Raw genomic sequence first — 53,667 nt, forward strand, 5'->3', positions numbered from 1 at the left:
GCTGCATTGGCCGGACTGGCTCCCTACAACGTGGACAGCGGACAACACGCCGGCAAACGCCGCATCCGCGGCGGACGCGCCGCGATCCGCCGTGTCCTGTACATGGCGTGCTGGTCAGTGATCCGCAAGCAAGCCGACTTCAAGGCGCGCTACCAGCGACTACGCCAGCAGGGAAAGGCCGCCAAAGTCGCCATCACCGCCTGCATGCGCGTCCTGCTCATCCGCCTCAATGCCATGGTCCGCGAACAGACCGAGTGGCGAACCAGCTAAAAGACAGTTGCTCCTACAACAGCGCACGCCGACTCAAGTCACCGCCCGTCCGCGATACGTCCGGTGATGCGCCATCGCCAGCATCGCCCCATCTTCATGCGTATCGCCGTAGGCATGGATGGCGGCGTACGCCTGCGGATCGCACAGCGCCAGTACGCGCCGCACCTTCTCATCACCGACGCACTGCGGTCCGGCGTAGCCGCTGATGCGCCCGCCGCGCTCAGCCAGCACGGAGCACGCAAGTTCGAGACCCTGCGCGGCGCACCACGGCGCCAGGTAGACATCCAGCCCACCGGATACCACGACGATGCGGTCTCCCCGCTCACGATGCCACTGCAGCCGCGCCATCGCATCGGGCCGCAGCGCAGCCGGCAGCACGTCGCGCGCGAACGCCTCGCCTTGCGCGCGCAGGCGCGCTGCATCCATGCCCCGCAAACCCACCTGCACGATGCTGGCCCGGGTCGGGTTGCCGGCCACCCAACCGCGCCGGTAGCCGAACACGATGGGCGCCAGCAGTACAGCGCCGGCCAGCAGTCGCGGGCGTGGCACGGCGTAGCGCATGAAATCGGGGAACGTCTCGCGCGTGGTCAGCGTGCCGTCGAAATCGAACAGGGCGAGGTCCACCGTCACGCGTCCTCCAGCAGCCGCGCGCCCGGCCCCTCTTCGCCCAGTTCGTCCCACGGATTGCGCAGGGGGCAGACCTTCAACGACAGGCAGCCGCAGCCGATGCAGCCATCCATCTGGTCGCGCAGGCGGGTAAGGCTGGCGATGCGCGCATCCAGTGACTCGCGCCAGCGCGCGGAGAGCTTCTTCCAGTCGGCGGCGGTGGGCGTGCGGTTCTCGGGCAACGACGACAGTGCGGACTGGATCTCCGCCAGCGGGATGCCGGTGCGCTGCGCGACCTTGATCACCGCCACGCGACGCAGCACTTCGCGCGGATAGCGACGCTGGTTGCCGCTGTTGCGCCAGCTGTGGATCAGGCCCTTGGCCTCGTAGAAGTGCAGCGTGGACACTGCGACGCCTGCGCGCGCGGCGACCTGGCCGACAGTGAGCTCCGTTTCGATGGGGGGATGCTGTTTTCCCGGCATGGCGCATTGACCTCAAGATTGCTTGAGGTTCTACCCTGCCCTCCCGCTCTCCCGCAAGCCCCCTCCGATGTCCGATCCCCTGCACCTGGCACTGTTGTATGGCAGCACCCGCGAAGGCCGTTTCTGCGGCACCGTCGCAGACTGGCTCCGCGCGCAGCTCGCGTTGCGACGCGACTACACCGTCGATGCCGTAGACCCCGCCTTGCTCGACCTGCCGCAGCGCCACGGCGGCGCGCCGAGCGCCGACCTGGTGAACTTGCAGCAACGCATCTGGCGCGCCGACGCCTTCGTGGTGGTGGTGCCGGAGTACAATCACGGCTATCCGGCAGCGCTGAAATTCGTGATCGATTCGGTCCAGGCCCACTGGCAGGCCAAGCCGGTCGCCTTTGTCGCCTACGGGGGCCACAGCGGCGGCGTCCGTGCGGCGGAACAGCTGCGGCAGGTGTTCTCCGGCCTGCACGCGGTACCCGTCCGCGACGGTGTGTACTTCAGCCAGGCGTGGGACCGTTTCGATACCACCGGCCGTCCGCATGCGGCCGAGGCCAGCGAACGCGCCGCGCGGCGCATGCTGGACCAGCTCGCCTGGTTCGGGCATGCGCTGAGGCAGGCGCGCGCCGCATGGCCCTACCCCGCCGGCTGAGCCGGCATGTTTTTCCGGCGCGCCGATGCGCGCCCACGATGGACCGACCCGATGTTCCGATTCTTCGAAACCCGCATCAATCCGTATCCGAAGGGCGAGCCGACCACGCCACCGCGGAAACTGCTGCCGTTCCTGCTGCACTACTCGCGCCCGCTGCTGCCGTGGCTGGTGGTGATGTCGGTGCTGACCGGCGTGATCTCCGCGCTGGAGATCACCTTCTTCGACTACATGGGCCAGCTGGTCGACTGGATGGGCAGCACCGGCCGCGACAGCTTCCTGCAGGTGCACGGCGAGAAGCTGCTGTGGATGGGCCTGCTGGTGGTGGTGGCCTATCCGCTGCTGGTGCTGGTGCAGTCACTCGTCATCCACCAGACCATCTTCGGCAACTACCCGATGATCGCCCGCTGGCTGTCGCACCGCTACCTGCTGCGGCAGAGCGTGGGCTTCTTCCAGGACGAATTCGCCGGCCGCATCTCGCAGAAGGTCATGCAGACCGCGCTGTCGATCCGCGAGACGGTGATGAAGCTGATGGACGTGTTCGTCTACGTCGTCGTCTACTTCGTCGGCACCGTGGTGCTGGTCGCGCAGGCCGACCTCTGGCTGGTGCTGCCGCTGGTCATCTGGCTGGTCAGCTACCTGGTGCTGGTGTTCCACTTCGTGCCACGCCTGCAGAAGGTGTCGATGGCGCAGTCGGACGCGCGTGCGCAGATGACCGGCCGCATTGTCGACAGCTACACCAACATCCAGACCATCAAGCTGTTCGCCCACACCATGCGCGAGCAGGACTACGCACGCAACGCCATGGACGAGTTCATGGTGACCGTGCACGCGCAGATGCGGCTGGTCACCCAGCTGACGGTCGCCCTGCACACGCTCAACGCCTTCCTGCTGGCCAGCGTGGCAGGCGTGGCGATCTGGGCCTGGCTGCAGTCGTCGATCTCGATGGGCGCGATCGCCGTCGCCATTGCATTGGTGATGCGCATCCGCTCGATGTCGGACTGGATCCTGTGGGAAGTGGCCGGCCTGTTCGAGAACATCGGCACCGTCGAGGACGGCATGGGCACGCTGGCTCAGCCGCTGGCCATCGCCGATGCGAAGGACGCGAAAGACCTGGACGTCACTCAGGGCGAGATCCGCTTCGACCACGTCCAGTTCCACTACGGTCGCGAGGCGAAGGTCATCGACGACCTGTCGCTGGTGATCAGGCCGGGCGAGAAGGTCGGCATCGTCGGACGTTCCGGTGCGGGCAAGTCGACGCTGGTCAACCTGCTGCTGCGCTTCTACGACGTGGAAGGCGGCCGCATCCTGATCGACGGCCAGGAGGTCTCGAAGGTCACGCAGGAATCGCTGCGCCGGAACATCGGCATGGTCACCCAGGACACCTCGCTGCTGCACCGCTCGATCCGCGACAACATCCGTTACGGCCGCCCGGACGCGACGGAAGCGGAACTGCTTGAAGCCTCGCAGCGCGCGCATGCGGACGACTTCATCCAGGGCCTGACCGACGCCAAGGGCCGCAGCGGCTACGACACCCAGGTCGGCGAGCGCGGCGTGAAGCTGTCCGGCGGCCAGCGCCAGCGTGTCGCCATCGCCCGCGTATTGCTGAAGGACGCGCCGATCCTGGTGCTGGACGAGGCGACCTCCGCGCTGGATTCGGAAGTCGAAGCCGCCATCCAGGAGCAGCTGTACGCGCTGATGGAAGGCAAGACCGTCATCGCCATCGCGCATCGGCTGTCCACCATCGCGGTGCTCGACCGGTTGATCGTGATGGACGGCGGCCGCGTGATCGAGAGCGGCAGCCACGAGGAACTGCTGCAACAGGATGGCCTGTATGCGGCGCTGTGGCGCCGGCAGTCCGGCGGCTTCATCGGCGTGGATCTGGAGGATGCGGAGGTCTGAATTCCCTTCTCCCCGCGCGGCGGGGAGAAGGTGGCCGGAGGCCGGATGAGGGGCGAGCGCGATGTCAGGCCGATACTCGCGTGTCTCCGACGTTGGAAACGATCCGTTCACATCGACAATGCGGACTTCGTCGCCCCTCACCCGCCTTCGGCCACCCTCTCCCCGCTGCGCAGGGAGAGGGACAAGTCACGACAACCAGCTGCGCGCCTTCGCCTTGTTGGCGTACCACAGCAGGAACAGCGCGATCGCCACCAGCACGGCCGGCATCACCAGTCCCGTCGGGCCATAGGCGACCCACGCCGGCGTCGCCGCGAACGTACCGATGATCTGGATCAGCAGGGCCGCCAGCGACGCCAGCAACATCGTGCTCGCCCACCGCTTTTTCAGCAGCAGCCCCAGTCCGCCCAGCACGCCCGCGAACACCGCCACCGCGAAGACGATGTTGATCCAACCCGGCGTGCCTTCGTAAACCTGTCGCTGCGCTTCAGGCAGCATCGCCAGCTGCTCGGCCGTCATGTTGACCTGCAGATACCACATCGCCACCCCGATCAGGTTCCAGACCAGCGCGAATACCGCGACGATCCAGTACCCCATCGAGCGCTTCGTACCCGTCGTGGTCGTCATTTCTTCCCTCCCCAGGGTCAGTGTGGGACCGGGACGGAGCATAGCGCCGCGTGCCGCGATACGGGCGTTACGGTCTGCGCGATGCGCTGTCAGGCGTCGTCCTGACCCCACGCGACCACGTCGACGGCGCCGTCTTCATCCACGCTTACCCTGACTTCGATCGGCTTGCAGCAGACATGGCAATCCTCGATGTACTGCTGGTCGCCCGCGGAATCGTCGACCACCAGCGTGATGGTCTCCCCACAGTACGGGCAGGCGATGTCGGCGGTCGGCAGCGGCGGCATCAGGCCGATCCCAGTGCGGTCACCGACGCGATCCGGTCCAGCCACAGGTAGTGGGTCACGTCCGGGCGGGTGTGGTCGTCGATGCGCACGACCGCATTGAATCCCTCTTGGCCGTCCGCATCGCGGAACACCTGCACGGTGGGACGCGCGGGGACGACGCCGGTGATCGCACCGCCGTCGGTCAAGCGGATCTCTACCCTCGCTTCGTCGGGCAGTTGCCGGATCAGGGCTTCCATGCGGGCGATGTCGGCCTGCTGCGTGTAAAGATGCTCCGGCCCGTCCGTCATGTCCTGCTCCCCTCTATCGGTGACGCACCCTAGCCTGCCAAGGGTAAGGTGCCGTGAATGCGGTCAGCGCAGAAGACGCAGCACTTCTTCGGCTGCCGCTTCCGAGGACGCCGGATTCTGTCCCGTCACCAGCCGACCATCGGTCACGACGTGCACCTGCCACGCCGCACCACGCTCGTAGCGCGCGCCGTTCTGCGTCAGCACGTCTTCCAGCGAGAACGGCACGATGTCGGCCAGGCCCACGGCGGTTTCTTCTTCGTTGGAGAATCCGGTGACGCGCTTGTCCTTCACCAGCGGCTCGCCGAGCGCACCGTGCGTGTGGCGGAATACCGCCGGACCGTGGCAGACCGCCGCCACCGGTTTGCCGGCGGAAAAGGTCTGTTCGATCAGGCGTATCGAGTCCGCGTCTTCGGCCAGGTCCCACATCGGGCCATGACCGCCGGGATAGAAGACCGCATCGAACGTGTCGTCCACCACGTCCTTCAGGCGACGGGTCGTCGCCAGTGCCGCCAGCGCGTCGGCGTCCGCATTGAAACGTACGGTGGCGGCCGTCTGCGCATCGGGCGCATCGCTTTTCGGATCCAGCGGCGGCTGGCCGCCTTTCGGCGAGGCCAGCACGACGTCCGCACCCGCCTCCTTGAACACGTAGTACGGCGCGGCGAATTCCTCCAGCCAGAAGCCGGTCTTGTGCCCGGTCTCGCCCAGGCGGTCGTGCGAGGTCAGCACCATCAGGATCTTCATCGGCGGCTCCCAGAATCAGAGCCGCCACCCTAGCGGCGAAGACGATAAGACCGGGTGATCAGTCCTGCGTCTTGACCGCGTGGCCGCCGAACTCGTTGCGCATCGCCGACAGCAGCTTGTCGGCATAGGAGTCGTGCTCGCGCGAGCGCAGGCGCTCCAGCAGCGACATGGTGATGACGGGCGCCGACACGTCCAGGTCGATCGCCTCGGCCACCGTCCAGCGGCCTTCGCCGGAGTCGGAGACGAAGGGCGCGATGCCGGCCATGTCCGGGTTCTTCTTCAACGCATCGGCCGTGAGGTCCAGCAGCCACGAGCGCACCACGCTGCCGTGCCGCCAGATCTCCGCCAGCGCGCCCAGGTCGAAGTCCATCGCCTCCTTCTTCTTCAGGATGGCGAAGCCTTCGGCGAAGGCCTGCATCATTCCGTACTCGATGCCGTTGTGGATCATCTTGGCGAAGTGGCCGGCGCCGCTCGGCCCTACGTGGCCCCAGCCTGTCTCCGGGGTCGGCGCCAGCGTGGCGAACACCGGCCGCAACGTGGCCACGGCCTCGGCGTCGCCGCCGATCATCAGGCTGTAGCCCTCGGCCAGGCCCCACACGCCACCGCTGGTGCCGCAATCGACGTAGCGGATGCCGGCGTCGGCCAGTTCGCCCGCGCGCCGCTGGCTGTCCTTGTAGTTGGAATTGCCGCCGTCGATGACGATGTCGCCGGCCGACAGCAGCGGACGCAACTGCGCCAGCGTGTCGTCGACCACCTGCCCGGCCGGCACCATCAGCCACACCACGCGCGGCGAGGGCAATGCCGACACGGCGTTCTGCAGGGTCGCGTGCGGGACGATGCCGCGCGCCTCGGCCTGCTGGCGGGCCGCGTCGCCCGGATCGTAGCCGCGCACCGTGTGGCCGCCGCGCACCAACCGTTCGGCCATGTTGGCGCCCATGCGCCCCAGTCCGATCATCGCCAGTTCCATGTGTACTCCCGCCTGTCTGAAAGAAAAGAAGAATGGCCGCCATTGTCCGCGCTTGCGGGCGCGTCTGCTTGCAGTGGCGTGCGCGGAGCACGCGTCATGCCGCCGTCAACCAGTCGCGCAGCACCGCCGCGGTTTCCTGCGGCACCTCCATCGGCGGCAGGTGGCCGCAGCGTGCGAACACGTGCAGCCGCGCGCCGGGAATGCGGTCGTGCATCAGCCGGGTTTCCTCCGGCAGCGTCATGCGGTCGTCCTCGCCCACGCCCAGCAGCGTGGGCACGGCGATCGCCGGCAGCAGCGGCTCCGAATCGGGCCGGTCGATGATGGCGCGCTGCTGGCGCAGGAAGGCATCGCGACCGACACGCTGCGCCATCGCCATGACGTCTTCGCCCACGATGCTCTCCACGCGACTCTGGTGCACCAGCTGCGGCAACAGCTTGCGGGTGACGCCGGCGAAGCGTCCGGCCTCCGCCATCGCCAGGCCGGCCTGCCGCACCAGCCTGCGCTTGGGTGGATCCAGCCGCGCGCTCGTGTCGAGCAGGGCCAGCTTCGCCACGCGCTGCGGTGCCTGCCGCAGGATCTCGAACGCAACGTAGCCGCCCATCGACAGTGCCGCCAGCGCGAATACCGGCGGCGCGGCGGCCAGGACCCGCGCCGCCATGCCGGCCATGCTGTCGTCCCTGGTCAGGTCGGCGTGGTGCACGGTCGCGACATCGGCCAGTTCGGCCGCCGGATCGCGCCACAGGCGCTCGTCGCACAGCAGGCCGGGGAGCAGGAGCAGGGGAAGCGACGCCATGTGCGTAGTGTAGTCACCCGACTCCCGACTGACCGGCGATCGCCGCCCACGGTCCGTTCCACATCCGCAACACGCCGCCGTGCGTAAGCTGGCCCTCATTCCCCACGAGGCGCGCCATGCACGTCCTGATCACCGGCGGCACCGGCTTCATCGGCCATGCCCTGTGCGAGCACCTGCTGCAGGCCGGCCATGCGCCGAGCGTGCTGACGCGCGATCCCGCCAGCGCCCGCGCACGGCTACCGGCCGCCGCGCGTGTGCTGGCGACCCTCGACCAGGCGCGCGACGTGGAAGCGGTGATCAACCTGGCCGGCGAACCGCTGATGGCCGGCCGCTGGAATGCGGCGCGCAAGGCCGAGTTCCGTCGCTCGCGCCTGGAAACCACGCAGGCGCTGATCGCGTGGATGGCCAGGCAATCGGTACGTCCGCGCGTGCTGGTCTCCGGTTCGGCGATCGGCTACTACGGTCCGCGCGAAGAGGAAGCGCTGGACGAATCCGCGACACCGGGTGGCGACTTCGCCGCACAGCTGTGCCGCGACTGGGAGACCACGGCGATGCAGGCCGAAGGCCTGGACGTGCGCACCTGCCGCGTGCGCACCGGCATCGTGCTGGGCATGGACGGTGGTGCGCTGGCAAAAATGCTGCCGCCGTTCCGCCTGGGCCTGGGCGGACCGATGGGCGATGGCCGCCAGTGGATGAGCTGGATACACCGCGACGACCTGGTGCGGATGATCGCGTGGCTGCTCGACAATGACCGCACCGGCGGCGCCTACAACGGCACCGCGCCGGTGCCGGTGACCAACCGCGACTTCGCGCGTACGCTGGGCAGGGCCCTGCACCGACCCGCCGTGCTGCCGACACCGGCCTTCGCGCTGAAGGCGGGCTTGGGCGAGATGGCGCAGCTGTTGCTGACCGGCCAGCGCATCCTGCCAGCGCATGCGCTGGCGGAGGGCTTCGTATTCCGCTTCCCGACGCTGGAGACCGCACTGGCGGATCTCGTGCACCGCTGACCCTGCCGCACGGTTACACGCGTAGGCGGGAGCTGCGCGGCTTTCTGGTCCTCGCGACATCCGCGATGAGAGAATCGCAGCCCGTTCCGGTCCCTGCGATCGAGGTCGATGAAGGCGAATGCGGGCCCTGCGGGAACGCGCCACGACCGTCCGACCGTCCACACCTGCCGCCCATGCCTGCCCTTCGCCCGTACCATCCCGCCGACGCCATCGCCCTGACCGACCTGTACGCCCGCTCCGTGCGGCACTACGGACCGCGCGCCTACACCCCGGCCCAGGTGGCGGCGTGGGCAGCGACCGCGGATGTAGCCCGCACAGCGGCGCGATGCAACGACGGACGCCAGGTATGGGTGGCGCAGGATGACGCCGGTGTCGTGCTGGGCTTCGGCGACCTGGAAGCCGACGGCCACCTGGACATGCTGTACGCCGCACCGGAAGCCGAGGGCCTGCACGTCGGCTCGCTGCTGTACGCCGCGATCGAAAGCCATGCATGCGAGCAGGGCATGGAACTGATCTTTGTCGAAGCCAGCGAACTCGCCCGCCCCCTGTTCGAACGCCGCGGCTTCACCGTGCTCGGACGCAATGACCTGCTGCTGGGCGGCGTCGCGATCCACAACTACCGGATGGAAAAGAGGCTGTAGGCGCCTTGCCGGCGGGGATCGCGTTGCGCTCCATACCCGCCTTCGACATGGCCAGGGTCAATGGCCTGAGCTCTCCACGAGGCCGGACGCAATGCCCTGCCCGGCGCCCTGCAGGAAGTCCTGCAGATGGTCGTGCCCATCGGCTTGCAGGCCGTGATCCGCGCCCGGATACACCACCAGACCGATGTTCTTCTTTCCCGCCGCCTGCGCCGCACGCAGCACCTCGTGCGCGGAGGCGGCCGGCACACTGCGGTCTCGCTCGCCGATCCCGATCAGCACCGGGATATCCAGCGCCAGGTAGTCGCCGAGCGGAGCGTGGTCGAACGTGTCGAACCAGTACCGATAAGGGTGGCCAAGCCACATCTTGCCGGTGCTGTCGGGATAACGCGCGATGTCCTTCCATGCGGCGTCCACGGCTTCGGTGCCCAGCAGGGCAGACAGGTTCTCGCGCATGCTCCAGCCGCCATCGCCCACGATGACCAGATGCGTGATGTCAGACCGTGAGCGCGCAACGCGAACCGCCAGCGCCCCGCCCTCCGAACCGCCTACCAGCACAACCTTCTTCCAGCGCCGCGGTTCTTCGTCGAGCGTGCGCGAGATGAACTCCATGTAGTCCGCCATCCACTGGCGTGGCGTATTGCGCGCGTTGAAGGCAGTCGAGCACGATGCTCCTACGCCGTCGCCGACGGCACCCTTCTCCACATGGCGCTTGTTGAGTGCCAGGTAACGCGCCTTGATGCCCATGCCCTCGGCCAACCGCGGAAGCCAATACTTGCCGAGGTCGGCACAACCGGATCCTCCGTACGTGAGCACCAGGGTATCTGCCGCCGTCTTCTCGCCCACGAAGATCTCGCGCGTGCCGGCTTCTCCGCCCTCCACGAAATGGAATGTCCCTTCCTGCGGAGGGGACTGCGCCTCCCCCGTCACTGGCAACCCTATCGCTGCGAGCAAGAACCAGGCCGTCTTCATGCCGCCTCCGTCATCCTTGAAATCCTTCCCCGCGGATCATCGCATCCTCCGCCCATCACGCGCGTCCCGCGCCTGCCGGGCCATGTCTTCGTAGCGGGCACGCAACGCGTCCAGTTCCGCTTCTTCCAGTTCCTCGAGATCCAGCAGCGCGTCGTCGGCACGGCGCGAGACGCGGATCAGTTCATCCAGCTTGATCTGCATGGCTTCCGTGTCACGGTTCTGCGTGCTCTGGATCAGGAAGACCATCAGGAAGGTGATGATCGTCGTGCCGGTGTTGATGACCAGCTGCCACGTATCGCTGAAACCGAAAAGGGGCCCGGTGATCGCCCACACCATGATGATGCCCAGCGCCAGCGCGAAGCACGATGGCCGGCCGGTGAAGGTGGAGGCTTTCTTGGCGAGACGGGTGAAGGCGGACTGCTGGGCCATGGCGCGCTCCTCGGTGGGGTTCGCGGAGTGTCGCCGATCCGAACGCGAGGGTGTAACGGCGTCGTTGCAGGCCGGCAACCGCCTCCGCTCACCGCGGCGACAGCACGTCCAGCAGCAACGGCACGCTGAAGGGTTTGGTCATCAGCAGCGTGCCGGTGGGCAGGTCGCTCATGTGCTCGCGGGCATGGCCCGATACGACGCACACGGTGACGGCCGGCTGCAGGCGCCGGGCTTCCGACACCACCGCGGCGCCGGTGACGCCGGGCATGTCGTAGTCGGTCACCACGCAGTCGTAAACCTGCTGCTGCAGTAGCGCCCGTGCCGTCGTGCCGCAGGACGCCTGGGTGACGCGGTGGCCGGCCAGTTCGAGGGCTTCGGCCACCATGGTGCGGTGCCTGTCGTCGTCGTCGACGTAGAGAATGCTGAGTTCGGTCATGGACCGACTTTGCGGCAGGACAACGCGAACCCGGCGTGAAAGCGCGGCTGCACGGCGACGGGATGCGCGATGCGACCCGAGGGCCGTGACTGTCCGCAACGACGCATCGATGACATCCGCGCGACGCCCCACGGGGCTAGCATGCACGCATGGATGTCGCCGCCCTCAAACGCCATTGCCGTTCCCTGCCCGGCAGCGTCGAGCAACGCTATGCAGACCCCGCGAACATCCTGACCTATGCGGTGGGCGGCAAGCGCTTCGCCTACTTCAAGACCAGCGAGCCGGAGCGCTGGCGATTCAGCTTCAAGGTGGCGCCGGAGCGCTTCCTGGAGCTGACCGACCAGCCCGGTATCAAGCCGGCGCGCTGGCTGGGCATCCACCGCTGGATCACCGTGGTGGACGTCGCCTCGGTACCGACCACCGAACTGAAGGCGCTGGTGGCATGGTCCTACGGCTACGCCTGGGACCGGCTGACCAGGCGCCAGCGCGCGGCGATCCTGGCCGACGACGCCCCGACCGGCTGAGCGCCGCTTCCGCGAATGAAATCCCGCCTGCCGACATGTCGATTCCGGGCCCACCGGATCGTCGCGTACAGGAAGGCCATCCCGGCGTCGTCCGGCGCCACCGCGACACCCACCACCCAAGGAGCACGACATGAACGTCAATCCCTACCTGATCTTCAACGGCGACTGCGAAGCCGCCTTCACCTTCTATGCCCAGGCCACCGGCGGCGAGCTGGGGCCGATGATGCGCTTCGACGGCGCCGAGGGCTGCGAGGATTTTCCTCCCGAGCACAAGCAGAAGATCATGCACACCAACATCACCTTCGGACAGACCGTGCTGATGGGCTCGGACAACCATCCGGCGTATGCGTACGAGGGCGTGAAGGGCTGCTCGGTGTCGCTGTCGGTGGACAGCATCGCGGACGCCGAGCGCATCTTCGGCACGCTGTCGGCCGGTGGCCAGGTGACCATGCCACTGGGGCAGACGTTCTGGGCGGTGCGCTTCGGCATGCTGGTCGACAAGTTCGGCGTGCCGTGGATGATCAACTGCGAGAAGGATGCGTGATGCCCGCGCGGGGATGTCGTGCGTACGCTGACGCCCCTGCCCGCTGCACTGCGGCTTTTTCCCGCCGCGGTGCCGTGGTGTGATGCACGGCATGTCGACCTCTCCTACCCATCGCGCGATCGACGCCGTCTGGCGCATCGAATCGGCGCGCGTGATCGCCGGTCTGGCGCGCATGCTGCGAGACCTGGACCTGGCCGAAGAACTGGCGCAGGACGCGCTGGTCGCCGCGCTGGAGACCTGGCCACGTGACGGCGTGCCCGACAACCCGGGGGCATGGCTGATGACCACCGCCAAGCGCCGCGCGATCGACCGGCTGCGCCGGCTGCAGTTGCTCGACCGCAAGCATGAGGAACTGGCGCGCGAGCTGGACGACGCGCACGAGGAGCGGCGTGCGCGCGACGAGGATGCGCTGGACCACGACATCGACGACGACCTGCTGCGGCTGGTGTTCGTGTCGTGCCATCCGGTGCTGTCGATGGAGGCGCGCGTCGCATTGACGCTGCGCCTGCTGTGCGGGCTGACCACGGACGAGATCGCACGCGCATTCCTGACCTCCGAGCCGACCGTGGCGCAGCGCATCGTGCGGGCCAAGCGCACGCTGGCCGATGCCGATGTCGCGTTCGAGGTGCCGCGTGGCGAGGAACTGCACGAGCGACTGGCCTCGGTGCTGGGCGTGGTCTACCTGGTGTTCAACGAAGGCTACTCGGCCACCAGCGGCGACGGCTGGATGCGCCCGGCGCTGTGCGAGGAAGCGCTGCGGCTGGGCCGCATGCTGGCGGCGCTGGCGCCGCACGAACCGGACGTGCACGGCCTGATCGCGCTGATGGAAATCCAGGCCTCGCGCCTGCCCGCGCGCGTCGGCAAGGACGGGGCACCGGTGCTGTTGCTGGACCAGGACCGCAACCGCTGGGACCGCCTGCTGATCCAGCGCGGCCTGGAGGCGCTGGCGCGCGCCGAGCGTCTGGGTGGCGCGTTCGGCCCCTACGCGCTCCAGGCCGCCATCGCCGCCTGCCACGCACGTGCGCACACCGCCGATGCCACCGACTGGAACCGCATTGCGACGCTGTATGCCGCGCTGGCGCAGGTGAACCCGTCACCCGTGGTCGAACTCAACCGTGCGGTGGCGGTCTCGATGGCCAGCGGCCCGGCAAGCGCGCTGCCGCTGGTCGACCGGCTGCTCGACGAGCCGGCGATGAAGCACTACCACCTGCTTCCCAGCGTGCGCGGCGACCTGTTGTTCAAGCTGGACCGCCGCGAGGAAGCACGCGCCGAGTTCGAGCGTGCGGCAGGCATGACGCGCAACGAACGCGAACAGGCCCTGCTGCTGGCGCGCGCGCAGGCGTGCATCGCCGGGTGACACTGCATTGCGCGATCAGGCGGCGGGACCGAGATAGTCCAGCTTGCCCAGCGGCACGCCACGGTGGCGCAGGATGGCGTACGCGGTGGTGACGTGGAAGAACAGGTTCGGCAGCGCGAAACCGAGCAGGTAGCCGCGCCCGTCGAACTGCAGATCGCCACGCGTGCGCGTGGACAGGGTGACCGCACGCGTTTCGCTGCCCAGCAGCGCGGCCTCGTCGAACGTGCGCAGGTAGTCGGCGACCGCGTCGAGGCGCGCGTAAAGCGCCTCGAATGTGGTTTCCACGTCCTCGAAGCGTGGCGACTCCACGCCGGCCAGGCGCGCCGCGCCGAACTTCGCGGTATCGGTCGCGAGTTGCACCTGCCGCACCAGGGGAAACATGTCCTCGTACAGGCGGGCCTGCAGCAGCGCGCCCGCGTCCTCGCCATGTTCGCGGGCGTGCGCCTCGCCCTTCTCGAGGATGTGGCGGAGGTTGCGCAACGCCCGCAGGAACGCGGGGACGGAGGCCTGGTACATCGACAGGGGAGCGCTCATGGGAAGGTCAGGAAGTGAAGGTCGCGGAAGCATAGTCGCCAGTGCGCATCCTGATTAGCAGGCATTGCCGGGAGAATGCATCCCATGGCAGGCGGGCGGTGTGCGGTAGCATCGGCGCCCTCCCGCCTGCGAGCCTCCCATGTCCGCCTGGACCGACCTGCTTCGTGATATTCCCGACTTTCCCCAGCCCGGCATCCTGTTCAAGGACATCACGCCCGTGCTGGCGGACGCGGGCGCCTTCGCGGAGGCGGTCGCGGCGATGGCCGCGCCTTGGCGCGGCATCCGCCTGGACGCAGTCGTGGGCGTGGAGGCGCGCGGCTTCATCCTCGGCGCTGCGCTGGCACGCGAACTCGACGTCGGCTTCGTGCCCGTGCGCAAGCCGGGCAAGCTGCCTGGGCATACGCTGTCACTCGACTACGGACTGGAATACGGACGCGACCGCCTGGAGATCCACGCCGATGCCATGCCCGCCGGCGCGCGCGTCATCGTGATCGACGACGTGCTGGCGACGGGTGGCACCCTGAAAGCGGCGGTGCAGCTGGTCGAACGGCAAGGCGCGCTCGTCGTCGGCACCGGGGTGCTGGTGGAACTGGGCTTCCTGGCGGCACGCGCCACCTGGGACCACGCCGCTCCGCTGCATGCGGCGGCGGTCTACTGACCGCTCGCAGGCCGCGGCCCGCAGTGTGCCCGGTCAGTCCGGCACGCGGGTGATGTAGGCACCGGTGCCGATGATCTGGAAGGTGTCGTTGTCGACACGCCGCACATGGCTGCCGTCTTCCAGCACATAGGCGGGCGCTTGGGGCCCGCTGCCACCGGACGTGCCAATGTCGCCGCTCCGGATCACCTGGATGCGGCAACGACGGCCTGCGGAATCCTCGGCGGTGAAAACATGCGTGGTCATGGGGCCTCCTGCGTGCAGGGATCGGGCCACGACGATAGGCCATCGCGTGTTAAGCGCATCGAAGCGGAATGTCATCGATCCGTGGAAGCCGGAAAAAGAGAGGGGAGGCATTGCACCTCCCCTCGGCGCCTGAGCGCGACGCCGCCCATGTGTCGGGCATGGACGGCGATGGGCACACCCGATGGGGATCGGAGTGGACCCACCTAGCCGCGGACGGGGGTACGCCCGCGGATAGCGGTCTGCGGATGAGGTCGTGGAGAGGCTTTCCGCCTCCGGCACGCCGTTCCGCGTGTTCTGCAGCAACGTCCCCTACCTATTCGCACTGCCTTGCACGTCACAGGACATGCTCAGGAAGCGCGCATCGCCCGGCTGAGGTACTTGGTGTTGTTGCGATGCAGGTAGCGTTCGATCAAGGCATGCAGATCGAGGGCGCGCTGGTCCTGCGGGTCGAAATGCGCCAGCACCTGGGCCCAGTTGCCGTCCTGCGCCCACCGGATGAAACGGACATAGATGCCGTGCCAGGAACCGAAGTCGCGTGGCAGATCCGACCAGTAGGCACCGGTCTGCGCGACCCACAACACCGCCTCGATGAACCGGCGCGCGTTGCCGCCATGGCGCGCCCGCGCGCCGACGCGGCCGGGCAAGGCATTCATCAGCTGCTTCCACTCCTCCGCCGTCAGGCGCTCGGTGATGGGCCACTGGCTGAGCGCCCTGGGACCGACGCCTTGAGGAAGGGGCCAGTGCGCCGGCAGCGCAACGGCCAGCGCCTGCGGCTCATCCGCCGCATCGCCGTCCTTCCGCGCAGTATCCACCGCGTCCTCATGCACCATGGGTCGCTCCCTTTTCCGCCGCGGCGATGTCCCCCGTCCCGATCGGCGCCATTGCCGACGCCACTACCGCACAGACCTTCCTCGAACTACCCATGCCGTCCTCTTGTGGATCCCGCTCTTCCGATACCTGCACCGCGCATTCCCGGCTCCCTGCCCCCCGTTCCCGGCATGTCGGCGGACGAAGCAGGGGTTACGGCTTGCTTGACGGCCCCGGGAGGGGTTTATATGTAAGGAACGAGATCGTGATGACAGGCACATTCCGGACATGACAGGGCGGCGGGACATTGAGGGGATCGGAGCCGGCGCGGAGGACCTGCCGGGCTCGCTCGACGTGGCCGCCATACCGCCCGCGGACCCGGATTCCGTCACCCAGCTGCTGGGGGAGGTCGAGAAGGGCGAGTCCGGCGCCTGGAACCGCATCTACGCGCTGCTGTACCGCGACCTGCACCAGATCGCCCGGTCGCAGATCCGCCAACAGCGGCGCGGCCATGTGCGCTCGCCCACGTCGTTGATCAGCGAGACGTGGCTGAAGCTGGCCAGTGCCGACTTCAGCGTGGAGAACCGCGCCCACCTGGTGGCGCTGGTCGCGCGCGCCATGCGCTTCGTCCTGCTGGACGAGGTCCGTCGCACGCTCGCGGAGAAGCGGGGCGAAGGCATGGACCTGCTGCCGCTGGACGAAACCACCGAACCGGGCCAGAGCTCACGGCTGGAGCAGTTGCTGATCCTCGACCAGGCCCTCAACGACCTGGCCAAGCTGGATGCGCGGCTGGCACAGGTGGTGGAGATGCGCTATTTCGGCGGGCTCAGCGAACTGGAAATCGCGGGCGTCCTGAAGGTGACCGAACGCACCGTGCGCCGCGACTGGCGGAAAGCGCGCGCTTTCCTGTTCAGCCATCTCGGCGAAGGCGAACTGCCCGACCCCGTCTGAGTCCAGCGGCAGTGCGCTGCGGGGGCACGTCCGGAAAGACCTTCCGGCAACGAATGCTCAGACGTGCACCGCCGACTCCCCCCTTCGCCGTTCCTCTGCCGTGCCGCGTCCTTGCCGGCGCCGATGCAGGGGCATGCCGCCACAGCCCGAACGGCACGCGCATGAAGCAGGCCACGGCACTGGCGATGGACCTGTTCAGCGTGTACAGCGAGATGTCGGACGACGACCAGGCCGGCGCCCTGGCAATCCTCAGGACCATCGACCCCCTGGTTCACGACGCGCTGGTCCAGTTGCTGGTCACGGACGCGCTGACGCACGAGCTCGATGCGCCGCCCTGGCACGGACGCCCGTCCTCGGCTCGGGCGGCGGTCGGGCTCCCTGACCTGCCGCACGACAGCACCGACACGACGCGGGGCTGACCCGCGGACGCGATGACCGGCGCTGCGCTGTGGCATGCGTCGCACTTCGCATCACACTCGTCGCGGCATCCGGTCACTCTCCTGCCTTCGGCGCGAAGCGCGGATCTGGAATTGAGACAGCGTTGGCAGCCGCCCCACCGGGGGGGCTCGCTAGCATGGAGCCCTGCTGTCGAACCCCTGCCCGCACAAGGAGTGCAGATGACGATCCATGCCGCCGCCGCCTTCGCCGGCACCTGGCAGCTGCTGCCCGAGCAGTGCGACTACCAGCTCGGCCGCGCACCGCGCGCCGGCCACTACCGGCTGGCGTGCGCGGACGACGGCGCGCTGTCGATCGCGTCGGAATGGCTGGGCAGGAACGGCAAGCGCCACCGCGCGGCCTTCGACGGCAGGGCCGACGGCACGCCCTACCCGTATCACGACACCCCGCATGCGGATGCGCTGAGCTTCGAGCCGGTATCGCCCACGCAACTCCACTCGACCACCTGGCGCGATGGCCAGGAAGTGCAGTGGTCCGAACGCGAACTGGTGGATGCCGACACGCTGGTCATCCGCATGCGCGGCCACCTGAGCGATGGCCGCAGCTATACCAACGTGGGCGTGTTCCGCCGGCAGGACAGCTGACGTCATCCGCTCGGTCGGCAGCGATCCGGCCTGCCGAACGGAAAGGGCGCCCCGAGGGCGCCCTTTCTGCTTGCGGAAAACCGGACGGAGATCGTCCGTGGCAATTCGGCCTCAGCGCGTCTGCACACAGTTCTGCAGCCACAGCACGCGCTTGAAGTCGTCGTAGCGCAGGAACTGGCCCTTGAACACCACACGGTCGCCCTTGCGGAACGTCAGTACGTTGGCCAACTGGTTCGGCTTGAACAGGCATGCGACGCCCACGCGCGGCTCGTTGTCGCCGGGCACCTGCAGCAGGCCCGTGCCCGGCTGCGGAATCTCGAACGAGACGTTGTAGTCCTCGCCATCCTCCTGCACGTAGTCCACGCGGCCGCGCAGCGCGTAGTTGCGGCCCTTGTGGCGTGCGGTGACGGCCACCGCGTTGCCCTTGGCTTCCCGCGCGATCTCGCGCGAGAACACGTAGACGTCCTTCACCGTCACGTCGGCGTTGTTCTGCGTCTTCGCGCCCTGCGCCGCCGCGGCGCGCCCTTCCTTGCCGCCCTTCATCTTGGCGAGGATCTCGCACATGTAGGGCCGCATCGCATCCTGCTTGGCCAACTGGCCCTTTTCCGTCTTCACCGTCATCTGCACGACGGCGGCACCGCCCTCGTCGCTGATGTTGATGAGCGTCGGGATCGCGCGCGTGCTGCCGGTGGAGCGCTGTTCTACCAGCATGGCGCCAGTGTCGACATCCTCGGTGATCACGTCCATCTTCTCGCCGATCATGATGCCGCGCATCTGGCCCATCGCGTCCTTGACCGACAGGTCCAGCACCGTGACCCGGCTGGAGAAATCGTTGCCCGAGAAGATGCTGCCGGACTTGCTGAAGTTGTCCTCGCATTCACCCGCGCTGGCGGCGGGCGCCACACTCGACAGGGCGAGCGCGATGGCGGCAAGTAGCTTGTAGGTCATGTGGTCCTCACAAAGTGGAAGTAGCGGGCATCCCGGACGCCACGCGTCATGCTTCCGACCGCCGGGGTCCGTCCCCACCGCATTCTGGCAAGGTCGGACGACGCATCACAAGCACATTGCGCTCTAGAATCGCGTTCTTCCTTCAAACAGAGGTCAAATCCACCGCCATGCAAGAGACCCGGCCGTCGTTCCGCATCACCGCCGCCGTCGCGCTGCTCTCGCTCGCCGCCGGCGCATCCGCAGACGACGGCGCGCCGCCCCGCGTGTTGCCGGCAGATGTGCAGGCCGATGTCGAGGCGATCGCCGGACACCTGACGCAGGTGAACGACGCCGATGCCATGCTCGCCTGCGGCAAGGCGGTCGACAATGCACGGTACGGCGTGGAGACCATGCTGGAGGTCGGCGAGAAGAACCTGCGGGCCGGCTACATGACCCAGGCCGCCTACGATGGCATGGCGCCCGCCCTGCGTTCGCTGCTCGCCGCACTGAGCCTGCAGGACTGCGAATCCGCCAGCGGCGTGCGGCGCGATTTCTACCAGTGCATGTCCAGCGACTACAACCACGTCCTCGCCTGCGGGAAGGCGCATCCGTTCGAACCCTGAGGTTGACCCTGCGCATCCGCGCCCTCACCCTTCCGGCATGATCCAGCACGCTTCTCCCGCCCTCCAGTTCGCGTCTTCCGTCTCCACGGAGGCCTGCTGATGTCGTGGCCCGCATTCAACGGCTGGCTGCAGGAAGGCGCGGCGGTCGCCATCCCGATCGCCCAGGCGCTCGCGATCCTGCTGGGCGCATGGGTGCTGCTACGCGTGTTGCGCATCATCGTGCGCCGCATCTGCGACAGCTACCACCTGCCGGCCCAGGTGGCGGTCAGCGCGCGGCGGCTGCTGGGCGTCCTGGTCTATATGTCCGCAGGCATGCTGGCCCTGGGCCGGCTCGGCGTATCGGGCAGCGTGCTGTGGACCGCGCTGACCGGCTTCACCGCGGTGGCCGCCGTCGCGTTCTTCGCCGCCTGGAGCGTGCTGTCGAACATCTTCTGCAGCGTGCTGATCCTGACCACGCGACCGTTCCGGGTGCACGACCACATCGAGGTGCTGGAGAACGGCGACAAGCCGGGCCTGCGCGGCCGCGTGATCGATATCAACCTGCTCTACACCACGCTGCTGGAAGAGGACGCCCTGCGCGGCGACACCGTACTGCAGATCCCCAACAGCCAGTTCTTCCAGCGCACCACACGGCGCTGGCGCTCGGGCTCGCCACCGGCCGCCTCCGCACCGGAGTAAGGCCCCGCCGCGTCAGACGATTACGGGCGCGAAACGCGTAAGCCGCGAATCAGGAGGCCGCATCGCAGGCGACCTCGGCCGGCGTGGCCGCGCCGCGCAAGGTCCGTTGCGCCCACAGGTAGATCAGCAGGCCGGCCACCGCCATCGCGGCACCGACATAGCCCGTCGACGTCCACCCGTACCCTGCGGTGATCGCCATGCCGCCAAGCCAGGGGCCGAGTGCGTTGGCGGTATTGAACGCGGCGTGGTGCGAGGCGGCGGCGAGCGTCTGCGCATCGCCTGCCACGTCCATCAGATGCGATTGCAGGATGGGGCCGAGCGCGCCCATCAGGCCGATGGTTACCGTGGCCAGCAGGATCGTCGGCAAGCCCTTCGCCAGCAGCGGGAACAGCAACAGCGCCACCATCGCCCAGGCCAGCACCATCCACGCGCCCCGCAACTGGAACCGGTCCGACAACCAGCCGCCGACGAAATTGCCGATCACGCCGCCCACGCCGAAGCCGGCGAGGCCCAGCGGAATCCAGGCCGGCGACACCCGCGTCACCTCCAGCATCGTCGGTGCCAGATAGCTGAAGACCGAGAACATGCCGGCGAACCCGATCGCGCCGATGGCCAGCGCCTGCCACACCGGCAACCGGTTGAAGGCACGCAGTTCGTCCAGCGGGTGCGCCTTGGCGCCGTCGATGCCGGCCGGCAACCAGATCGCCAGCAGCGTGGCGGTGGTCAACGCGACCAGCGCCACCGCGGCGAACACCCAGCGCCAGTCGATGATCTGGCCCAGCCAGGTCGCCAGCGGATTGCCGATCAGGATCGCCAGGGTCAGGCCCAGCATGACCAGGCTGATCGCACGGCCGCGCTTGTTGGGCGGGCTGATCGCCACCGCGGTCAGCGCGGCGACGCCGAAGTACGCCCCATGTGGCAGGCCGGCGATGAAGCGGAACACCAGCAGGCTTTCGTAAGTCGGACCCAGCGCACTCGCCAGGTTGCCCAGCGCATAAAAGCCCATCAGGGCCAGCAGCAGGGTCTTGCGCTTCCAGCCGGCGCCGAGGATCGCCAGCAACGGCGCGCCGACCACCACGCCGAGCGCATACGCGCTGATCAGGTGCCCGACCTGCGGCTCGGTCACGCCCAACGACGCCACCATGTTGGGCATCAGGCCCATGCTGGCGAACTCGCTGGTGCCGATGGCGAAACCGCCCAGCGTCAGCGCGAACAGGATCAGGCCGACCTGACGTGCGGTCAGTTCATCGGCGACGGAGGGGAGAGAAGTGGGGGGCGGTGCGACATCCATGTCGCCATTATGCTGCGCCGCAGCACTGGCGGTCGACCTTGCGGGTGGAACGCTGCGGGCGACGGATCAGGGGCGCGCCACCAGGAACGGCAGGTTGGCGTAGGCCGCATGCCCCTGACCGTCGTGGACTTCGACGAACAGCCGGTAGGCACCCGGCGCGTCCGGCGCGATGAGGGTCATGCCGCCCTTACCGTCCTGTTGCAGGACCAGTTCGACCTCGTCGGGCACGTCCTCGCGGTCGCCGCCGATGCTGGTGGCCGTGCTCTCATGCAGCACGGTCCATGTGTACGTCACGGCATCGCCGTCGGCATCCTGCGCATCGGCGTGCGCGGCGTACGACTTCCCCGCCGCCAGCACGATGCTGTCGGTCGCGACGCGGCCGTCCAGCCGCAATGGCCGGATCGAAGGCGCGCGGTTCGCCGGCCACGCACCGGTCCAGACGTACTGCATGGCGTCCACCGCCGGCGTGCTCGCGCCGCTGGGCAGGAACAGGCCGTACCACGTCGGCGTGCGCTCCTGCTTGTCGCCCCACAGGAACACGTACGAGCCCAGTCCCTGCTTCGTGTCGGCGGCGATGACCTGTTCGTAGCGCTGCTGCAGCAACGCCGCCTTGCGCGAGGCGTCGTCCTCCATGGGCGCCTTCCACGTCGTCAACGGACTTTCCCAGTGCCCGGTCGGGCCCCACTCGGTGACGACGTACGGTCCGGTCCAGCCGCTGCTCTCGAGCTTCTCCGGCAACGCACCGATGTCGCCATACAGCTGGATGCCGATCAGGTCGAGCGACGGCGCGCGCGCCTTCAGCAGGTCGATGAGCTTCCTGTCGAAACCGGCCAGCGTGGTCATCACCGGATGGTTCGGGTCTTCGGCGTGGATCATGTCGGCGATGCCGCCGACGGCATTCCACACCTTCGGGTTGCTGTAGTGCAGGTTCAGTTCGTTGCCGACCACCCACATCAGCACGGCAGGATGATCCTTGTAGAGACCGACCTCCCGGCGGATACGCTCGAGCTGCCCCTTCACCGCGGCGCGATCGTCGTAATCGAACCCGTGGCGCTCGTTGCCCACCTCGATGCCCATCGCCACCTTCAGGCCGTTGCGCTGTGCACGGTCCAGCATCGCGCGCACCCTGGCCTCGTCCATACCGGTGCTCCACGTGCGGAAGGAATTGCCCCCGCGCGCGGCCAGCGCTTCCTGGCGGTCGCCACTCATGCCCGCGCCCTTCACACGAAACGGCGCGCCATCGACCAGCAGGACATGTGCGCCGTCCTGCTGGACGATGCGGACCTGCGATGGCGCCGCGAGCGCCAGGGGAGAGAGAGCGAGCATCAGGATCGATGCGAACAGGCGCTGCAGCATGCGGATGTTCTCCGGCCACGGATGACGGGGCATCATGCCATGCACGCCGTCGTTGGCCTCACCAGGGCTAGAATGGCCGCATGAACACCATCCTCATCCCCGTCTCCATCGGCGAACTGGCCGACAAGCTGACCATCCTCGAGATCAAGGCCGAGCGCATCGAGGATGCCGGCAAGCGCGCGCACGTGCAGGTCGAACTGGAGGGGCTGCGCGCACTGTGGGCGCCACTGGAAAGCGCGCAGGAAGCACTCGCCCCGCTGAAGCGCGACCTGCGCGCGATCAACGAGCGCATGTGGGACGTGCAGGACGCGTTGCGCGCCAAGGAAGCCGCGCAGGCCTTCGACGGCGAATTCGTCACCTTGGCGCGCGCAGTCGCGCAGCGCAATGGCGAACGCATCGCGGTGAAGAACACGATCAACCGCCTGGCCGGCTCCCGCTTCATCGAAGAGAAGCAGTACCAGGCGTAAGCCGGTGGTGCGCTACGCGACGCCGTGGCGCTCGCGGATCACCTGCAGGCGCTCGCGGTAGTACAGCGCATCCGCCGCGACTTTCGGCGGATTCTCCGCCAGCCAATCCACTGCCTGCCGCATCAGCGCCGCCTTGTCGGCGTCCGGTGCTTCCAGCGCGGTATCCACGCGATCCAGCTGCAGGATGACGTCTTCGCGGGTCGGATGGGTCATGGGCATTCTCCTGTCTGATGGCCCGATTCTGGCCGCGCGGGCGTGTGCGCCATGTCATCGTCGCGGCGAACCCGCATGCGCCGCCCGGGGCGCGTCCTGTCGACGCTCGCCTTGCCGATGTCACCTCACATGACACCGCCCGCCGGGAACCTCGTCCCATGAAGTGCACGCGTCGCCCCTCCTCCCCGATACCTCCGCGTGCAGATGCCGGACAGGGCGTCCGTCCGGCATGAATACCCCCACCCTCCGCGCGCTGGCGCTGTTCGACGAGTACCTCACGCTGCCGGTCGCACGGCGTGCCACCGCGCTGGCTTCCCTGCAGGATGAAGATCCGGACACCCACCGCATGCTGCAGCGCCTGCTGGCATCGGACATGGCGCTGGATGCCGGCGAACAGGCGGACCTGCTCGACCAAGTGACGGAGACCCTGGTCGCGCCCACCCGGTCGTCGGCCTCCGCGCGCGATCCCCTGCTGGGACAGCGCCTGGGTCCGTGGCGCATCGAGCGCGTCATCGGCCTCGGCGGCATGGGCACCGTCTACGAAGCGCAGCGGGACGATGGCCAGTACCGGCAGCGGGTGGCCTTGAAGTGCATCCATCGCGAACTGTCGTCGCCACCGCTGGTCGCCAGTTTCCTGCGCGAGCGCGAAACGCTGGCGGCGCTCGATCACCCGGGGATCGCGGGACTGATCGATGGCGGGCTGGATCCGCACGGCAATCCCTGGTTCGCCATGCGCTACGTGCAGGGCGACCTGATCGATGCGTGGTGCGACCGTCGACGCAGCGGACTGCGGCGACGGGTGGAACTGCTGGTGCAGGCCTGCGATGCGGTCGCCTACGCGCACGCGCGCCACGTGCTGCACCAGGACATCAAGCCGTCCAACCTGATGGTGACCGACGAAGGCCAGGTGCAGTTGCTCGACTTCGGCCTGACCGCCTCGCTCACCGCATCCGGCAGCGCGCCACGCCTGGCGATGTCGCAGGGCTACACCGCACCGGAAGCCCTGTCGTCCGCCGACCCGCAGGCCACCGCCGACATCTGGTCGCTGGGCCGACTCATGTACTCCCTGCTGGGCGGCATGCTGCCGCCGCCGCGATCGCCCCTGCAGTTCGTCGGGCCCGCGATGGCGGACACCGATGCGGAGACGCCGACGATGTCGTCGCTGGCCGCTCGCATGCCCGTCGCCTCGGCCCGCATGCGCGGTGCGCGCACGGCGGCATCCCTGGCGCGCCAGCTGGCCGGCGACCTGGACGCCATCGCACTGCGCGCCACCGCGCCGTTGCCGGAGGCACGCTACGCGTCGGTGGCCGCATTGCGAAGCGACCTGACCGCATGGCTGAACGGACAGCCCGTGCAGGCGCGCGCAGGCGGACTGGCGTACCGCATCGGTCGTGCGTTCGCGCGCCATCGCATCGCCACCGCCCTAACGGTCCTGTGCCTGCTCGCACTGGCGGCGGGCGGCGGCATCGTCGCCTGGCATGGCCGGCAACTGGCGCACGAGGTGGCGGAAGCGCAGGCGCTGTCGCAGGTGTTCGAGCAGACGCTCGGCACCGCGACCCTGTCCAGCCTCGGCGCCACGCCGTTGTCGTCGCAGCAGTTGCTGGCCGATGCCGAACTGCGCATGCGGACGATGGACCTGCACGAACATCCCCGCGTACAGGCCCGCGGACTTGCCATGCTGGCGCGCAACTACATGGCCATCGGCGACTACGCACGCGCCACGGTGCTGGCGCAGGAAGCGAGTGCGCTGCAGCCGGACGATCCCGCCGGCAGCGCCGCCACCCTGGCTGCGCTGCTCAACCTGCAGGGCAAGCCCGCCGAAGCCGGCCGCGTGGCCCACAGCGCGCTGGCGGCGGCCGGCGACGACGTGCCCGCATCCACACGGCTGCAATTGCTGACCGAACAGGCGCGCAGCCAGTGGCATCAACTGCAGCGCGACGAGGCGGAGCGCACCCTGACCGCGGCGCTGGCGCTGGCCCGGACACACGGCGATGCGATCGCGCAGTCGGAATTGCTGACCCTGCGAGGCCAGTGGGCGTTGCGGCAATTCAGCTTCGCCGCAGCCGACGCCGACCTGCAGGCGGCGATCGCCTTGTCGCGCGACCGCGCGCCGCTGGTGGCCGATGGCGCCCGCTTCCTCGTCGCCCAGAACCTCATGGCGCTGGGTCACGTGGAAGAGGGGCGCGATCTGGCGGCAAAAGTGCTGGCGGACTACCGGCGACAGCTGGGGGAGTCGCACCCGCTGGTCGGCCGCGCCTGGCGCATGCTGGCGCACGCCGACTGCGCGCTCGGGGCGTCGCGCGCATGCCAGGACGGGCTGGACCGCGCCGAGGCGATCGTGCGCCGCCACTATGGCGAGCAACATCCCGAGTACGCCGACGTCCTGCGCGTGCGTGCGCTGGCTTCGCTGTTCGACCCCGACAGCCCGATCGATGGCATCGCGCTGCTGCGCCGGGCGGACACGATCCTGCGTGCATCCTATCCCGCGGACCACGACGACGTGCAACGGGTAGCTTCGATGCTGGCCCGCCGCCTGCTCACCCTGCGTGCCCCCACGCCCGTCGTCCGTCGCCAGCAGGTGAACGAAGCCATCGGCATGCTGGAAGCCGCGCTGGTGCACAGCCGGCAGAACCGCCTGCCATTGCCTCCCCTGCACCGGATCAGCCTGGCCGAGGGCCTGATCGAACGGAACGCGCCGGGCGACCTCGCGCATGCGCGCCGCCTGCTGGAGGAGAACACGGAACTGCTGCAGGCCTATGCGCCCGACTTCATCTGGGGCTTACTGAACCGCCTGCTGCAGGCGCGCCTGGCGCTGCGTGCGGACGACCTCGACCAGGCGGACGCGCTGGTGTCGTCGCTCGAAGCGACGCTGCCCCGGCAACCGGCCACGAACCAGCGGCCGGAATGGTGGGCGAACGTGCTGGTGATGCGCGCCGACCTCGACCTGCGCCATGGCCGCCGCGCACAGGCACGCACCGCGCTGGAAAGTGCCGTCGCGTACACGCAGGCCACGTACGGAAACGAGCACGCGCAGACCCGTGCGATGCGCCACCTGCTGGCGACGTTCGACAGGACCGGCACGATCGCGTCCAACGAGTGACGCGATAACGACGTCCGGTGAAAACGCCCTGACACGAAAGGCAGAAGATTCCCCGGCGCCTGGAGCCCTGCCATGTGTGGTCATTGCACCGAGCGCGCCGCGCTGGCCGAACGCCTGGCGACGCCGACGCCATGGGGCGCCGCATCGCCCGATCCGCTGCTGCTCCCCGTCCACCTTCAGGAGGCCGGCGACTGGCGCCAGGTGGCCAGCACCGTCGCCGGCGGCGGCGACCTGGTGCTGGCGATCATCGCGCTGTGCCGTGCCGCCTGCGCGCGCCTCATGCAGGGCGAGCGCGCGTCGCTGCGCGACGTCCTCGCGCCTGCGTTGCACGCGCGGCTCGAGCACTGGCTCGCCTCGCTCGATCTTCCCGATGCGTGGACATGGCTGCGCGACGAAGCGCCCGCGCCCTGCCCGCTGCCGCTGGCGATCGCGCGGGACGAACTCGATGCCTACCTCGCCGGCTGGCTCCGGGTGCCGCATGCCCTCGCGCCCGCCTGGGACGAGACGATGCTGCACGAACGCCTGCCGCGCCTGTCCGCCGCACTCGACGTCCTGCACCGCGATGCGCCGGACGACGACCGCCTGCTCCTGCTGGCCCTGTCGTCCCCCGGCGCCACGTCGCCCTTCAGCGCCATCGACCTGTGGCTGCAGCGACGCGCCGTCCGGGCGGTGATCGCCCATCGCGGCGTCGCCTTCGTGCTTCCGCTGCTGGAGCGATGGCGCAGCGGCACCCTGCTGGCAGCGGTGCTGCGCGGCGACCTCGACGCGCCGGCGCTGCAGGTTCTCCATGCCGCAATGGCGCAGCGTCCCGACGACGGCACCGAGGGCACGCGCGACCTGCGCATCGCCGTCGAACAGGCATTGCCGCGCTAGGGCGATGCCGCGGTGCGCCGGTGGCCGCGCACTACAGGGCGAGCAGCACCACGTCCTCGCGCAGGCTGGCCGGCTCGACGACCGACTTGATGTCGACGAAAAGACCACCCGGGCGCAAGGCCTGGCCGATCAGCGCGTGGATGCCCTCGACGTATTCCGGATGCGGCACCGCCAGCACCAGCACATCCAGATTGTTCCAGCCCGTCACGTCCTCCAGGTCCAGGCCGTATTCGCGCCGGGCCTCGTAGAAATCGGCGCGCGTGTCGGCGATGCGTGCCTTGATTCCGTAGATACCCAGCGCTTCGGCCAGCTCGAACGCCTTCGAGTCGCGCAGGTCGGCGATCCCCTCCTTGAAGGTGATGCCCAGCACGCCCACGCGCGCACCACGCACCTTCTTCTCCTGCGCGGCGAGCTGCAGCACGATGCGGCTGGCCACGTAGGCCGGCATGCTGTCGTTGATCCGGCGCCCGGCCAGGATGATCTCCGGGTGGTAGCCCAGCTGCTCCGCCCTGGCATTGAGGTAGAGCGGCTCCACGCCGATGTGGTGGCCGCCGCCCACCAGTCCGGGCGTGAACGGCAGGAAATTCCACTTGGTCGACGCCGCCTTCAGCACGTCCGCGGTACGGATGCCGACCAGCGCGCAGATCTTCGCCATCTCGTTCATCAGCGCGATGTTGACGTCGCGCTGCGTGGTCTCCAGCACCTTGGCTGTTTCGGCGACCTTGATGGAACTGGCACGATGCACGCCGGCCCCGATGATCGCCCCGTACACCTCGGCCACCAGGTCGAGCGACGCGGCATCCTGTGCGGAGACGACCTTGGTGACGGTATCGAGCGTGTGTTCCGGGTCGCCAGGATTGACGCGCTCGGGACTGTAGGCGAGCTTGAAGTCCACGCCGCAGACGAGCCCGCTGGCCTTCTCCAGTGCCGGACCGCAGATCTCTTCGGTGGCGCCGGGGAACACGGTGGACTCGAAGACGATCACCGCCCCGGGCCGCATCACCTCGCCCACCAGCGCGCACGCGGACTCCAGGCAGGCGAGGTCGGGCTTGCCGCCCGCGGTCAACGGCGTGGGCACCGCCACGATGAAGAAGTTGCAATCGGCCAGCGCCGTCCTGTCGTCGCGCAGCTCCAGGCGGGTGCGCGCGAGATCGGCCTCCGCCACTTCGCCGGTGCAGTCCACGCCACGGCGCAGCATCCAGATGCGGATCTCATCGATGTCGAAACCGATGGTCGGGAACGTGCGCGCCATCGCCATCGCGACCGGCAGCCCGGCGTGTCCCAGCCCGATCACGGCAGCGGAAATCCTGCCGAGCCGCCCCTCGCGCTGGTCCCACAGGTAGGCGCCGCCGGGACAGGCGAGCGCATGGTCGCCGTGTCCGTCGTGCTGCACGCCGCAGGCGTCGATGACGGTGTTCGCGCTCCGCGCCACCGCGGCGTCTTCGGTGGAAGCCGTACAGCGCTTCTGCATCTCCAGGGCGTTCATGGCGATCTCCCGTGTGCGTGTTGACGGCACTCTGATCGAAAGGCGGTGCACCGTCGCCGTCCTAAAGGACGGTTCTGCTCGCGCAACGCGCATGGCTGCTGTCACAAATGCGGTCAAGACGCAAAAGGAGTACGGTCCCTCAATCGGCACCATCGCACGTGTCACATTCACGTCGGACGCTTCATCGGGAAAGGATCGCGACGGCGACATGCCGTCGCTCGACAACGGGTCGTCGCCTCTCGCCACACCAGGGGCGTACCAGAGAAGGAATGGCCATGCCGCCGGGCGCATCGCACATCCTGTCCACGAAGCTGCGTCCTCCCACGCAGCTCGCCGATGCGATCGACCGGCCCCGATTGACCGCGCGGCTGGTGCGCGAACTGCCGAAGGTGGTGCTGGTGACGGCCGCTGCCGGCTTCGGCAAGACCACGCTGATCGCGCAATGTCACAAACTCATGGGCGACCAGGCGGTGTGGCTGTCGCTCGACCGCAACGACCAGGACCCCTTCGTCTTCCTCCGCCACCTGATCGCCGGTTTCAACCGCGCGCGGCCGGTCATTTCCCTGGCCACGGAGAGCTTCGTGGAAGGCCGTGCCGCCACGGTGGACAAGGACGAAGTCACCCTCCGCATCGCCAACGACCTCGACCGGCTCGAGGAAGACCGTGTCCTGTTCCTCGACGACTACTACCTGGCCGAGACGCCGGAGTTCAACGACCTGGTCCACTGCCTGATAGAACGTTCTTCCGCGCGCCTGCACGTGGTCATCACCAGCCGCGCGATCCCCGGGCTTCCGATCGCACGCTACCGGGCCCGCAATGCGATGCGTGAAGTCGGCACGCGCGAACTCACCTTCAATCGCACCGAAGCGCATGCGCTGCTGGTACAGGCGCACCGTCTGAACCTGGCCCCACGCGAACTCGACCTGCTGCTCCGCCACACCGAAGGCTGGGGGGCCGGGCTGCACCTGGCCAGCCTCTTCCTGAAGGACAGTCGCGATCCGAAGGACGCGCTGCATGGCCTGTCGGGCGATACGCGCGACATCGCGGACTACCTGGCGGCCGAAGTGGTGCAGCGCCAGCCACCGGATGTCCAGCGGTTCCTGCTGCACACCGCCATCCTCGACCGCATGAACGCCGACATCTGCAACGCGCTGCTCGGTCGCGACGACGCGCAGGCCATGCTGGAACGCATCGAAGCGCTGGGCCTGTTCCTGCTTCCGCTGGATGCCCGGCGCCACTGGTACCGTTACCACCACCTGTTCCGCGACTTCCTGCGCGCGCAGCTCAAGCGCCTGCATCCTGCGGCCGTGCCGGCGCTCTACCGCAGCGCGAGCACCTGGTTCGCGCAGGCAGGACTGCAGGAAGAAGCCGTCAACATGGCGCTGGACGCCGACGACTACGACCACGCCGCGCACCTGGTCGAGCAGTTCGCCATCGACATGATCAAGCACGGGCACGTGCCGCAGGTGGCGCGCTGGATCCAGCGCTTCCCCGCGTACGTGCTCGAACAGAATCCGCGCCTGCCGCTGTACCAGTGCTGGGCGGTGGCGCACATGGCGCAGGTCCACCAGGCCGAACACCTGCTGCGCCGGGTGGAAGGTGCCGTCGACACCCTTAGCGCCGGCTCCGCCGACGCGCGCGACATGCTGCACGCGGAGATCCACACCCTGCGCGCCATCGTGGCGCTGATGGCCGACGACATCGAGCGTACCGAGGCGCTGTCGGCGTTGCGCCTGCCCGATACGCCCGACTACCAGTTCCTGTCAGGCTGCCTCAACAACGTCGCCGGCCTGGCCGCGCTGGCGCGCAGCGATTTTGCACAGGCCATCGTGTCGGCGGAACGGGCCGGGCACTTCCACGCGGACTCGGGCTGCGTGTACGGGGTCTGCTACAGCCGCTGCATCATCGGCCTCACCCACGTGGCGCAGGGACGGCTGTCCGAAGGGCGCCGCCACTTCCTTGGCGCGCGCGAGGTCGCGGTACAGGGCAGTGGCGCTCGCTCGTTCAATGCGGCGATGCCGCGCGTGCTGATCGCCATGCTCGACTACGAGGCCGATGCGCTGGACGCCGCCTACGCCATCCTCGAGGAGGACCTGCCGCTCGTCGACGAATGCGCCTACGTCGACATCCGCACCGGCGGCTTCCTGGCCATGGCCGGCGTGCTCGGCGCACGCGGCCAGACCCATGCCGCCCTTGCCTACCTGGACCAGGCGGTCACCATCAACGTCGAGGCCGCGTTCGAACGGACCTGCGCGCTGGCCCACGGCGAGAGCATCCGGCTGCGGCTGGCGGCCGGCGACGTGGCCGGCGCGCGGCGGTTCGCGCGCCACACCGGCATCGACGATGCCATCGTGCTGCCCACCGCGTGGTCGCGCCTGCCCGCGCTGCGCGCCACCAGCCAGTGCCGCCTGCTGATCGCCGAAGGACAGGCCGCGGCCGCCATCGCACCGCTGCAGGCCCTGATCGTGCTGGCCCAGGCCGCCGACCGCCGCGCGCGCGAGATCCAGTTGCTGTCCCTGCTCATCGTCGCCTTCGTACAGACGCGCCAGCAGGATGCCGCCTTCGTCGCGGCACGCCGCGTCCTCCGGCTGGGCGCGGAGGAAGGCTTCATCCGCAGCATCCTCGACCAGGGCAGCGCCGCCGGCGAGACGTTCGCCGCCTTCGCGCGCGACAAGGCGAGCGTGGCGCACCTGCCACCGGTCGAAGCCGACTATCTCGCCCGCATCTGCGCGTCCGGCGGCACAGGCGAGGCCGTCGGAGACGACGCCGTGCCGTTCGCCCCAGGCGCCACCACCTCGTTCGTCGTCAACGGCATCACCGAATCGCTGACGCATCGCGAGATCCGCGTGTTGCGCCTGCTCGCCGACGGCGCGTCCAACACGCAGATCGGCGCGTCGCTCTTCATCTCGGTCAACACCGTGCGCTGGCACGTCGCCAACATCCTCAGCAAGCTGCACGTCGAGAACCGCACCCAGGCCGCCGCCACCGCGCACCTGCTCCGCCTGGTCGACTGATCCGCCGGTAACCGCTTCGCCCCGCATCGCACCCGGTACGTCCCAGGCGGTCCACCTCCATCACTGGCACGGGATCGGCTGCACCGTGCCCTCCAGCCGGCGCTGTTCGGCGGCGTCGAGCCGGGGCAGGAAGTCGAAGCCGGTCGCGTCCTCGATGGCGTCGATGCTGGTGGCGAAGTCGTCGAGCTGGGCATTCTCCGGCAGCACCTCGTTCGGCATCACTGCGGCCCATGCGCGCAGTTCGTCGGCAGGCGTGCGGTACACGAGAATCTTCCAAGTGTGCGTGGGGATCACCACGCCGTCGCCGAGGGTGTCGACGGTGACGAACGCGACATCGCGCTCGGTATAGACCATCGGGCCGCTGATCACCCACTTCGCGCCGCGCACCGGACCGGTGGTGCGTGCGCAGGCTTCCAGCCGCGCCCACTGCCCGCGGTTCATCGACCGGTGCTGCGGCACCGCGTTGGAGAGATAGAAGGTGTCCTGCATGCGCGACGCGCTGCTCGAATGCGCTTCGGCCGGCGCCATGTGGCCGATGTCGATTGGGAACAGGCCCGCCCGCGTGCGGTGCTGCGAGGAGCCGGCATAGTCGCGCGGCACCGCACGCGCCAGTCGTAGCTGCGGGTCGGCCTTGAACGACAGCGACCCGCGCTCGACGTTGCTGCGCAGCGATGCCGTCGTATAGGTCTCGCACACCCAGTAGGGCGTCTTCAGGTCGGCGCTGTGCAGCAGGGCATAGCCTGCACGCACGACGCGCTCGGTGTCGCCGAAGTCCAGCCCGCGCCGCGGCACCGGTTCGCCGAACGGGCATTGCGTCGTGGCCGTGCTGGTCGCGGCGGTCGTCGCCATGGCCGTGCGCGCCGTCTCCGGCGGCGGCGGTGGAGGCAAGGCGGCGTCGCCCGCCATCAGCGGTGATCCCATGGCATCGGCGATGGTGGTGGCCGCCTCGCCACCGAAGTGCGGACGGACGGCGGCATCGTGCGGCACGCGGCTCGGTATCCGCTTCGCCTCGTCGCCCGTGGACGACCGCACCGGTCCGCGCGTCGTGCAGCCGACCACCACCAGGCCCACGGCGAGCAGCAGCGCCGCGCGTAGCCACGCGCATGAGGATGGAACCGTCATGGGGAACCTCCGGTGTCCGGGGTGGCGGACGATCCATCGCCCGTCGCGAGGACCTCATCCCTCGACACGCATCCCCGCGCGCGCGCCGGCCACCACCGGCGGCCGTGCGTCAGCCGGAACGGAACTGCCCGCGTTCGATCCCGTCGCGCCAGCGCTCCGGCTGCGGCTGCCAGGGGCCTTCGCCCAGCACCGCCTCCACCAGATGCGCGATGGGAAAGCCGAGGTGGTGTTCGGCGGCCAGCCCGCCATCCTGCAGGTGCGCGGCGGCGACGAACGCACGGAACGCCGGCTCGTCGCGCGCCGCCAGCGCGGTGATCTTCTTCGCCAGGTCGTACGACAGGCGGTTGCCCTCGTCGGTGGCGAGGAATGACCTGCCCGACCAGAACGCCTGGATGCTGTCGGCGTTCCAGTACGCCGCATGCTGCGCCGCGACCTCGTAAGGGAAGTAGAGCTGCGCCTGCGGTGCGGCCAGCTGCGGGAACATCGTGTGCTCGGTGTTCACCGCCAGCCCTTCGTTGAGCCACGCCGGGATGGGCAGGTGGGTCAGCAGGCAATGGGTCAGTTCGTGTGCGATCACCGGTTCCATCGCGTCGATCTGCTCCAGCGGCATCACGAAATGCCCGTAGCCCGCCTGGATGAACATGCCGGACGACATCGCGTACTCGCCACCGTCCGGGTAGTAGTGGCCGACGTAGTCGTAATAGTCGTCGGGATCGTCGAACACCATCACCACGTGCCGCCCCCACCCGCCCTGGTCGGCCAGCGACCCGAGGTTGCGCACGATGCGCGCGCGCATGCGCTGGCAGGTCGCCAGGAACACCTGCGCGGGACGCGCCTCCAGCGTGGACAGCAGCAGGAAATCCTGCGACGCGGCGATGCCGTAATGCGTGCCGAGCGCATCGCGCAGCGCCTCCAGCCACGCCTGCGCGGCCGAGTCCCAGAACGCGTGCGCCGCCTCGCCGGCAAGGTCGCCGGCCTGCGCGTCCAGGCGTTCCCAGTCCACGATCGGCAACCGTGTATCGGCGAACCAGGCCATGTCCACCGCGACGCGCGGACGTGCTGCCGTCGGCGTGGCCTGCGGGCGTGAGAAGAGGCGGGTCAGGTGCCTGAGCATGGCACTCCTTTGCGTACGGCCAGGGGATCGCGGAAGACGGCCTCGCTTGCATGCCGCCTCGCTTCGGCACGCGACATCACGGCGCCCCGCGCAACACGTCCAGTCCGCTGCGCGGATCCGACGCCGGCCCGGTCAGCGAGCAGATGCCCGTCGCCAGCGCATCGTCCTGGCCCCACGCGTACACCACGTAGTCCTGCCCGGTGTTGAAGCGGTACCCGCAATCACCGCCGCCCATCCCCGTCTCCACCGAGAGCCGGCGCACGGGGGTGCCCTTGAACGTCTCGCGGACGAGGAAGCGGACGCGGCGGCGGGGCTCGCCGTGGGCGTCGTCCTCGATGGCCTGCACCTGCCCCAGGAATACGCGCGTGTGCCGCGTCTTCTCTTCGACCGGCGTGCCGGGACGCATGCAGGAACACGCGTCGGCGCGCACTGGCAGCGACGCGGCGGCGAGCAGCAGGCAGAGGATCGCGGGTTTCAAGCGGCATGCTCCTGTAGGGAGGGTGCGCCGGCGCAGGAGGGCGAGGACGACGACGTTCCCGCTGCGGCGTCGCGATGGTAGCAGCGGCATTGCCTCATCGATCATGCGCGTGGTCGTCGCTCCGCAGGCTGTCGATCATGTCCACCAGCGGCGACACGATCAGTGGCATCGCCAGCAAGCTGACGCCCAGCGTCAGCAAGTACAGTCCGAAGGGGTTGGTGACCAGCAGCGCCGCCTTGCCCGGCTCCCAGCCATGCAGGTAACGCCAGAACGGCACCAGGCCTGCGGCCCAGCCAACCAGTCCCGCAAGCGGCGCCAGCTGCAGGTATTCCGCGTTCGCCACGGTGCCGCGCTGCAGGTGCAGGTCGTCGTCGATGTCGCGGAACGCGGTGACGCCCATCCTGATGCCGCCCGCCGCCATCGCCAGCAGGCACAGCAGGTACATGGATGCCGACATGTCCAGGCCGGGGTGATGTTGGGTGAACAGCACCCAGCCGGTGACGGACACGATCACCAGTACCTGGACGCAGGCGAGCCATCGCCATCGCCGCCGGAGCTGCGCGACCCGGCGTGTGTCTTCATCCTTTGCGCGGAACTGCAGGTCCTTCGGCTCGGGACGCGAGCCGGGGCCGGCGGTATCGGGCTGCATGGCATCCCCTTGCCGTATGCCTGCGCATGATAGAGCGCCGGAGCGCGCGTCGCGCCGCTCAGGTGCCCGCAGGCGGGACGGTGTCCACGGTGGCGCGCACTGCGTTCCAGTTGAACAGGAAGCCACGATGCTCGGCCCAGGTCTGTCCCGTCGCGGTGTCGCCGGTCAGACAGACGGAGGTGTGGTACGGGCCCACGCCGTCTGTGGTGCGGAAGCTGGCGCACAGCCGGCCGCGGCTCTGCTTCCAGCGTCCCGCCTCGATCGTGCTGTTGTAGAAACGGCCGGCGACCGTTCCGTCGGCATTGAGCGTCAGTTGCATCGGCTGCGTATACGGCGTGCCGGGCTCGGTGGACAGATCGACCACCCACGCACCGTCCAGTGGGGTGGCGTCGGCGACGGCGGGCACGGCGTGCAGCAGGGCGAAGGCGAACAGGAGGAAAGGGCGCATGGAGGTCCTGAGGGGAAAGCCGGTGTGGCGTGTTCCGCTTACGGCATCCTGTAGCCGACCGGATGCACGCCTCCGCACGCGTGGCCCTCGACGTCGCGGCGGCGGGCGCGAGCCCGCCCTACGCGGTGGGCGTGTCGTGCAGCGCGACGTTCAGGCGGTCCACCACCATCGCCCAGTCGGCGTCGTCGAGGCGCTCTTCGCGCAGCAGTTGCGCCTGCGCAGGCGACCAGAACGGCGCCTCTTCCAGACGCACGTCATCGGGCAACGGCGAATGCGTGGCGATGAACTGCTGGATGCTGGCGTTGTCGTTCGGCAGGCCCAACTGCGCGAACAGGTCGGAGAACGGGTGGACGGTCGGTTCCATGGTGTCGTCTCGTGGAGGAAGGGTTCCAGCCTATTCGCAGGAGCGTGAAGCCGGCGGGTAACGCATGGTCCCGGAGGTTGCGGGCCGCACCGACGGCATGGCGGGCAACCTCAGGCGCGACGCTGCGCGAACCAGCGGCGAACCGAAGGAAGGAACAGCATCGCGCCAACGGCGATCCGCAGGATCCCGGCCGCCACGGCGGGCCACTGCGCGATCGAGACACCCCGCCAGAGCAGCCGCCCGAGCAGGAATGCCGCGATCACCGTCGTCAGCACCAGCCACACCCTGGCCCACGGCTGCTTTCGCCACAGCGCGACCGACATCGCCACGCCGTAAAGGCCGATGACCACCATCGAGGGCGTGAAGAGTTCGAACTGCGCCATGGGCGTGGCATACAGCGGAAGGATCTCGAGCGCCAGATGCGCGAGGTAACACGCGATGATCGCCAACATCGCGGGCGGCATGGAGGTGCCGTCAGGCGCGGGAAGCGATGCGCGTGGCGCTTCGTAGGGATTGGATGCGTCGCTCACGATGGCGCCTGCATGGACGTGGGGTTCATCGACAGTGCTTCGGATACCAAGCGTAGCCCGGATAAGGCCGCAGGCCGCATCCGGGGCCGGACGGTCGACTGGCCGGCGGGAACGCTGCGCCTGCGCGGGCTGCGTCGCTCGATCCGACGCGCCCCTGTGCGGAGGGTGCGCGATGGCGGGCTTGAGCCCGCCCTACGGCGACGTGGTGGCGCCGAGGAAGTGGTAGCGTGGCGGTCGTAATGCTGCGGGCCGGCATCCGGGGGAGGCGACGATGAAACTGTTCTGGCTGGGGCCGATCATGCTGCTGCTCGTGCTGGTCAGCGCGGGACTGTTGCGGTCGGACACGCGGCGCGCGACACACGCCGCGGCGGTACGCACGCAGGCCGTGTCTTTCGTGATCCGTTCGTCTGCGCCGCATGCCGTGGATCCCGCGGATGCGCCTTCCCCGATTCGTGCTGGAACCGGCATGACGATCGCCGCGCCCGCGGCGGCGGCACCCTCGCCCGCCGACCCGTTCGCGCCGGTGTACCTCGTGACCTCGCAGGCCACCTGGCAGGGCATCCGTGGGCTGACGCGCCAGGCCGTCGCGCGTCGCGACAGTGCGGGCATGCCGCTGGTGATCGCCGAATCGCGCGCGGACAGGCTGGGCGAGATCAGCCACTACGTGCACGTCAACGAGAAGCGCTGCGGCGGTTACTTCGCTTTCTCCACCCGCGCGCGGGCCGAGGCCTTCGTGCAGGCCGACCGCGCGAAGCAGGCGATGGCGAAAACGATGCTCGCGGGCTACACGCTCGACAACCAGGCCACGGTCAACCGCTGGTTGCCGCAGGTGCAGGAGCGACGCCTCTACGACACCATCAACCACCTCTCCAGTTACCAGAACCGCTATTTCGCCAGCAGCCATGGCAGGACCTCGGCCGACTGGATCCGCAACCACTGGCAATCGCTGGCCGCTGGCCGCAGCGACGTCACCACCGAGCTGTTCACCGCCTGCACCAACTGCAGCACGCAACCCTCGGTCATCCTGACCATCCGCGGCTGGGACCTGCCGAATGAAGTCGTCGTGCTGGGCGCGCACCTGGATTCGATCAACGCCAGCAATCCGTACGACCCCAACCAGCATGCACCCGGCGCCGACGACGATGCCTCGGGCATCGCCACGCTCACCGAGACGCTGCGCATCGCGCTGGCCGACGGCTGGCAGCCGCGGCGTACGGTGAAGTTCATGGGCTATGCCGCCGAGGAAGTCGGCCTGCGCGGCTCCAATGCCATCGCGCAGTCGTTCCGCGCCAGCGGCGTCAACGTGGTCAGCGTGCTGCAGGTGGACATGACCAACTACAAGGCGGGCGCGACCAGCGACATGAAGCTGATCAGCGACTACTCCAACACCGACCTGAAGACCTTCTTCGTCACCCTGTTCGACACCTACCTGGCGCCGATGGGCCTGACGCGCAGCGCCACCGCATGCGGATACGCCTGCTCGGACCACGCGTCGTGGACGAACGCGGGATATCCCGCGGCGATGATGTTCGAAGGCGGCAGCCCGAGCGGCAGCTTCCCCTACATCCACACGTCCTACGACACGCTGGCCACGATGGGCGAGTCCGCGCAGCACAGCGTCAAGTTCACCCAGTTCGCCCTGGCCTACCTGGGCGAGACTGCGAAGACGCGCGGCAAGGTCACGGGCGGGCCGGCGCAGATGCGGGTGAGGGAGTGACATCGCGGGATGGGCCTTGGCCCACCGTGCGGGATGGCCGATGGTGCGCGATGGCGGGCTTGAGCCCGCCCTACGGATCTGGAGACCGACATGAGACATGCATTCGCGAACATCGCGTTCACCCCGGCCGTCCGCGACGCGCAGGCACGCGACGGCAGCCGCGCGCAGTACGCCCGCGCCTTCGAGTCCGGCGACGAGGTGCGCAATGCCGAGCTTGGCCCGGACGAGGCGGCCTTCATCCACGCGCAGCGCAGCTTCTACATGGCGACGGTGTCGGAAACGGGCTGGCCGTACGTGCAGCATCGCGGCGGCGCGGCGGGCTTCCTGCGCGTGGTCGATGCGAAGACGCTGACGTTCACCGACCTGCCCGGCAACCGGCAGTTCATCAGCGTGGGCAACGTGGCCAACGACGACCGCGTGGCGTTGATCCTGATGGATTACACGCACCGGCAACGGTTGAAGCTGCTGGGCCGGCTGAGCGTGGAAGAGTCACCGGGCGAGGCGCGCACCGAACGCACCATGACGATCCACGTGGACGCCTTCGACTGGAACTGCCCGAAGTACATCCCGGTGCGCTTCGAAGCCGAGGACGTGCAGCGCGCCCTGGCCGAGCGCGATGCGCGCATCGCCGAGTTGGAAGCGCAACTGGCCGCGTTGCGCCGTTCGTCGTAGGGCGGGCTCAAGCCCGCCGACTGATGGGTACCGATCGCGTGCAATGGCTGGCCGCGCCACGTAGCACGGGTAAGGCCACAGGCCGCACCCGGGGTCTCGGACACGCTCCGTGCAAGGCACCCCGGGCGCGCTGCGCTTACCCGGGCTACGCATGTTTGCTGAACCCGCATCAGGGTCCGATACTCGCTTACCGTTCGCCCCACCGACCCGCGACATCACGATCTGCCGCCCACTCACGCGACAGCCATCCCCGCGCCACGTAACGATGGAAGCTGGAATGCGGCCAGGCCGCTACCGTCTCGACCAGCCCATGCTTGAGAGGATTGATGTGCACGTAGTCGACCAGCGCCTGCAGCTCTTCCTCGTCGCGAACGGTTCGCTCCCAGTAGCGCGACTGCCAGGGTGACGGCGCCCCGGCGGGAACAACCCGCCGCGTGAACCCCTTCTTGATGTCCTGCCACAGCCGCGGATAGTTGGAGGTCGCGTCCGTCATGCGGATCACGGCATGCAGGTGGTCCGGCAGAACGACGGCGGCGATCACCACATGCGGTATGCGTCTGGCGGCAACACGCCACGCGGCACGCAACGCATCGATCTCGCGAACGAGCAGATCACTCCTGCGGTCCCGCAACGTGACCGTGAAGAAGTACGTTGCGCCTGCAATCCGATTGCGGCGATACCTGACCATGCCGCGACCATAACGGAAACCCGTAGCCCGGGTAAGGCCGCAGGCCGCACCCGGGGATCGGAAGCATTCCGGGTAAAGCAACCCGGGTGCGCTGCGCTTACCCGGGCTACGCGAATACGTCGCGCGGCTCAGGTCCCCAGCAATTCCACGTCGAACTTCAGGGTGGCGTTGGGCGGGATGACGCCGCCGGCGCCGCGCGCGCCGTAGCCGAGGCTGGCGGGAATGATGAGGGTGCGCTGGCCGCCCACCTTCATGCCCTGCACGCCTTCGTCCCAGCCCTTGATGACCATGCCGCCGCCGAGGGGAAAAATGAAGGGTTCGTCGCGGTCCTTGCTGGAATCGAACTTGGCGCCCTGCGCGCCGTTCTCGTACAGCCAGCCGGTGTAGTGCACGGTGACGTTGCTGCCGGGCTTGGCCTCGATGCCGCTGCCGACGACGGTGTCTTCGAACTGCAGGCCGGAGGCGGTGGTGGTGAAGGGCATGGGGTGTTCCTTGAGGATGAGGGATTCGTGGTGGGTAGTCTATCGCCCGTGCGGCAGGGTGCGCTGCGCTTGTCCGGGCGGCCGCGTTACGCGTCGCACTCGCCCACGCGCTTTCCGTCCTTGCGGACGTAGGTGGAATCCGAGCCCGTCTTGTCGCTATGGAGTTGCAGCACGTCGCGCGTGGCGGTGAAGGTCAGCGTGATGGGAATGGCGCGGCCGTTGGCATTGGCCAGCAGTTCGACACGCTGTTCGCGCACGCGGTAGACGGTCTCGATGTTGCCCTTCTCGCGCAGCACCCAGCCGGTGCCATCCGGCTCGAAGCGCAACGTGTCCTTCGCGCTCTTGTCCGGGTCCTTGCAGAGCATCCAGTCGCCAACCAGCCAGGCGTTGGGCGTAGCGGCGGGCACGGTGGCCATGGCAGGCATGGCGATCACGCCCAGCAGGGCGGCGGCGATGAGGGATCGCGGCATGGGACAGTCCTTGTGGATGGTCCCGGCATGATCGGTTACAGGGCAGCAGGATGGGAAGCGCAGGACTTACGGCGACGGATGCCGTCCGCGTAGGGTGGGCCTTGGCCCACCGCGCGGGCTAAGGTCCATGATCGCGGGATAGAGCCCGCGCGACCGGTCCGCTATATTCGAACGTGCTCGAAGGGGCATAGAACAGGGGGATAGGTGCTTCGCCACGACTTCGTCGCTGATCTGGAACGGATCGCTCCACATATCGGAACCACCCTGCACTGGCCGCGAGAGTCCGACGTCTTGTCGCATGACGGACTCGCGGATCTCGGGAAAGCACTTGATGAAGCGCTTGTCTTGGTCCAACGCCAAGCGCGCAAGCTGCTGGATGCTCACTTGCTGGACGTTCCAGACAGTCCTCTTCTTGGCCGGATATCGCTGTTTCGCGCGATCGGCATGATCCGCCAGGAGACCATACATACGGGCACGCTGTCGTGGCTGATTGATCCCAGGCAGCCGCATGGCTTTGAGTCGGCGCTCTGCCAAGCCTTCGTTCGCGCGATCAATGTCTCCGGCGAACAGGATCCCGCCAGCTCCCTCAAAAGCCTGATCCTTGACCCATCCTCTCGAGTCACGAACGTCGCATCCGAGTTCTGGTTATCAAGTGACTGCAGGATGGATGTCCTGATCGAAGGACATGCCAAGAACGGGACCCGCTGGGCAGTGGTGGTTGAAGCGAAGGTGGACGCGGAGGAGCAGAAAGATCAGCTCCTGAATTACGACCGCGCATTGGAACGTCGCGCAAGGCAGGGGTGGTCGGATGTCCAGGTCCTCCGTGTATTCCTCAGCGAAGACGGCCGATCCGGAAAGTCGTCTGCGCTTGGGTCCGCATGGGCACGAATGAGCTACCTGGACATCGCGAGGGAGTTCCTGGCGACCTACCGCGGACTCGGACAAAGCGAGGGGCATGCGTTCCTGCGCATCTACCTGTCAGGGCTCCTGGAGGAGCTCTGCGGGATCTCTTGCGGGGCGGACCTGATCGACCTGCTAGCAAAGAACAACGCCGTTGATATCGAGCGGCTACTGACGGAGCGCAAATGACCGATTCGATAGCCTTGGGCTTCTGGGCCAAACACTGCTGGGCGATGGAACTGCTGAACGTGGAGGAGGACGATGATCTTCCGGAAGAGCTGAAATCCATTCGTTCGAACGAACGATTCGGAGACATGGTGAATGAGGTGATCACCTCCGCAGAGCGGGACGCGCTGCTTCTCCTTGGCGGCATCCAGCACGACATCGAGGCTGAACTCTGCCGGAAAGGAAGTCCGTTCAAAGTAATGCGGAAGCGATCCAGCGATCCATGGCAACTGAATCTGCATTTTCAGCCCCGCCGGGGAGGAAAGGATTCCTTCAAGGCAGAGGTTGGCGCGCGTATCTACGAGTCCAGCGAAAGGAACATGAAGCTGGCCGTCTGGATATGGGCCAAGGGCGGCAGAAGCGCTGAGAAGACGTTCACCGAAATCCTGGCCGGGACTATCGAAGCCTCCATGGACAAGAACAATGGCTGGGCGAGCGGCGTGGCTTTTCTCTTCAATGAGCCGCTGGCAAGTCCCATGTTCGCCGGCATGGCCGAGGGTTCGGTTGACCTGCTGAAGGTTCGTGGAGCAGCCCGCGAAGCCCTCGCCAGGCAGGACAACGACCGATTGCTACGTCTCGTCAGGGAGCTCAGGAACTGATTGCCTGCGCTCCCTCCTCGTTGCCCCAAGTAGCTCAAGAATCTCCGTTCGCCCCCATTTCTCCGCCAGTTCCAGGGGCGTGTGATAGCCCTCGTTGTCGAAGGTGCATGCGTCCGTCGGAGCTCCCTTTCCGAGTGCGGAACGGGCACCTTCGATGTCTCCGCGGCGAATCGCCAGGTTGAGCTCATCGACAGCCTCGGCAGCAAGCTTTGGTCGTCCAACGACTTCGTTCCGATTCTTTCTAAAGAAGTTGAACCAACGTTTCATATCGATCTTTCCTGGTCGGCCACTCAGCCAAGCAATGCCGTCCTGGCGATGCAATGGATGCTTCCGTCGTCCGCTTTGCTCACCCGGCGGCAGGTCTCCATGCGAGTCACCGCCGAGCGCGGGATGATGTCGGTCTTGTCGCCACGCAGCAGCACGCACATCTCGCTGCCGCATTGCATGACCAGCGCTGGCCGGGCGGATTCCGCTTCGGTGTATCCCAGCACCCAGTTGCGTTCCAGCGTGGCGAGCTTGGACAGCGCGGCGCGCTCTTTCTCCGCATCATGCTTCGCTTTGGTCGAAGCAGGTTTTACGCCGAGATAGATCAGGCCGAAGGCGAACAGGAACAGCAGGAGGAAACCGAGCACACCCACCTGGAGATTCTCGAATCCGGCATCGACGGCATCGGCGAGCGCGCGATGTCGGGGTGCGACCTGCATTCGCCGATTCATCTCGACGAAGAACTTTCTGACTTTCCGGCCGATACCTGACAGGCGGGGAATGCCAAAGGTCCTGATGCAGGCCACGATGAGAAGAGTCACGACGGACACGCCCGCGAACCACGCGACCCACGACGTGCGTCCGAGGATCGACAGGATGAGCACCAACGCGCCTTGGCGGATGTAATCCACGCTGGAATAGCCCAACAGGGCGTCGCTGATACCGAACTCGCCCCAGTAAGTATCCAGGTACGCCCATCCGGCGAAGTACAGCGCGGGCACGCCGATGACAGTGAGCTTGGCGGCCAGTTCGATGAGGTGTTGGGTCTTGGACCCGATGCTTGCCAGTGCAGCCATCCCCGACGCTCCTTGTGGTTATCCCCTGCCGCGAACTATGCCACCAGTGGCCAGCGGAGCACCGATGGAAATGGCACCACCCGGGAACGTGGCCCGGGTAAGGCCAAAGGCTGCACCCGGGGCACGGACGGGTCACGTGGCAGGCGTCCCGGGTGCGCTGCGCTTAGCCGGGCTACGCGTCTACGCGCGCTCGTCCGGCACCAGGGTGATGTTCGGGTGTGCGGCGATGATCTCCAGCACGATGTCGAAGTAGGTCTGTCCGCGGCCGGCGTCCAGGGCATCGAGTGCGCGTTGGAAGTGTGCGCTGTTGAAGCGTTCGGGCTGCGCCAGTTTGGCGAGCAGGTATTGCCGTGTGGTGTCGACGCCGAGTGCGTCGCGGCTGGCGGCGAAGTTGGTCCAGACGAGCGTTACCGGGGCAGCGCCATCGAGTGCGCCGTAGCCGCCGTAGAGCATGTCGTCGAGGGCATCCAGGCTGGGGCCGAGCGTCCAGTCGACGCCGGTCATGAAGACGCGGTTGATCTCGTCGTAGAAGGACGGGATGTCGCGGATGCGGGCGCCGTCGAGGGTGAGGGTGTGGGGCATGGGGGTCGTTCCCGAGGCGAGGAGTTCACGCGCCCACCCCACCCTACCGCATCAGTTGCCCAACGCCTTGAACAGCAGCAGCCAGAAGAACCAGCCGATCATCATGAAGAACAGGCCTTCTCCAGCGGCCTTCTTCCTGCCGGCCATCAGGTAGCCAGCCGCCAGGAAGATGACGATGCCGGGCAGCAGGACGCACAGCACCTTGAGCACGAGCGGCAGGGTGTCGGTCGGCTTGGCGCCGGGGATGGGCGGCGGTGAGCGTCCCGGCGGAGTGTCGAAGCGCGCGTCCTGGATGCCGCGCCCGATGAGTTCGTGCCGCGCCAGGTCGATCGCTTCCTCGCCGTACTCGTCCGTCGTCGCCAGCGCGATGCGCATCAGGCGATCGGTTTCGTACTCGCGGTACTGCTGTTTGACGGCGTCCGCATCGAAGTGGGTGGACATGGACGCTCACTCCTTGATCGTTGTCTTGGGGCCTAATCGACTCACTGGGGTATGCCGAAATGTACTATGACCCCTGTTCCCACAAACTTGGCTTCAGCTTCTTTCCTTTGCTCCGAGTGTTCTTCACGTGCACAGGATCAACCATCTTATCGGCGGGAAGATCAATCAGAACATTGACCAAACTAGCAATCGCCTGATCTGACAGCATGAAGTCCTTTGGAATACCACTAGATAAACCCGCGCGATTCTCAAGGATAGCCGCCTCCAGCGCACGGGTGAAGTCAGCCGTCGAGGGGCGCTTACTGCGCGTGGCACCTTCTGTAAGAGGATCCGATGCCACAACCAGCGCCCTACGCGCATCTTCCGCGATAGTTCGGACGATTGCATCCAACGCAGGCCAGTACTTCATATCGAACCTGCCGCCGAGCCGCTCTAGAGGTTCTTTCAGATAGTACGTATAGCGTCCGTTATCTGCGCTCGCCTCATCGATCACTTGCACTATGTCGTAGTGCGTATCACTGTAGAAACCAGAGCTGTTGTGAAGTTCGTCCCGCTGCACCAGGAGGCCTGCTAGTTCATAAGCGACCTTTGAGATCGCCAAGTTTAGTGCGACGAGCTCATCACGGTCCGAGCGATCTTTAGCTATCCGATCCGGCGACCAAAAAGCTCCCGTGGAAAGGAAGCAAGCCATTAGAACTCGCTTTGGCGTCTCCCCGCGCAGCTTGGCATGCATCTCTTCATACACTTGAGCCAGCTCACCACTCCTACCAAGTAGGCGATATGCAACCGCACTCTCGCTGGGAAGACAGTTATGCTCATCGTTGTAGCGTATATGGTCCCGCAGGCATTCCTCGAAAAAAACTTGGACACTGCGTGAGGTCTCACTCATAGGGTTTTCTTTCGCCGAAACAGGATTGACGGAAATCTTACGGACAACTCCATGGCGATCTGGCATCCGAAACTGCGAATTCTAAAGTCGATTCGGACACCCGCGAATCTGATTCAATCAGACCGTTCGGTCCATCCTTACCCTCTACGCGTCCCACCTGTCGGTCAAGCCACCTTAATTAAGCTAGCCCCCCCCTTGGAGGCCAACATGCCCAGATCAACACAGTTTCCCCGCCCAGTCTTCGATGAGACTGGCGTCTATACGATCAACGAGGCGGGTACTTACGAGGTCATTTCTCCATCAGTTCAGCGATATCACGAACTAGTCTTCTCTATTCGCGACTTACATTCGGCCCACGAGATGATGGAACAATGCTGCCGTAACGACCTAGACGACTTGCATCCCTTGCTAGAGCAAGGCTTATGGGTGGGCGCTGTGATCCAGTACAGCAAACCGTTCAAGGCTAACCACGCGCGTCGAACCTTTGATGCCGGAAACTTGGTGCGCACTCAAGCAACTGAGAGCATGCGCGACTTCCATCACTACCTGATCACTCTTCGCGACAAGATGTTTGCTCACGACGATGCCCTAGGCGAGTGCAAACAAGTCGCGATCGGATTGCCATATAAACGCCCCAGGCATCCCTTCGAGATAGGGATAGAGCCAACGAATCCCCGTGTCATCTCGCTAGGCGGAGATATCGCGAGAGATGCAGAACCCCATTTCAGGGCAATGCTCCAACTTTTTGAACAACAGCGAAATCAGATCAGAGAAGAAACTATTGGAGAACTATTCCGAACAAATCTTAATGAAGTGACGCTAGTCGGACCAGCGAGGAAGACTGCTCTAGAAGTTGGACGCGACGATGTTGCGGCCCGCTGGCCAAGAAAGGATGGACAGTCTGCCAAGCAGTCTGGGAGCAAGAACAGCAGGTAGACGCCAACAACATAGGGCTGACTAAATTTCAGAACGCCGCCACTAGATGGGGATGCACTCCCCCCTGCTCTCGGATCAACGCAACCTATCGCCGACATCAATCGGCCCTTAGCCCCCAACCATAAGCACCGCGCGCAGAGGAGAACCCGTAATTTTTCTTGTGAAAAGCCTTCATCGCAGCAACGGCCTGCCCCAGCATCAGAACGACATCACTGTTCTGAGGAAGATCATCCTCATCCAGAAGATCGAGATAACTACGAGATACCTCACCATCCAGAATCTCAAAAACAGACTCGAGCAATCTGTTGACAATCTGGACTTTTTTCTTGTTCAACGCTCCGTCGGGCTTCTTCTTCGCTGCATCTTGAAATTCGCGAAACATTGCCTCCAACAACGGCATCAGTTCGTCGTGACGAGCACCGCGAGCTTTAACTGAAGTCATAGAAATCCTACTTCCTCCGTAGCTTGCGTGGAGCCAACGTGCGGATGCTCCGCCCTTCTACTCGCCAGTACCAGTTGCCCATCTCTTGGTAGATGTTATCGGCCCTGAGCTTCTCCATACACTCAATGTATTGAGACACGATCAAGGCAACATCGCTATTCGTTGGGAGATCATCCGAGGAAAACTCTGAGAACTCCTGAAAAGGTCGATACTTGTCTTCAAGTAAATCATTCGCCCTTCTGATTGTGGAGTTTATAAGTCCAATCTTGAAGGAATTAACAGCATCGTTCGGCGACTTCTTCACCAGAACAGAAATCTCTTGATACACACCATCAAGCTGCCCACTAACCTTCTCGAACTCGTCAACATCCATATTCATCACCTCATGATGGACATGCTCGTCGAAAATCAATGTACTTCTTCTTCAGGACATCTATTGGCTGCCTTTGCTTACTCTCGAAGACATTTACCATCAACTCCAGGTCCTCATCAGTCAGAGAGATGATGCACCTTCGCTGGCCGGACCACAGATCAATAGTGTTCTTGAACATGGCTTTAGACAACGGATTTCTAGTCACGAAGACACCGAAAGCTCCGAACTCATTCAGCAGATAGCGATTCAACTGATTTATGTGATCACGCTCTATGGACCGAACGTTTTTCAACTCCATGACAACCTGGCGACTCGAGTAGTCTTGAAGTATCTCACCAAGAAAGTCCACGGATCTATTGTTGTAGAAAACGAGATCCCGAATGGTAGAACCGCCTTCAGAGCGACTTTGAGTAGCCGCGAAATCAAGGTGTGGATACAACAGAGACGACAATAACTGCGTAGCCGCCGCTTCGTATTTTTTGTCAGCTTTATCCCCTACGCCAGTGGGGAGCTTCTGGATCTCAGCAAACTTCCTCTTAGCTGAGATCACCGGAATTTGCTTGAAGAGCGGGTCGTTCCTGCAATCGTCGGCCGATCGCTCTTTTGCGGCAATGTATCCCGCGACCGCATCATAATTTGATCGATTGTACGTAAGAACGCTTACGCGACCGTCATCGCCACACTGGTTGACTACATCATCTTTCGGGCAGGAGCTGGCGAAGTAGTCATCGAAATTTATCCAAGGGACAAAGCGAAGCCACCTCTTAGGGACAAGCAAAATTGGCTGGTTCGTTTCTGGATTTACAGGAAGATCAACTGATACATCAGCGGAGAATTCGTACTTCCTGTAATCGTAAAGCGAAGGAAGGACCACTTTGACCAATGGAATGCCCAAGCCAAGACATTGATCTACCGTGTAGTCGATTAGAAATGACTTGAGGAAATTGCATGCGATATCGCTAATGCGGTCACGCGAGATGCCGTCAACGTATAACTGAATTTCTTCGAAGTGGTTGAATCCATGGCGACCATACTCTGGAACATGCCGAAACAAGTTCAGCGTACTTGTCGCCACCCGACTGCCTATCCGCTTGCCCTTCTTGGTCGCGGACACGCCCAATCCAACCTCATCACACTCACTTGCGAGAATTAAGCTACTAACCGCCTCGCTCTCCCTGCCTTTTTGAAGCAACCAGTTCAGCCGATTGAACGAATTTACTAGCGAGGTATGGAGGGCCTGATCTTGCAACGATGGCGATCGCCACAGCAAGAACGGATCCAAATAGAGCGGTATGTCTTCCTGCAGAAGCGGTATTGCGAAGTCCAAGTCTGACTGCGCCAGTGAGACTCCGTAGTGATCCGTAAAGCGGGGGCGGACTAGCGCCATAACCTCAAGGTCACCCGCACTTCGAATAACCACAGTTCAAGCACGTCGCGCACCCGTCCATGATGACGAGGGCCTTGGTGCTGCACTTGTGGCAGAGCGTCGCGGAGGGCGGGAAGCTGGCGCCATCGCCGGTCACGGCGATGTCTTCGGAGGAGCCGGGGGACTTCACGGCAGAGGCGCCCTCATCCGCCCTCCGGGCACCTTCTCCCGCGGGTGCGGGAGAAGGAACGACGCTTACGTCAGAGTTTTTTTTTGCGCGGTCTTCGTACTGCTTGCGCTTCTCGGCCAGGATGGCGCGCTGGTGCGCGCTCATTTCCGGATCGTGGATCAGGCCGATCGACTTCATGTGTTCTTCCACGATGGCGCCCAACTCCGCCACCAGCGACGGCATGTACACGCCACCGGCCTTGAAGTAGCCACCGCGCGGATCGAACACGGCCTTCATCTCGTCCACCAGGAACGTCACGTCGCCGCCCTTGCGGAACACCGCCGACATGATGCGCGTCAGCGCCACGATCCACTGGAAATGCTCCATGGACTTGCTGTTGACGAAGATCTCGAACGGACGGCGCAGCTCGTGCTCCGTGCCCGCGTTCAACACGATGTCGTTGATGGTCACGTACATGGCGTGCTCCACCAGCGGCGACTTGATCTTGTAGGTGCTGCCGATCAGGACTTCCGGGCGCTCGATGCGCTCGTGCATCTGGATGATGTTGTCCTGCGGGGTTTCCTTTTCCACCGTCTCGCGCGGCACCGACGCCGTCGGAATGGCAGCGGCGGCTTCGCGCGCCTTGTCTTCCGGGGTGAGCACGCTGTAGCCCTTGATTTTCTTGTCGATCTTGACGGCCATGACGGTGGAATCCTGTTCGTATCTGAAAGTTGTCGTCGATGGGTGGACGCCTGGCCTTCCGGGCCGGCCCCCACCCCAATCCTCCCCCGGACCCGGGGGAGGAGGGGTAAAGCATCAGGTCTTACTTACGGGCCGCTTTTTTGGTGGCTTTCTTCGGGGCTGCCTTGCGCACGGCCTTCTTGGCCGCTTTCTTCGGAGCGGCCTTCTTCGCCGCCTTCTTCACGGGCGCCTTGCGGGCGACCTTCTTCACTGCCTTCTTGGCGACCTTCTTCACTGCCTTCTTGGCGGCCTTCTTGACCGGCGCCTTCTTGGCGGCGGCCTTGCGGGCGACCTTCTTGACCGCCTTCTTGGCCGCGGTCTTCTTGGTCGCTGCCTTCTTGGTGGTCTTCTTCGCTGCCTTCTTCGCCGTTTTCTTGGCGGCCTTCTTGCCGGTGACCTTCTTCTGCAGGCTGGCGGCTTCGGCCTTGGCGGCGGTGCTGGCGGCGGCCAGCTTCTTCTTGGCCTTGGCGACGGTCTTCTTCACCGCCTTGGTGGCCTTGTCGGTGCGCTTGGCCACGGCCTTCTTCGCCTTGGCGATGTCGGCGGTCACCGTCTTGCGCGCCTTCTTGGCCGCCTTCTTGGCCTTGGCGACCGTCTCGCTGGCGGTGGAAGCGACCGCTTCCCCGATCCCCGCCACTGTTTCCTTCACGCTTTCGGCTGCGCCGGAAAGCGTCGCCGTGACACCATTACCGTTGCTCATGTTGCCCTCCTTGTGGGCGAGGTTGGTTTGACGCTGCCGATGCTATACCCGATGGCGCGGGGTGGAACGGTGAAGCGGGTGAATCGGTGGTTCAACTTCCTGGAGCTGCCCCTTCCCCCGCGTGCGGGGGAAGGTTGGGATGGGGGCACTGTTGGCTGAGAGCAAAAGCAACTCGCTGCGCTCGCCTCCCCTCTCCCGCCCCTTCGGGGCACCCTCTCCCGCGAGGGGAGAGGGGTACAGCCAGTGCTCTTTCCTTCCCTTCTCCCCGCAAGCGGGGAGAAGGTGGCAGGAGGCCGGATGAGGGGCCGCTGTTCGCGAGAAGTAAAAGCAACTCGCTGCGCTCGCTCCCCCTCACCTGCCCTCCGGGCATCCTCTCCCCGCAGGCGGGGAGAGGCGTAAAGCCGGTCCCTCTTTCTTTCCCTTCTCCCCGCAAGCGGGGAGAATGTGGCCGGAGGCCGGATGAGGGGCCGCTGTTCGCGAGAAGCAAAAGCAACTCGCTACGCTCGCTCCCCCTCACCTGCCCTCCGGGCATCCTCTCCCCGCAGGCGGGGAGAGGCGTAAAGCCGGTCCCTCTTTCTTTTCCTCTCCCCTGCAATGGGGGAGAGGAACAAAGCGCGTTCCTCAGAACTTGCCGTAATACCCTTCCTTCAACGCGTCGAACAGGTTGGCGGCGGTGTGCATTTCTCCGTCGTACTCGATCTGCTCGTTGCCCTTCACCTCGATGACGTTGCCGTCTTCCAGCTCGAAGCGGTAGGTGGTGTTCTCCAGGTCGGCTTCCTTCACCAGCACGCCCTGGAAGGCGGCCGGGTTGAAGCGGAACGTGGTGCAGCCCTTCAGGCCCTGCTGGTGGGCGTAGCGGTAGATGTCCTTGAACTGCTCGTACGGGTAGTCCGTGGGCACGTTGGCGGTCTTGGAGATGGAGCTGTCCACCCACTTCTGCGCGGCGGCCTGCACGTCGACGTGCTCCTTGGGGGAGATGTCGTCGGCGGCGATGAAGTACTCCGGCAGTTTGGCGTCCGGGTCGTCGGAGAACGGCATGGCCTTGCCGTTGACCAGCTCGCGGTAGGCCAGCAGCTCGTAGGAATAGACGTCGACCTTTTCCTTGGACTTCTTGCCTTCGCGGATCACGTTGCGGCTGTAGTGGTGCGCGAACGAGGGCTCGATGCCGTTGGAGGCGTTGTTGGCCAGCGACAGGCTGATGGTGCCGGTCGGGGCGATCGAGCTGTGGTGGGTGAAGCGGCTGCCGACTTCGGCCAGCTCATCGACCAGCTCCGGCGCCACGGTGGCCACGCGCTGCATGTAGCGGCTGTACTTGGCGTGCAGCACCTTGCCGGGGATCTCCTGGCCGACCTTCCAGCCGTCGGTCGCCATTTCCGGGCGCTGGCGCAGCATGGCGGCGGTGACGGCGAAGCGCTCTTCCATGATCGGGGCGGCGCCCTTCTCCTTGGCCAGCGCCAGGCCCATTTCCCAGCCGGCCACGGCCATCTCGCGGGCGATCGCCTCGGTGAACTCGCAGGACGCGGCGCTGCCGTACTTGTGCTTGAGCATGGTCAGCGTGCTGCCCAGGCCCAGGAAGCCCATGCCGTGGCGGCGCTTGCGCAGGATTTCCTGGCGCTGCTGTTCCAGCGGCAGGCCGTTCACTTCGACCACGTTGTCGAGCATGCGGGTGAACACGCGCACGACTTCCTTGTATTCCTCCCAGTCGAAGCGCGCCTGGTCGGTGAAGGGGTCGCGCACGAAGGTGGTCAGGTTGACCGAGCCCAGCAGGCAGGCGCCGTACGGCGGCAGCGGCTGCTCGCCGCACGGGTTGGTCGCGCGGATCGTCTCGCACCACCAGTTGTTGTTCATCTCGTTGACGCGGTCGATCAGGATGAAGCCCGGCTCGGCGTAGTCGTACGTCGAGACCATGATCATGTCCCACAGGTGGCGGGCACGGATGTGGCCGTAGATCTTGCAGGCCACCAGGCCGTCTTCGCGGACGATGTAGTTCTTGTGGGTGGGCCACTCGCGCCAGACGACCTGGGCGGCGTCCTCGACGTCGATGTCGCCCTTCTCCTTGACGTTCACCGGGAACACCAGCGGCCAGTCGGCGTCGGTGTCGACCGCTTCCATGAAGCCGTCGGTGATCAGCAGCGACAGGTTGAACTGGCGCAGGCGGCCGTCTTCGCGCTTGGCGCGGATGAAGTCCTTGACGTCCGGGTGGGAGATTTCGAACGTGCCCATCTGCGCGCCGCGGCGGCCGCCGGCGGAGGACACGGTGAAGCACATCTTGTCGTAGATATCCATGAAGGACATCGGGCCGGAGGTGTACGCGCCGGCGCCAGCGACGAAGGCGCCCTTCGGGCGCAGCGTGCTGAATTCGTAGCCGATGCCGCAGCCGGCCTTCAGGGTCAGGCCGGCTTCGTGGACCTTGTCCAGGATGCCGTCCATCGAGTCCTCGATGGTGCCGGAGACGGTGCAGTTGATGGTGCTGGTGGCCGGCTTGTGCTGCTGGGCGCCGGCGTTGGAGGTGATGCGGCCGGCCGGGATGGCGCCGCGGCGCAGCGCCCACACGAAGCGCTCGTACCAGTAGGCGCGCTTCTCGGGGGTGGCTTCCGCGTCGGCCAGGGCGCGGGCCACGCGCTGGTAGGTGCCGTCGATGTCGGCGTCGAGAGCCTCGCCCTGCTTGGTCTTCAGGCGGTACTTCTTGTCCCAGATGTCCTGGGACGCCGGCTGCATGGGGACCAGGGTGGGCTGTTCCGTCTTGATCGCCTCGAGGCGCACCGTACTCATGGTTGTCTTGTTCTCCTGAACGACTGGAACGTCATTGACTGTGGTGGCGGGCGAGCCGTGGCCCACCCCGGTACTCATTGCGGTGCCGGACGACGGAGACGACACCGCGCGCGGCCGCACGACGTGCGCCACACCGGTTGCCGATTTGTGGACGTGGACCCTGCCGATGCCGTGGTGCCCACTGCTTCCCTCGCCCTCATGCGCCAATCCCCAAAGGCGCCCGATTTCCCAAGGCGTGTTGCCCGAAAAAACACCAGCACTTGGGTCCGCTTCGTGCTGGACCGCAACATCTTGTGTCAGCACGAAGTGGCAAAACTACGCCCGGGGGTGCCCCCTGTCAACCGGATTGACATGACATTTGCATGGCAGCGACCCCACCGTCCGTCATCACGCGGCGAACCGCGACGGACGGTCGCAACCGGTGAACTTCATTGCAGGTTTAGGGGTCGGTCAGCAGACTCATTCAGGTTCGCGGGCGGCGCCGCCGGCCCGCTCCCTCCTTCGCAACGAGCTGCCGACCGACCATGAAGAAAACGCTGCGCCCGTTCCCCACCCTGCTTGCCCTGTCCGCCGCCGCCGCGTTCGGCGGGTTCGCCGCCACCGGCCTCAACGACCTCTTCCAGAAACCCGCCCAGGCCGCGCCCAACGCCGCCGCCGCGGTCCCGACCGTCGCCGCCCTGCCCACCGCCGTGGACGGCCAGGTGCTGCCGTCGCTGGCGCCGATGCTCAAGCGCGTGACCCCGGCGGTGGTCAGCGTGTACAGCCGCCAGACCGTGCGCGTGGCCAGCCCGCTGGGGCCGTTCGGCGACGATCCGGTGTTCCGCCGCATCCTGGGCATTCCCGACATGCCGCGCGAACGCGTCGAACGCGCGCTGGGCTCGGGCGTGATCGTCGATGCGACGCGCGGCTACGTGCTGACCAACCACCATGTGGTGGAGAACGCCGACGGCGTGTCGGTCACGTTGAACGACGGCCG

At 66.5% G+C, this 53,667-nt stretch carries 63 protein-coding genes (1 of these 63 only partly in view); 24 read left to right on the forward strand and 39 right to left on the reverse strand.

Annotation, left to right across the window (positions count from 1 at the left end; genetic code table 11):
* The coding region (locus tag CSC78_RS08250; protein ID WP_162337435.1) for a transposase at positions 1-270 on the forward strand (270 nt) is incomplete at its 5' end.
* A 33-nt stretch (positions 271-303) separates the two neighbouring features.
* Here CSC78_RS08250 and CSC78_RS08255 read toward each other — a convergent pair.
* Positions 304-900: an HAD-IB family hydrolase gene (locus CSC78_RS08255; RefSeq protein ID WP_238391204.1), complete on the reverse strand. Its 597-nt coding sequence runs from the start codon at positions 898-900 to the stop codon at positions 304-306.
* On the reverse strand, positions 897-1,358 hold the full coding sequence (soxR, locus tag CSC78_RS08260) for a redox-sensitive transcriptional activator SoxR (RefSeq protein WP_162337436.1): 462 nt from the start codon (positions 1,356-1,358) through the stop codon (positions 897-899). Before soxR ends, CSC78_RS08255 begins: the two co-directional genes overlap by 4 nt.
* A 67-nt stretch (positions 1,359-1,425) precedes the next feature.
* Between soxR and CSC78_RS08265 the strand changes: the two genes are divergently transcribed.
* Both CSC78_RS08265 and CSC78_RS08270 read left to right on the forward strand, forming a co-directional pair.
* Positions 1,426-1,998, forward strand: a complete 573-nt coding sequence (locus CSC78_RS08265; RefSeq protein WP_162337437.1) for an NADPH-dependent FMN reductase — start codon at positions 1,426-1,428, stop codon at positions 1,996-1,998.
* Between the two features lie 51 nt (positions 1,999-2,049).
* Positions 2,050-3,897, forward strand: a complete 1,848-nt coding sequence (locus CSC78_RS08270; RefSeq protein WP_162337438.1) for an ABC transporter ATP-binding protein — start codon at positions 2,050-2,052, stop codon at positions 3,895-3,897.
* Between the two features lie 186 nt (positions 3,898-4,083).
* On the opposite strand, the gene CSC78_RS08275 is transcribed toward CSC78_RS08270, so the two are convergent.
* The 6 genes from CSC78_RS08275 to CSC78_RS08300 all read right to left on the reverse strand — a co-directional run bounded on the left by CSC78_RS08275 (position 4,084) and on the right by CSC78_RS08300 (position 7,593).
* On the reverse strand, positions 4,084-4,521 hold the full coding sequence (locus tag CSC78_RS08275) for a hypothetical protein (protein ID WP_162337439.1): 438 nt from the start codon (positions 4,519-4,521) through the stop codon (positions 4,084-4,086).
* 89 nt (positions 4,522-4,610) lie between these two features.
* Positions 4,611-4,808, reverse strand: coding sequence for a CPXCG motif-containing cysteine-rich protein (locus CSC78_RS08280; protein WP_379609089.1), 198 nt, complete (start codon positions 4,806-4,808; stop codon positions 4,611-4,613).
* Positions 4,805-5,092 (reverse strand): DUF3247 family protein, encoded by a 288-nt coding sequence (locus CSC78_RS08285; RefSeq protein ID WP_162337441.1) that lies wholly within the window; start codon positions 5,090-5,092, stop codon positions 4,805-4,807. The genes CSC78_RS08280 and CSC78_RS08285 overlap by 4 nt, the downstream gene beginning before the upstream one ends.
* Positions 5,093-5,155: 63 nt before the next feature.
* Positions 5,156-5,833, reverse strand: coding sequence for a type 1 glutamine amidotransferase domain-containing protein (locus CSC78_RS08290; protein WP_162337442.1), 678 nt, complete (start codon positions 5,831-5,833; stop codon positions 5,156-5,158).
* A gap of 58 nt (positions 5,834-5,891) precedes the next feature.
* A complete protein-coding gene (gene gnd / locus CSC78_RS08295) occupies positions 5,892-6,800 on the reverse strand; it encodes a phosphogluconate dehydrogenase (NAD(+)-dependent, decarboxylating) (RefSeq protein WP_162337443.1) in 909 nt (302 codons plus the stop codon).
* Between the two features lie 94 nt (positions 6,801-6,894).
* Positions 6,895-7,593, reverse strand: coding sequence for an alpha/beta fold hydrolase (locus CSC78_RS08300; RefSeq protein ID WP_162337444.1), 699 nt, complete (start codon positions 7,591-7,593; stop codon positions 6,895-6,897).
* Between the two features lie 116 nt (positions 7,594-7,709).
* Here CSC78_RS08300 and CSC78_RS08305 point away from each other — a divergent pair, with 116 nt between their 5' ends.
* Both CSC78_RS08305 and CSC78_RS08310 read left to right on the forward strand, forming a co-directional pair.
* Positions 7,710-8,600 carry a TIGR01777 family oxidoreductase gene (locus CSC78_RS08305; protein ID WP_162337445.1) on the forward strand — a complete coding sequence of 297 codons (891 nt, stop codon included), beginning with the start codon at positions 7,710-7,712 and terminating at the stop codon, positions 8,598-8,600.
* A 173-nt stretch (positions 8,601-8,773) separates the two neighbouring features.
* Positions 8,774-9,241 carry a GNAT family N-acetyltransferase gene (locus CSC78_RS08310; protein ID WP_162337446.1) on the forward strand — a complete coding sequence of 156 codons (468 nt, stop codon included), beginning with the start codon at positions 8,774-8,776 and terminating at the stop codon, positions 9,239-9,241.
* Between the two features lie 57 nt (positions 9,242-9,298).
* On the opposite strand, the gene CSC78_RS08315 is transcribed toward CSC78_RS08310, so the two are convergent.
* From CSC78_RS08315 to CSC78_RS08325, 3 genes are all read right to left on the reverse strand, one after another.
* Positions 9,299-10,210: an alpha/beta fold hydrolase gene (locus CSC78_RS08315; RefSeq protein ID WP_162337447.1), complete on the reverse strand. Its 912-nt coding sequence runs from the start codon at positions 10,208-10,210 to the stop codon at positions 9,299-9,301.
* Between the two features lie 36 nt (positions 10,211-10,246).
* Positions 10,247-10,639: a low affinity iron permease family protein gene (locus CSC78_RS08320; protein WP_162337448.1), complete on the reverse strand. Its 393-nt coding sequence runs from the start codon at positions 10,637-10,639 to the stop codon at positions 10,247-10,249.
* Positions 10,640-10,727: 88 nt separating this feature from the next.
* On the reverse strand, positions 10,728-11,075 hold the full coding sequence (locus tag CSC78_RS08325; RefSeq protein ID WP_162337449.1) for a response regulator: 348 nt from the start codon (positions 11,073-11,075) through the stop codon (positions 10,728-10,730).
* Between the two features lie 149 nt (positions 11,076-11,224).
* On the opposite strand from CSC78_RS08325, the gene CSC78_RS08330 reads away from it, so the two are divergent.
* The 3 genes from CSC78_RS08330 (at position 11,225) to CSC78_RS08340 (ending at position 13,500) form a co-directional block, all read left to right on the forward strand.
* Positions 11,225-11,599 carry an MmcQ/YjbR family DNA-binding protein gene (locus CSC78_RS08330; protein ID WP_162337450.1) on the forward strand — a complete coding sequence of 125 codons (375 nt, stop codon included), beginning with the start codon at positions 11,225-11,227 and terminating at the stop codon, positions 11,597-11,599.
* Between the two features lie 130 nt (positions 11,600-11,729).
* Entirely contained in the window at positions 11,730-12,143 is a 414-nt protein-coding gene (locus tag CSC78_RS08335; RefSeq protein WP_162337451.1) for a VOC family protein, read from the forward strand.
* Positions 12,144-12,234: 91 nt separating this feature from the next.
* The gene (locus CSC78_RS08340; protein WP_162337452.1) at positions 12,235-13,500 is read left to right on the forward strand and encodes an RNA polymerase sigma factor; all 1,266 of its coding nucleotides are present in this window, start codon (positions 12,235-12,237) and stop codon (positions 13,498-13,500) included.
* 15 nt (positions 13,501-13,515) lie between these two features.
* Here the strand turns inward: CSC78_RS08340 and CSC78_RS08345 are convergent, their stop codons facing one another.
* Positions 13,516-14,034: a DUF1993 domain-containing protein gene (locus CSC78_RS08345; RefSeq protein WP_238391205.1), complete on the reverse strand. Its 519-nt coding sequence runs from the start codon at positions 14,032-14,034 to the stop codon at positions 13,516-13,518.
* A gap of 139 nt (positions 14,035-14,173) precedes the next feature.
* Here CSC78_RS08345 and CSC78_RS08350 point away from each other — a divergent pair, with 139 nt between their 5' ends.
* A complete protein-coding gene (locus CSC78_RS08350) occupies positions 14,174-14,692 on the forward strand; it encodes an adenine phosphoribosyltransferase (RefSeq protein ID WP_162337453.1) in 519 nt (172 codons plus the stop codon).
* A 33-nt stretch (positions 14,693-14,725) separates the two neighbouring features.
* On the opposite strand, the gene CSC78_RS08355 is transcribed toward CSC78_RS08350, so the two are convergent.
* Complete coding sequence (locus CSC78_RS08355; RefSeq protein WP_162337454.1) at positions 14,726-14,935, reverse strand: hypothetical protein; 210 nt, start codon at positions 14,933-14,935, stop codon at positions 14,726-14,728.
* Positions 14,936-15,282: 347 nt separating this feature from the next.
* The gene (locus tag CSC78_RS08360) at positions 15,283-15,765 is read right to left on the reverse strand and encodes a transposase (RefSeq protein ID WP_162337455.1); all 483 of its coding nucleotides are present in this window, start codon (positions 15,763-15,765) and stop codon (positions 15,283-15,285) included.
* 265 nt (positions 15,766-16,030) lie between these two features.
* Here CSC78_RS08360 and CSC78_RS08365 point away from each other — a divergent pair, with 265 nt between their 5' ends.
* The 3 genes from CSC78_RS08365 to CSC78_RS08375 all read left to right on the forward strand — a co-directional run bounded on the left by CSC78_RS08365 (position 16,031) and on the right by CSC78_RS08375 (position 17,733).
* Positions 16,031-16,693 carry an ECF-type sigma factor gene (locus CSC78_RS08365; protein ID WP_162337456.1) on the forward strand — a complete coding sequence of 221 codons (663 nt, stop codon included), beginning with the start codon at positions 16,031-16,033 and terminating at the stop codon, positions 16,691-16,693.
* Between the two features lie 161 nt (positions 16,694-16,854).
* Complete coding sequence (locus CSC78_RS08370) at positions 16,855-17,112, forward strand: hypothetical protein (protein ID WP_162337457.1); 258 nt, start codon at positions 16,855-16,857, stop codon at positions 17,110-17,112.
* A gap of 198 nt (positions 17,113-17,310) precedes the next feature.
* Positions 17,311-17,733, forward strand: coding sequence for a hypothetical protein (locus CSC78_RS08375; RefSeq protein ID WP_162337458.1), 423 nt, complete (start codon positions 17,311-17,313; stop codon positions 17,731-17,733).
* A 111-nt stretch (positions 17,734-17,844) separates the two neighbouring features.
* Here the strand turns inward: CSC78_RS08375 and CSC78_RS08380 are convergent, their stop codons facing one another.
* Complete coding sequence (locus tag CSC78_RS08380) at positions 17,845-18,681, reverse strand: hypothetical protein (RefSeq protein WP_162337459.1); 837 nt, start codon at positions 18,679-18,681, stop codon at positions 17,845-17,847.
* 167 nt (positions 18,682-18,848) lie between these two features.
* On the opposite strand from CSC78_RS08380, the gene CSC78_RS08385 reads away from it, so the two are divergent.
* Positions 18,849-19,283, forward strand: a complete 435-nt coding sequence (locus CSC78_RS08385; RefSeq protein WP_162337460.1) for a hypothetical protein — start codon at positions 18,849-18,851, stop codon at positions 19,281-19,283.
* A 99-nt stretch (positions 19,284-19,382) separates the two neighbouring features.
* Entirely contained in the window at positions 19,383-19,961 is a 579-nt protein-coding gene (locus CSC78_RS08390) for a mechanosensitive ion channel family protein (protein WP_162337461.1), read from the forward strand.
* Between the two features lie 49 nt (positions 19,962-20,010).
* On the opposite strand, the gene CSC78_RS08395 is transcribed toward CSC78_RS08390, so the two are convergent.
* Positions 20,011-21,252, reverse strand: a complete 1,242-nt coding sequence (locus CSC78_RS08395) for an MFS transporter (RefSeq protein ID WP_162337462.1) — start codon at positions 21,250-21,252, stop codon at positions 20,011-20,013.
* Between the two features lie 66 nt (positions 21,253-21,318).
* The gene (locus CSC78_RS08400) at positions 21,319-22,578 is read right to left on the reverse strand and encodes a glycoside hydrolase family 2 TIM barrel-domain containing protein (RefSeq protein WP_238391212.1); all 1,260 of its coding nucleotides are present in this window, start codon (positions 22,576-22,578) and stop codon (positions 21,319-21,321) included.
* A gap of 110 nt (positions 22,579-22,688) precedes the next feature.
* On the opposite strand from CSC78_RS08400, the gene CSC78_RS08405 reads away from it, so the two are divergent.
* Complete coding sequence (locus CSC78_RS08405) at positions 22,689-23,075, forward strand: DUF6165 family protein (RefSeq protein WP_162337463.1); 387 nt, start codon at positions 22,689-22,691, stop codon at positions 23,073-23,075.
* Positions 23,076-23,087: 12 nt separating this feature from the next.
* Here CSC78_RS08405 and CSC78_RS08410 read toward each other — a convergent pair whose 3' ends face one another.
* Positions 23,088-23,288, reverse strand: coding sequence for a hypothetical protein (locus tag CSC78_RS08410; RefSeq protein ID WP_162337464.1), 201 nt, complete (start codon positions 23,286-23,288; stop codon positions 23,088-23,090).
* Positions 23,289-23,517: 229 nt separating this feature from the next.
* Here CSC78_RS08410 and CSC78_RS08415 point away from each other — a divergent pair, with 229 nt between their 5' ends.
* Positions 23,518-26,388 carry a serine/threonine-protein kinase gene (locus CSC78_RS08415; RefSeq protein WP_162337465.1) on the forward strand — a complete coding sequence of 957 codons (2,871 nt, stop codon included), beginning with the start codon at positions 23,518-23,520 and terminating at the stop codon, positions 26,386-26,388.
* Between the two features lie 72 nt (positions 26,389-26,460).
* Complete coding sequence (locus CSC78_RS08420) at positions 26,461-27,261, forward strand: hypothetical protein (RefSeq protein ID WP_162337466.1); 801 nt, start codon at positions 26,461-26,463, stop codon at positions 27,259-27,261.
* Positions 27,262-27,292: 31 nt separating this feature from the next.
* Here the strand turns inward: CSC78_RS08420 and CSC78_RS08425 are convergent, their stop codons facing one another.
* Entirely contained in the window at positions 27,293-28,747 is a 1,455-nt protein-coding gene (locus tag CSC78_RS08425) for a nucleotide sugar dehydrogenase (protein ID WP_238391206.1), read from the reverse strand.
* Positions 28,748-29,022: 275 nt separating this feature from the next.
* Here CSC78_RS08425 and CSC78_RS19170 point away from each other — a divergent pair, with 275 nt between their 5' ends.
* Positions 29,023-31,761: a LuxR C-terminal-related transcriptional regulator gene (locus CSC78_RS19170; RefSeq protein WP_274379349.1), complete on the forward strand. Its 2,739-nt coding sequence runs from the start codon at positions 29,023-29,025 to the stop codon at positions 31,759-31,761.
* Between the two features lie 60 nt (positions 31,762-31,821).
* Here the strand turns inward: CSC78_RS19170 and CSC78_RS08435 are convergent, their stop codons facing one another.
* The 7 genes from CSC78_RS08435 to CSC78_RS08465 form a co-directional block, all read right to left on the reverse strand.
* A complete protein-coding gene (locus CSC78_RS08435; protein WP_162337467.1) occupies positions 31,822-32,883 on the reverse strand; it encodes a DNA/RNA non-specific endonuclease in 1,062 nt (353 codons plus the stop codon).
* Positions 32,884-32,992: 109 nt separating this feature from the next.
* Positions 32,993-33,997 (reverse strand): hypothetical protein, encoded by a 1,005-nt coding sequence (locus tag CSC78_RS08440; protein WP_162337468.1) that lies wholly within the window; start codon positions 33,995-33,997, stop codon positions 32,993-32,995.
* 76 nt (positions 33,998-34,073) lie between these two features.
* Positions 34,074-34,475 (reverse strand): hypothetical protein, encoded by a 402-nt coding sequence (locus CSC78_RS08445; RefSeq protein ID WP_162337469.1) that lies wholly within the window; start codon positions 34,473-34,475, stop codon positions 34,074-34,076.
* A 94-nt stretch (positions 34,476-34,569) separates the two neighbouring features.
* Entirely contained in the window at positions 34,570-35,124 is a 555-nt protein-coding gene (locus CSC78_RS08450) for a hypothetical protein (RefSeq protein ID WP_162337470.1), read from the reverse strand.
* A gap of 58 nt (positions 35,125-35,182) precedes the next feature.
* Positions 35,183-35,572, reverse strand: coding sequence for a hypothetical protein (locus CSC78_RS08455; protein ID WP_162337471.1), 390 nt, complete (start codon positions 35,570-35,572; stop codon positions 35,183-35,185).
* Between the two features lie 118 nt (positions 35,573-35,690).
* A complete protein-coding gene (locus CSC78_RS08460) occupies positions 35,691-35,936 on the reverse strand; it encodes a DUF2789 domain-containing protein (protein WP_162337472.1) in 246 nt (81 codons plus the stop codon).
* A gap of 110 nt (positions 35,937-36,046) precedes the next feature.
* The gene (locus tag CSC78_RS08465; RefSeq protein ID WP_238391207.1) at positions 36,047-36,400 is read right to left on the reverse strand and encodes a hypothetical protein; all 354 of its coding nucleotides are present in this window, start codon (positions 36,398-36,400) and stop codon (positions 36,047-36,049) included.
* Between the two features lie 337 nt (positions 36,401-36,737).
* Here CSC78_RS08465 and CSC78_RS08470 point away from each other — a divergent pair, with 337 nt between their 5' ends.
* Both CSC78_RS08470 and CSC78_RS08475 read left to right on the forward strand, forming a co-directional pair.
* Positions 36,738-38,183: a M20/M25/M40 family metallo-hydrolase gene (locus tag CSC78_RS08470; RefSeq protein WP_162337474.1), complete on the forward strand. Its 1,446-nt coding sequence runs from the start codon at positions 36,738-36,740 to the stop codon at positions 38,181-38,183.
* 90 nt (positions 38,184-38,273) lie between these two features.
* Entirely contained in the window at positions 38,274-38,855 is a 582-nt protein-coding gene (locus CSC78_RS08475) for a pyridoxamine 5'-phosphate oxidase family protein (protein ID WP_162337475.1), read from the forward strand.
* Between the two features lie 187 nt (positions 38,856-39,042).
* On the opposite strand, the gene CSC78_RS08480 is transcribed toward CSC78_RS08475, so the two are convergent.
* The 3 genes from CSC78_RS08480 to CSC78_RS08490 all read right to left on the reverse strand — a co-directional run bounded on the left by CSC78_RS08480 (position 39,043) and on the right by CSC78_RS08490 (position 40,495).
* A complete protein-coding gene (locus CSC78_RS08480; RefSeq protein WP_162337476.1) occupies positions 39,043-39,543 on the reverse strand; it encodes an REP-associated tyrosine transposase in 501 nt (166 codons plus the stop codon).
* 128 nt (positions 39,544-39,671) lie between these two features.
* Positions 39,672-40,025 carry an FKBP-type peptidyl-prolyl cis-trans isomerase gene (locus tag CSC78_RS08485; RefSeq protein ID WP_162337477.1) on the reverse strand — a complete coding sequence of 118 codons (354 nt, stop codon included), beginning with the start codon at positions 40,023-40,025 and terminating at the stop codon, positions 39,672-39,674.
* An 86-nt stretch (positions 40,026-40,111) separates the two neighbouring features.
* Positions 40,112-40,495, reverse strand: coding sequence for a hypothetical protein (locus CSC78_RS08490; protein ID WP_162337478.1), 384 nt, complete (start codon positions 40,493-40,495; stop codon positions 40,112-40,114).
* A 204-nt stretch (positions 40,496-40,699) separates the two neighbouring features.
* On the opposite strand from CSC78_RS08490, the gene CSC78_RS08495 reads away from it, so the two are divergent.
* Both CSC78_RS08495 and CSC78_RS08500 read left to right on the forward strand, forming a co-directional pair.
* On the forward strand, positions 40,700-41,584 hold the full coding sequence (locus tag CSC78_RS08495; RefSeq protein WP_162337479.1) for a PDDEXK-like family protein: 885 nt from the start codon (positions 40,700-40,702) through the stop codon (positions 41,582-41,584).
* Complete coding sequence (locus CSC78_RS08500) at positions 41,581-42,219, forward strand: hypothetical protein (RefSeq protein WP_162337480.1); 639 nt, start codon at positions 41,581-41,583, stop codon at positions 42,217-42,219. The genes CSC78_RS08495 and CSC78_RS08500 overlap by 4 nt, the downstream gene beginning before the upstream one ends.
* A gap of 290 nt (positions 42,220-42,509) precedes the next feature.
* Here CSC78_RS08500 and CSC78_RS08505 read toward each other — a convergent pair whose 3' ends face one another.
* The 4 genes from CSC78_RS08505 to CSC78_RS08520 form a co-directional block, all read right to left on the reverse strand.
* Positions 42,510-43,280 carry a hypothetical protein gene (locus tag CSC78_RS08505; protein ID WP_162337481.1) on the reverse strand — a complete coding sequence of 257 codons (771 nt, stop codon included), beginning with the start codon at positions 43,278-43,280 and terminating at the stop codon, positions 42,510-42,512.
* A gap of 180 nt (positions 43,281-43,460) precedes the next feature.
* Positions 43,461-43,862, reverse strand: coding sequence for a barstar family protein (locus CSC78_RS08510; protein ID WP_162337482.1), 402 nt, complete (start codon positions 43,860-43,862; stop codon positions 43,461-43,463).
* 51 nt (positions 43,863-43,913) lie between these two features.
* Positions 43,914-44,303 carry a hypothetical protein gene (locus tag CSC78_RS08515; protein WP_162337483.1) on the reverse strand — a complete coding sequence of 130 codons (390 nt, stop codon included), beginning with the start codon at positions 44,301-44,303 and terminating at the stop codon, positions 43,914-43,916.
* Between the two features lie 64 nt (positions 44,304-44,367).
* Positions 44,368-45,258 (reverse strand): hypothetical protein, encoded by an 891-nt coding sequence (locus CSC78_RS08520; protein WP_162337484.1) that lies wholly within the window; start codon positions 45,256-45,258, stop codon positions 44,368-44,370.
* A gap of 141 nt (positions 45,259-45,399) precedes the next feature.
* Here CSC78_RS08520 and CSC78_RS08525 point away from each other — a divergent pair, with 141 nt between their 5' ends.
* Positions 45,400-46,128, forward strand: a complete 729-nt coding sequence (locus CSC78_RS08525) for a hypothetical protein (RefSeq protein WP_162337485.1) — start codon at positions 45,400-45,402, stop codon at positions 46,126-46,128.
* A gap of 97 nt (positions 46,129-46,225) precedes the next feature.
* On the opposite strand, the gene CSC78_RS08530 is transcribed toward CSC78_RS08525, so the two are convergent.
* From CSC78_RS08530 to CSC78_RS08555, 6 genes are all read right to left on the reverse strand, one after another.
* Entirely contained in the window at positions 46,226-46,570 is a 345-nt protein-coding gene (locus CSC78_RS08530) for a hypothetical protein (protein WP_162337486.1), read from the reverse strand.
* A 7-nt stretch (positions 46,571-46,577) separates the two neighbouring features.
* Positions 46,578-46,949 (reverse strand): hypothetical protein, encoded by a 372-nt coding sequence (locus CSC78_RS08535; protein ID WP_238391208.1) that lies wholly within the window; start codon positions 46,947-46,949, stop codon positions 46,578-46,580.
* Positions 46,950-46,953: 4 nt separating this feature from the next.
* Complete coding sequence (locus CSC78_RS08540) at positions 46,954-48,270, reverse strand: hypothetical protein (protein WP_202924146.1); 1,317 nt, start codon at positions 48,268-48,270, stop codon at positions 46,954-46,956.
* Between the two features lie 70 nt (positions 48,271-48,340).
* Positions 48,341-49,180, reverse strand: a complete 840-nt coding sequence (locus CSC78_RS08545; protein ID WP_162337488.1) for a TSCPD domain-containing protein — start codon at positions 49,178-49,180, stop codon at positions 48,341-48,343.
* A 121-nt stretch (positions 49,181-49,301) separates the two neighbouring features.
* On the reverse strand, positions 49,302-49,919 hold the full coding sequence (locus CSC78_RS08550) for a hypothetical protein (protein ID WP_162337489.1): 618 nt from the start codon (positions 49,917-49,919) through the stop codon (positions 49,302-49,304).
* Between the two features lie 621 nt (positions 49,920-50,540).
* Positions 50,541-52,691 (reverse strand): adenosylcobalamin-dependent ribonucleoside-diphosphate reductase, encoded by a 2,151-nt coding sequence (locus CSC78_RS08555; RefSeq protein WP_162337490.1) that lies wholly within the window; start codon positions 52,689-52,691, stop codon positions 50,541-50,543.
* A 536-nt stretch (positions 52,692-53,227) separates the two neighbouring features.
* Between CSC78_RS08555 and CSC78_RS08560 the strand changes: the two genes are divergently transcribed.
* A protein-coding gene (locus CSC78_RS08560) for a Do family serine endopeptidase (protein WP_162337550.1) crosses the window boundary here: on the forward strand, positions 53,228-53,667 show its 5' portion. Its footprint extends 1,030 nt past the window's final position; the window shows 440 of its 1,470 coding nt (coding positions 1-440); its start codon is at positions 53,228-53,230; the stop codon falls past the right edge of the window.

Origin of the sequence: Pseudoxanthomonas japonensis (assembly GCF_010093445.1) — a bacterium.
Classification (GTDB): domain Bacteria; phylum Pseudomonadota; class Gammaproteobacteria; order Xanthomonadales; family Xanthomonadaceae; genus Pseudoxanthomonas_A; species Pseudoxanthomonas_A japonensis.

Excerpts from the sequence above, each read along its gene's own strand:
- CSC78_RS08395 (WP_162337462.1), bottom strand. The coding sequence starts at position 21,252 with ATGGATGTCGCACCGCCCCCCACTTCTCTCCCCTCCGTCGCCGATGAA.
- CSC78_RS08475 (WP_162337475.1), top strand. The coding sequence starts at position 38,274 with ATGAGACATGCATTCGCGAACATCGCGTTCACCCCGGCCGTCCGCGAC.
- CSC78_RS08300 (WP_162337444.1), bottom strand. The coding sequence starts at position 7,593 with ATGGCGTCGCTTCCCCTGCTCCTGCTCCCCGGCCTGCTGTGCGACGAG.
- CSC78_RS08510 (WP_162337482.1), bottom strand. The coding sequence starts at position 43,862 with ATGCCCCACACCCTCACCCTCGACGGCGCCCGCATCCGCGACATCCCG.
- CSC78_RS08520 (WP_162337484.1), bottom strand. The coding sequence starts at position 45,258 with ATGCCAGATCGCCATGGAGTTGTCCGTAAGATTTCCGTCAATCCTGTT.
- CSC78_RS08545 (WP_162337488.1), bottom strand. The coding sequence starts at position 49,180 with ATGGCCGTCAAGATCGACAAGAAAATCAAGGGCTACAGCGTGCTCACC.
- CSC78_RS08365 (WP_162337456.1), top strand. The coding sequence starts at position 16,031 with ATGACAGGGCGGCGGGACATTGAGGGGATCGGAGCCGGCGCGGAGGAC.
- CSC78_RS08355 (WP_162337454.1), bottom strand. The coding sequence starts at position 14,935 with ATGACCACGCATGTTTTCACCGCCGAGGATTCCGCAGGCCGTCGTTGC.
- CSC78_RS08470 (WP_162337474.1), top strand. The coding sequence starts at position 36,738 with ATGAAACTGTTCTGGCTGGGGCCGATCATGCTGCTGCTCGTGCTGGTC.
- CSC78_RS08440 (WP_162337468.1), bottom strand. The coding sequence starts at position 33,997 with ATGCTCAGGCACCTGACCCGCCTCTTCTCACGCCCGCAGGCCACGCCG.
- CSC78_RS08275 (WP_162337439.1), bottom strand. The coding sequence starts at position 4,521 with ATGACGACCACGACGGGTACGAAGCGCTCGATGGGGTACTGGATCGTC.
- CSC78_RS08485 (WP_162337477.1), bottom strand. The coding sequence starts at position 40,025 with ATGCCCTTCACCACCACCGCCTCCGGCCTGCAGTTCGAAGACACCGTC.
- CSC78_RS08515 (WP_162337483.1), bottom strand. The coding sequence starts at position 44,303 with ATGTCCACCCACTTCGATGCGGACGCCGTCAAACAGCAGTACCGCGAG.
- CSC78_RS08490 (WP_162337478.1), bottom strand. The coding sequence starts at position 40,495 with ATGCCGCGATCCCTCATCGCCGCCGCCCTGCTGGGCGTGATCGCCATG.
- CSC78_RS08415 (WP_162337465.1), top strand. The coding sequence starts at position 23,518 with ATGAATACCCCCACCCTCCGCGCGCTGGCGCTGTTCGACGAGTACCTC.
- CSC78_RS08340 (WP_162337452.1), top strand. The coding sequence starts at position 12,235 with ATGTCGACCTCTCCTACCCATCGCGCGATCGACGCCGTCTGGCGCATC.
- CSC78_RS08410 (WP_162337464.1), bottom strand. The coding sequence starts at position 23,288 with ATGACCCATCCGACCCGCGAAGACGTCATCCTGCAGCTGGATCGCGTG.
- CSC78_RS08455 (WP_162337471.1), bottom strand. The coding sequence starts at position 35,572 with ATGCGCCCTTTCCTCCTGTTCGCCTTCGCCCTGCTGCACGCCGTGCCC.
- CSC78_RS08525 (WP_162337485.1), top strand. The coding sequence starts at position 45,400 with ATGCCCAGATCAACACAGTTTCCCCGCCCAGTCTTCGATGAGACTGGC.
- CSC78_RS08270 (WP_162337438.1), top strand. The coding sequence starts at position 2,050 with ATGTTCCGATTCTTCGAAACCCGCATCAATCCGTATCCGAAGGGCGAG.
- CSC78_RS19170 (WP_274379349.1), top strand. The coding sequence starts at position 29,023 with ATGCCGCCGGGCGCATCGCACATCCTGTCCACGAAGCTGCGTCCTCCC.
- CSC78_RS08320 (WP_162337448.1), bottom strand. The coding sequence starts at position 10,639 with ATGGCCCAGCAGTCCGCCTTCACCCGTCTCGCCAAGAAAGCCTCCACC.
- CSC78_RS08400 (WP_238391212.1), bottom strand. The coding sequence starts at position 22,578 with ATGCTCGCTCTCTCTCCCCTGGCGCTCGCGGCGCCATCGCAGGTCCGC.
- CSC78_RS08380 (WP_162337459.1), bottom strand. The coding sequence starts at position 18,681 with ATGACCTACAAGCTACTTGCCGCCATCGCGCTCGCCCTGTCGAGTGTG.
- CSC78_RS08425 (WP_238391206.1), bottom strand. The coding sequence starts at position 28,747 with ATGAACGCCCTGGAGATGCAGAAGCGCTGTACGGCTTCCACCGAAGAC.
- CSC78_RS08350 (WP_162337453.1), top strand. The coding sequence starts at position 14,174 with ATGTCCGCCTGGACCGACCTGCTTCGTGATATTCCCGACTTTCCCCAG.
- gnd (WP_162337443.1), bottom strand. The coding sequence starts at position 6,800 with ATGGAACTGGCGATGATCGGACTGGGGCGCATGGGCGCCAACATGGCC.
- CSC78_RS08435 (WP_162337467.1), bottom strand. The coding sequence starts at position 32,883 with ATGACGGTTCCATCCTCATGCGCGTGGCTACGCGCGGCGCTGCTGCTC.
- soxR (WP_162337436.1), bottom strand. The coding sequence starts at position 1,358 with ATGCCGGGAAAACAGCATCCCCCCATCGAAACGGAGCTCACTGTCGGC.
- CSC78_RS08360 (WP_162337455.1), bottom strand. The coding sequence starts at position 15,765 with ATGGTGCATGAGGACGCGGTGGATACTGCGCGGAAGGACGGCGATGCG.
- CSC78_RS08465 (WP_238391207.1), bottom strand. The coding sequence starts at position 36,400 with ATGCCGCCCGCGATGTTGGCGATCATCGCGTGTTACCTCGCGCATCTG.
- CSC78_RS08405 (WP_162337463.1), top strand. The coding sequence starts at position 22,689 with ATGAACACCATCCTCATCCCCGTCTCCATCGGCGAACTGGCCGACAAG.
- CSC78_RS08550 (WP_162337489.1), bottom strand. The coding sequence starts at position 49,919 with ATGAGCAACGGTAATGGTGTCACGGCGACGCTTTCCGGCGCAGCCGAA.
- CSC78_RS08505 (WP_162337481.1), bottom strand. The coding sequence starts at position 43,280 with ATGGCTGCACTGGCAAGCATCGGGTCCAAGACCCAACACCTCATCGAA.
- CSC78_RS08375 (WP_162337458.1), top strand. The coding sequence starts at position 17,311 with ATGACGATCCATGCCGCCGCCGCCTTCGCCGGCACCTGGCAGCTGCTG.
- CSC78_RS08530 (WP_162337486.1), bottom strand. The coding sequence starts at position 46,570 with ATGACTTCAGTTAAAGCTCGCGGTGCTCGTCACGACGAACTGATGCCG.
- CSC78_RS08325 (WP_162337449.1), bottom strand. The coding sequence starts at position 11,075 with ATGACCGAACTCAGCATTCTCTACGTCGACGACGACGACAGGCACCGC.
- CSC78_RS08315 (WP_162337447.1), bottom strand. The coding sequence starts at position 10,210 with ATGAAGACGGCCTGGTTCTTGCTCGCAGCGATAGGGTTGCCAGTGACG.
- CSC78_RS08305 (WP_162337445.1), top strand. The coding sequence starts at position 7,710 with ATGCACGTCCTGATCACCGGCGGCACCGGCTTCATCGGCCATGCCCTG.
- CSC78_RS08265 (WP_162337437.1), top strand. The coding sequence starts at position 1,426 with ATGTCCGATCCCCTGCACCTGGCACTGTTGTATGGCAGCACCCGCGAA.
- CSC78_RS08420 (WP_162337466.1), top strand. The coding sequence starts at position 26,461 with ATGTGTGGTCATTGCACCGAGCGCGCCGCGCTGGCCGAACGCCTGGCG.
- CSC78_RS08500 (WP_162337480.1), top strand. The coding sequence starts at position 41,581 with ATGACCGATTCGATAGCCTTGGGCTTCTGGGCCAAACACTGCTGGGCG.
- CSC78_RS08345 (WP_238391205.1), bottom strand. The coding sequence starts at position 14,034 with ATGAGCGCTCCCCTGTCGATGTACCAGGCCTCCGTCCCCGCGTTCCTG.
- CSC78_RS08535 (WP_238391208.1), bottom strand. The coding sequence starts at position 46,949 with ATGAATATGGATGTTGACGAGTTCGAGAAGGTTAGTGGGCAGCTTGAT.
- CSC78_RS08310 (WP_162337446.1), top strand. The coding sequence starts at position 8,774 with ATGCCTGCCCTTCGCCCGTACCATCCCGCCGACGCCATCGCCCTGACC.
- CSC78_RS08330 (WP_162337450.1), top strand. The coding sequence starts at position 11,225 with ATGGATGTCGCCGCCCTCAAACGCCATTGCCGTTCCCTGCCCGGCAGC.
- CSC78_RS08460 (WP_162337472.1), bottom strand. The coding sequence starts at position 35,936 with ATGGAACCGACCGTCCACCCGTTCTCCGACCTGTTCGCGCAGTTGGGC.
- CSC78_RS08385 (WP_162337460.1), top strand. The coding sequence starts at position 18,849 with ATGCAAGAGACCCGGCCGTCGTTCCGCATCACCGCCGCCGTCGCGCTG.
- CSC78_RS08370 (WP_162337457.1), top strand. The coding sequence starts at position 16,855 with ATGAAGCAGGCCACGGCACTGGCGATGGACCTGTTCAGCGTGTACAGC.
- CSC78_RS08450 (WP_162337470.1), bottom strand. The coding sequence starts at position 35,124 with ATGCAGCCCGATACCGCCGGCCCCGGCTCGCGTCCCGAGCCGAAGGAC.
- CSC78_RS08390 (WP_162337461.1), top strand. The coding sequence starts at position 19,383 with ATGTCGTGGCCCGCATTCAACGGCTGGCTGCAGGAAGGCGCGGCGGTC.
- CSC78_RS08285 (WP_162337441.1), bottom strand. The coding sequence starts at position 5,092 with ATGACGGACGGGCCGGAGCATCTTTACACGCAGCAGGCCGACATCGCC.
- CSC78_RS08335 (WP_162337451.1), top strand. The coding sequence starts at position 11,730 with ATGAACGTCAATCCCTACCTGATCTTCAACGGCGACTGCGAAGCCGCC.
- CSC78_RS08555 (WP_162337490.1), bottom strand. The coding sequence starts at position 52,691 with ATGAGTACGGTGCGCCTCGAGGCGATCAAGACGGAACAGCCCACCCTG.
- CSC78_RS08480 (WP_162337476.1), bottom strand. The coding sequence starts at position 39,543 with ATGGTCAGGTATCGCCGCAATCGGATTGCAGGCGCAACGTACTTCTTC.
- CSC78_RS08290 (WP_162337442.1), bottom strand. The coding sequence starts at position 5,833 with ATGAAGATCCTGATGGTGCTGACCTCGCACGACCGCCTGGGCGAGACC.